52 protein-coding genes, 1 tRNA gene and 2 pseudogenes (1 of these 55 cut by a window edge) are annotated in these 54,643 nt (G+C 69.0%); 27 read left to right on the forward strand and 28 right to left on the reverse strand.

Translation table 11 applies throughout. From position 1 onward, the window contains the following. Nucleotides 1-327: 327 nt before the first annotated feature. From PY257_RS07370 to PY257_RS07380, 3 genes are read right to left on the reverse strand one after another with little or no spacing between them, the layout of a single operon-like run. Nucleotides 328-714 (reverse strand): energy transducer TonB, encoded by a 387-nt coding sequence (locus tag PY257_RS07370; RefSeq protein ID WP_275740477.1) that lies wholly within the window; start codon nt 712-714, stop codon nt 328-330. Nucleotides 715-763: 49 nt separating this feature from the next. After that, nucleotides 764-1,690 carry an ornithine carbamoyltransferase gene (gene argF, locus PY257_RS07375; protein WP_275740479.1) on the reverse strand — a complete coding sequence of 309 codons (927 nt, stop codon included), beginning with the start codon at nt 1,688-1,690 and terminating at the stop codon, nt 764-766. A gap of 28 nt (nt 1,691-1,718) precedes the next feature. Further along, on the reverse strand, nt 1,719-2,927 hold the full coding sequence (locus tag PY257_RS07380; RefSeq protein ID WP_275740481.1) for an aspartate aminotransferase family protein: 1,209 nt from the start codon (nt 2,925-2,927) through the stop codon (nt 1,719-1,721). Between the two features lie 263 nt (nt 2,928-3,190). Between PY257_RS07380 and PY257_RS07385 the strand changes: the two genes are divergently transcribed. After that, nucleotides 3,191-3,514, forward strand: coding sequence for a DUF3579 domain-containing protein (locus PY257_RS07385; protein WP_275740483.1), 324 nt, complete (start codon nt 3,191-3,193; stop codon nt 3,512-3,514). 155 nt (nt 3,515-3,669) lie between these two features. Here PY257_RS07385 and rpsT read toward each other — a convergent pair whose 3' ends face one another. Continuing rightward, entirely contained in the window at nt 3,670-3,972 is a 303-nt protein-coding gene (gene rpsT / locus PY257_RS07390; protein ID WP_275740485.1) for a 30S ribosomal protein S20, read from the reverse strand. Between the two features lie 107 nt (nt 3,973-4,079). Between rpsT and murJ the strand changes: the two genes are divergently transcribed. From murJ to PY257_RS07405, 3 genes are all read left to right on the forward strand, one after another. Beyond that, entirely contained in the window at nt 4,080-5,645 is a 1,566-nt protein-coding gene (gene murJ / locus PY257_RS07395; RefSeq protein WP_275740487.1) for a murein biosynthesis integral membrane protein MurJ, read from the forward strand. Between the two features lie 183 nt (nt 5,646-5,828). Beyond that, a complete protein-coding gene (locus tag PY257_RS07400) occupies nt 5,829-6,734 on the forward strand; it encodes an acyltransferase (protein ID WP_275740489.1) in 906 nt (301 codons plus the stop codon). Between the two features lie 70 nt (nt 6,735-6,804). Next, on the forward strand, nt 6,805-7,899 hold the full coding sequence (locus PY257_RS07405) for an MBL fold metallo-hydrolase (protein WP_275740491.1): 1,095 nt from the start codon (nt 6,805-6,807) through the stop codon (nt 7,897-7,899). Between the two features lie 76 nt (nt 7,900-7,975). Here the strand turns inward: PY257_RS07405 and PY257_RS07410 are convergent, their stop codons facing one another. The 4 genes from PY257_RS07410 to PY257_RS07425 are packed head-to-tail and all read right to left on the reverse strand — an operon-like array spanning nt 7,976 to nt 10,877. Beyond that, a complete protein-coding gene (locus PY257_RS07410) occupies nt 7,976-8,743 on the reverse strand; it encodes a FecR family protein (protein WP_275740493.1) in 768 nt (255 codons plus the stop codon). Beyond that, nucleotides 8,712-9,566, reverse strand: a complete 855-nt coding sequence (locus tag PY257_RS07415; protein WP_275740495.1) for a BPSS1780 family membrane protein — start codon at nt 9,564-9,566, stop codon at nt 8,712-8,714. The genes PY257_RS07410 and PY257_RS07415 overlap by 32 nt, the downstream gene beginning before the upstream one ends. Continuing rightward, nucleotides 9,563-10,519 (reverse strand): homoserine kinase, encoded by a 957-nt coding sequence (locus PY257_RS07420; protein WP_275740496.1) that lies wholly within the window; start codon nt 10,517-10,519, stop codon nt 9,563-9,565. Before PY257_RS07420 ends, PY257_RS07415 begins: the two co-directional genes overlap by 4 nt. A gap of 28 nt (nt 10,520-10,547) precedes the next feature. Then, nucleotides 10,548-10,877 carry a hypothetical protein gene (locus tag PY257_RS07425; protein ID WP_275740498.1) on the reverse strand — a complete coding sequence of 110 codons (330 nt, stop codon included), beginning with the start codon at nt 10,875-10,877 and terminating at the stop codon, nt 10,548-10,550. A gap of 33 nt (nt 10,878-10,910) precedes the next feature. On the opposite strand from PY257_RS07425, the gene polA reads away from it, so the two are divergent. Then, nucleotides 10,911-13,787, forward strand: a complete 2,877-nt coding sequence (polA, locus tag PY257_RS07430; RefSeq protein ID WP_275740500.1) for a DNA polymerase I — start codon at nt 10,911-10,913, stop codon at nt 13,785-13,787. A gap of 254 nt (nt 13,788-14,041) precedes the next feature. Here polA and PY257_RS07435 read toward each other — a convergent pair whose 3' ends face one another. Both PY257_RS07435 and PY257_RS07440 read right to left on the reverse strand, forming a co-directional pair. Beyond that, nucleotides 14,042-14,893 (reverse strand): fructosamine kinase family protein, encoded by an 852-nt coding sequence (locus PY257_RS07435; RefSeq protein ID WP_275740502.1) that lies wholly within the window; start codon nt 14,891-14,893, stop codon nt 14,042-14,044. Then, nucleotides 14,893-16,050: a GGDEF domain-containing protein gene (locus PY257_RS07440; RefSeq protein WP_275740504.1), complete on the reverse strand. Its 1,158-nt coding sequence runs from the start codon at nt 16,048-16,050 to the stop codon at nt 14,893-14,895. Before PY257_RS07440 ends, PY257_RS07435 begins: the two co-directional genes overlap by 1 nt. A gap of 223 nt (nt 16,051-16,273) precedes the next feature. Between PY257_RS07440 and PY257_RS07445 the strand changes: the two genes are divergently transcribed. Both PY257_RS07445 and PY257_RS07450 read left to right on the forward strand, forming a co-directional pair. Then, complete coding sequence (locus PY257_RS07445; RefSeq protein WP_275740507.1) at nt 16,274-17,176, forward strand: dienelactone hydrolase family protein; 903 nt, start codon at nt 16,274-16,276, stop codon at nt 17,174-17,176. 94 nt (nt 17,177-17,270) lie between these two features. After that, the gene (locus tag PY257_RS07450; RefSeq protein ID WP_275740509.1) at nt 17,271-18,086 is read left to right on the forward strand and encodes a ZIP family metal transporter; all 816 of its coding nucleotides are present in this window, start codon (nt 17,271-17,273) and stop codon (nt 18,084-18,086) included. Between the two features lie 156 nt (nt 18,087-18,242). Here the strand turns inward: PY257_RS07450 and PY257_RS07455 are convergent, their stop codons facing one another. Beyond that, nucleotides 18,243-19,439 (reverse strand): acyl-CoA dehydrogenase, encoded by a 1,197-nt coding sequence (locus tag PY257_RS07455; protein ID WP_275740511.1) that lies wholly within the window; start codon nt 19,437-19,439, stop codon nt 18,243-18,245. A 245-nt stretch (nt 19,440-19,684) separates the two neighbouring features. Between PY257_RS07455 and PY257_RS07460 the strand changes: the two genes are divergently transcribed. Together PY257_RS07460 and PY257_RS07465 are read left to right on the forward strand one after the other, a co-directional pair. Continuing rightward, the gene (locus PY257_RS07460; RefSeq protein ID WP_275740513.1) at nt 19,685-20,596 is read left to right on the forward strand and encodes a LysR substrate-binding domain-containing protein; all 912 of its coding nucleotides are present in this window, start codon (nt 19,685-19,687) and stop codon (nt 20,594-20,596) included. A 37-nt stretch (nt 20,597-20,633) separates the two neighbouring features. Then, on the forward strand, nt 20,634-22,010 hold the full coding sequence (locus PY257_RS07465; protein WP_275740515.1) for an amidase: 1,377 nt from the start codon (nt 20,634-20,636) through the stop codon (nt 22,008-22,010). Here PY257_RS07465 and PY257_RS07470 read toward each other — a convergent pair. Then, entirely contained in the window at nt 22,003-22,656 is a 654-nt protein-coding gene (locus PY257_RS07470; protein ID WP_275740517.1) for a hypothetical protein, read from the reverse strand. The genes PY257_RS07465 and PY257_RS07470 overlap by 8 nt on opposite strands. A 570-nt stretch (nt 22,657-23,226) precedes the next feature. Here PY257_RS07470 and arsD point away from each other — a divergent pair. From arsD to PY257_RS07500, 6 genes are all read left to right on the forward strand, one after another. Continuing rightward, nucleotides 23,227-23,586, forward strand: coding sequence for an arsenite efflux transporter metallochaperone ArsD (gene arsD, locus PY257_RS07475; protein ID WP_275740693.1), 360 nt, complete (start codon nt 23,227-23,229; stop codon nt 23,584-23,586). Between the two features lie 13 nt (nt 23,587-23,599). Next, entirely contained in the window at nt 23,600-25,369 is a 1,770-nt protein-coding gene (arsA, locus tag PY257_RS07480) for an arsenical pump-driving ATPase (RefSeq protein WP_275740519.1), read from the forward strand. Nucleotides 25,370-25,475: 106 nt separating this feature from the next. After that, nucleotides 25,476-25,751 (forward strand): type II toxin-antitoxin system TacA family antitoxin, encoded by a 276-nt coding sequence (locus PY257_RS07485; protein ID WP_275740521.1) that lies wholly within the window; start codon nt 25,476-25,478, stop codon nt 25,749-25,751. After that, on the forward strand, nt 25,748-26,242 hold the full coding sequence (locus PY257_RS07490; protein ID WP_275740523.1) for a GNAT family N-acetyltransferase: 495 nt from the start codon (nt 25,748-25,750) through the stop codon (nt 26,240-26,242). The genes PY257_RS07485 and PY257_RS07490 overlap by 4 nt, the downstream gene beginning before the upstream one ends. Before the next feature lie 9 nt (nt 26,243-26,251). Further along, entirely contained in the window at nt 26,252-26,485 is a 234-nt protein-coding gene (locus tag PY257_RS07495; RefSeq protein ID WP_275740525.1) for a type II toxin-antitoxin system prevent-host-death family antitoxin, read from the forward strand. Continuing rightward, on the forward strand, nt 26,485-26,826 hold the full coding sequence (locus PY257_RS07500) for a type II toxin-antitoxin system RelE/ParE family toxin (RefSeq protein WP_275740527.1): 342 nt from the start codon (nt 26,485-26,487) through the stop codon (nt 26,824-26,826). Before PY257_RS07495 ends, PY257_RS07500 begins: the two co-directional genes overlap by 1 nt. A 113-nt stretch (nt 26,827-26,939) precedes the next feature. Here PY257_RS07500 and PY257_RS07505 read toward each other — a convergent pair whose 3' ends face one another. Further along, nucleotides 26,940-27,134 (reverse strand): hypothetical protein, encoded by a 195-nt coding sequence (locus tag PY257_RS07505; protein ID WP_275740529.1) that lies wholly within the window; start codon nt 27,132-27,134, stop codon nt 26,940-26,942. A 343-nt stretch (nt 27,135-27,477) separates the two neighbouring features. Between PY257_RS07505 and PY257_RS07510 the strand changes: the two genes are divergently transcribed. Beyond that, a complete protein-coding gene (locus tag PY257_RS07510; protein ID WP_275740695.1) occupies nt 27,478-29,571 on the forward strand; it encodes a bifunctional 2',3'-cyclic-nucleotide 2'-phosphodiesterase/3'-nucleotidase in 2,094 nt (697 codons plus the stop codon). 152 nt (nt 29,572-29,723) lie between these two features. On the opposite strand, the pseudogene PY257_RS07515 reads toward PY257_RS07510, so the two are convergent. Next, a pseudogene (locus PY257_RS07515) lies at nt 29,724-29,930 on the reverse strand (transposase); the annotation flags it as partial. A gap of 486 nt (nt 29,931-30,416) precedes the next feature. Further along, a tRNA-Leu gene (locus PY257_RS07520) sits at nt 30,417-30,501 on the reverse strand. A gap of 41 nt (nt 30,502-30,542) precedes the next feature. Here PY257_RS07520 and cysM point away from each other — a divergent pair. From cysM to PY257_RS07535, 3 genes are read left to right on the forward strand one after another with little or no spacing between them, the layout of a single operon-like run. Then, nucleotides 30,543-31,445, forward strand: a complete 903-nt coding sequence (cysM, locus tag PY257_RS07525; protein WP_275740531.1) for a cysteine synthase CysM — start codon at nt 30,543-30,545, stop codon at nt 31,443-31,445. A gap of 14 nt (nt 31,446-31,459) precedes the next feature. Then, nucleotides 31,460-31,987, forward strand: coding sequence for an NUDIX hydrolase (locus tag PY257_RS07530; protein ID WP_275740533.1), 528 nt, complete (start codon nt 31,460-31,462; stop codon nt 31,985-31,987). 32 nt (nt 31,988-32,019) lie between these two features. Next, complete coding sequence (locus PY257_RS07535; RefSeq protein ID WP_275740536.1) at nt 32,020-32,247, forward strand: sulfurtransferase TusA family protein; 228 nt, start codon at nt 32,020-32,022, stop codon at nt 32,245-32,247. A gap of 63 nt (nt 32,248-32,310) precedes the next feature. On the opposite strand, the gene galU is transcribed toward PY257_RS07535, so the two are convergent. Next, nucleotides 32,311-33,192, reverse strand: a complete 882-nt coding sequence (gene galU / locus PY257_RS07540) for a UTP--glucose-1-phosphate uridylyltransferase GalU (protein WP_275740538.1) — start codon at nt 33,190-33,192, stop codon at nt 32,311-32,313. 77 nt (nt 33,193-33,269) lie between these two features. Then, nucleotides 33,270-36,278, reverse strand: a complete 3,009-nt coding sequence (locus PY257_RS07545; RefSeq protein ID WP_275740540.1) for a valine--tRNA ligase — start codon at nt 36,276-36,278, stop codon at nt 33,270-33,272. A gap of 335 nt (nt 36,279-36,613) precedes the next feature. On the opposite strand from PY257_RS07545, the gene PY257_RS07550 reads away from it, so the two are divergent. Next, nucleotides 36,614-38,176 carry a sensor domain-containing diguanylate cyclase gene (locus PY257_RS07550; RefSeq protein ID WP_275740542.1) on the forward strand — a complete coding sequence of 521 codons (1,563 nt, stop codon included), beginning with the start codon at nt 36,614-36,616 and terminating at the stop codon, nt 38,174-38,176. Between the two features lie 9 nt (nt 38,177-38,185). On the opposite strand, the gene PY257_RS07555 is transcribed toward PY257_RS07550, so the two are convergent. Beyond that, the gene (locus PY257_RS07555) at nt 38,186-38,818 is read right to left on the reverse strand and encodes a VOC family protein (protein WP_275740544.1); all 633 of its coding nucleotides are present in this window, start codon (nt 38,816-38,818) and stop codon (nt 38,186-38,188) included. A 186-nt stretch (nt 38,819-39,004) separates the two neighbouring features. Between PY257_RS07555 and PY257_RS07560 the strand changes: the two genes are divergently transcribed. Next, nucleotides 39,005-39,229, forward strand: coding sequence for a hypothetical protein (locus tag PY257_RS07560; protein ID WP_275740547.1), 225 nt, complete (start codon nt 39,005-39,007; stop codon nt 39,227-39,229). Between the two features lie 31 nt (nt 39,230-39,260). On the opposite strand, the gene PY257_RS07565 is transcribed toward PY257_RS07560, so the two are convergent. The 4 genes from PY257_RS07565 to hemC all read right to left on the reverse strand — a co-directional run bounded on the left by PY257_RS07565 (nt 39,261) and on the right by hemC (nt 43,775). Further along, nucleotides 39,261-40,541, reverse strand: a complete 1,281-nt coding sequence (locus PY257_RS07565; protein ID WP_275740549.1) for a heme biosynthesis HemY N-terminal domain-containing protein — start codon at nt 40,539-40,541, stop codon at nt 39,261-39,263. A 28-nt stretch (nt 40,542-40,569) separates the two neighbouring features. After that, the gene (locus PY257_RS07570; RefSeq protein ID WP_275740551.1) at nt 40,570-41,691 is read right to left on the reverse strand and encodes a uroporphyrinogen-III C-methyltransferase; all 1,122 of its coding nucleotides are present in this window, start codon (nt 41,689-41,691) and stop codon (nt 40,570-40,572) included. After that, nucleotides 41,688-42,476 carry a uroporphyrinogen-III synthase gene (locus PY257_RS07575; protein ID WP_275740553.1) on the reverse strand — a complete coding sequence of 263 codons (789 nt, stop codon included), beginning with the start codon at nt 42,474-42,476 and terminating at the stop codon, nt 41,688-41,690. Before PY257_RS07575 ends, PY257_RS07570 begins: the two co-directional genes overlap by 4 nt. 315 nt (nt 42,477-42,791) lie before the next feature. Beyond that, nucleotides 42,792-43,775: a hydroxymethylbilane synthase gene (hemC, locus tag PY257_RS07580; RefSeq protein ID WP_419095672.1), complete on the reverse strand. Its 984-nt coding sequence runs from the start codon at nt 43,773-43,775 to the stop codon at nt 42,792-42,794. Between hemC and PY257_RS07585 the strand changes: the two are divergent. From PY257_RS07585 to PY257_RS07595, 3 genes and pseudogenes are all read left to right on the forward strand, one after another. Then, nucleotides 43,774-44,040 (forward strand): annotated as a pseudogene (locus PY257_RS07585) (phosphoenolpyruvate carboxylase); the annotation flags it as partial. The gene hemC and the pseudogene PY257_RS07585 overlap by 2 nt on opposite strands. Before the next feature lie 319 nt (nt 44,041-44,359). Continuing rightward, a complete protein-coding gene (locus PY257_RS07590) occupies nt 44,360-44,905 on the forward strand; it encodes a FlgO family outer membrane protein (RefSeq protein ID WP_275740557.1) in 546 nt (181 codons plus the stop codon). Nucleotides 44,906-44,986: 81 nt separating this feature from the next. Continuing rightward, nucleotides 44,987-46,444, forward strand: a complete 1,458-nt coding sequence (locus PY257_RS07595; RefSeq protein WP_275740559.1) for a GGDEF domain-containing protein — start codon at nt 44,987-44,989, stop codon at nt 46,442-46,444. Here PY257_RS07595 and flhC read toward each other — a convergent pair. The 6 genes from flhC to PY257_RS07625 form a co-directional block, all read right to left on the reverse strand. Then, nucleotides 46,431-46,985: a flagellar transcriptional regulator FlhC gene (flhC, locus tag PY257_RS07600; RefSeq protein WP_275740561.1), complete on the reverse strand. Its 555-nt coding sequence runs from the start codon at nt 46,983-46,985 to the stop codon at nt 46,431-46,433. The two genes, PY257_RS07595 and flhC, sit on opposite strands and share 14 nt — an antisense overlap. Before the next feature lie 10 nt (nt 46,986-46,995). Then, entirely contained in the window at nt 46,996-47,325 is a 330-nt protein-coding gene (flhD, locus tag PY257_RS07605) for a flagellar transcriptional regulator FlhD (protein ID WP_275740563.1), read from the reverse strand. A gap of 156 nt (nt 47,326-47,481) precedes the next feature. After that, on the reverse strand, nt 47,482-48,453 hold the full coding sequence (locus PY257_RS07610) for a BLUF domain-containing protein (RefSeq protein ID WP_275740565.1): 972 nt from the start codon (nt 48,451-48,453) through the stop codon (nt 47,482-47,484). Nucleotides 48,454-48,507: 54 nt separating this feature from the next. Continuing rightward, the gene (locus PY257_RS07615; protein ID WP_275740567.1) at nt 48,508-49,407 is read right to left on the reverse strand and encodes a sulfurtransferase; all 900 of its coding nucleotides are present in this window, start codon (nt 49,405-49,407) and stop codon (nt 48,508-48,510) included. Between the two features lie 28 nt (nt 49,408-49,435). Beyond that, nucleotides 49,436-50,347 carry a DMT family transporter gene (locus tag PY257_RS07620; RefSeq protein ID WP_275740569.1) on the reverse strand — a complete coding sequence of 304 codons (912 nt, stop codon included), beginning with the start codon at nt 50,345-50,347 and terminating at the stop codon, nt 49,436-49,438. Between the two features lie 60 nt (nt 50,348-50,407). Further along, nucleotides 50,408-51,547: an aromatic ring-hydroxylating oxygenase subunit alpha gene (locus PY257_RS07625; RefSeq protein WP_275740571.1), complete on the reverse strand. Its 1,140-nt coding sequence runs from the start codon at nt 51,545-51,547 to the stop codon at nt 50,408-50,410. A 267-nt stretch (nt 51,548-51,814) separates the two neighbouring features. Here PY257_RS07625 and PY257_RS07630 point away from each other — a divergent pair, with 267 nt between their 5' ends. The 3 genes from PY257_RS07630 to dxs form a co-directional block, all read left to right on the forward strand. After that, on the forward strand, nt 51,815-52,057 hold the full coding sequence (locus PY257_RS07630) for an exodeoxyribonuclease VII small subunit (RefSeq protein WP_275740573.1): 243 nt from the start codon (nt 51,815-51,817) through the stop codon (nt 52,055-52,057). After that, a complete protein-coding gene (locus PY257_RS07635; RefSeq protein ID WP_275740575.1) occupies nt 52,054-53,028 on the forward strand; it encodes a polyprenyl synthetase family protein in 975 nt (324 codons plus the stop codon). The genes PY257_RS07630 and PY257_RS07635 overlap by 4 nt, the downstream gene beginning before the upstream one ends. Before the next feature lie 72 nt (nt 53,029-53,100). After that, nucleotides 53,101-54,643, forward strand: partial view of a 1-deoxy-D-xylulose-5-phosphate synthase gene (dxs, locus tag PY257_RS07640; RefSeq protein ID WP_275740578.1) — the 5' portion only. 368 nt of this gene lie beyond the right edge of the window; 1,543 of the gene's 1,911 nt are visible here — the first part of the coding sequence; its start codon is at nt 53,101-53,103; the stop codon falls past the right edge of the window.

The following is a 54,643-nucleotide window of genomic DNA, read 5'->3' on the forward strand; positions in this document are numbered from 1 at the left end:
CATGCCCGCCATGACGGCCAGCGCAGGGTCTTGGACGCATGCATGCAGGCAATCCGGGCGACGAAATTCAGAAAATCCAATGAGGTGCGGATTCGTTATGGGGTGGTCACGGATTCAGGTTTTTTCCCATGTCTCCTTGTACCCTTTTATGTGTGAGTGACCGCTTTGCCGCAAGGCCGTCGAGTGCCGCTTGTGGCCGGGAAGAAACCTTGCCAGATACCCCGCCGCTGACACAGGCCACGCTCATCAAGAACTGTGGTGTGCATACGCAGCGAGGGAAGGATTCAACTCCATATACATCAGGCAGCGAAACGAGAAATCGCCCTCCTAGTCGGTAGCCGGTCCCGGAGGCGGCGACGCGATGAGAAAGCGAATCGGCACTTCCCGCCAGACCACGGTGCCATCGTCGGCTGTCGGTTTGAATTGCCACTTCCAGACCGTTTCAACAGCCGAGCGGTCAAGCCGTGCATAGCCGCTCGACTGCTTGATCTCTATGGCCGCCGATCGGCCATCCGGCGTGGTTCGTACGCGCAGCAGCACTGTCCCTTGCTCCCCGTTTGCACGCGATTCGGCCGGATAGGGTGCGTTCGGATTGGGCTGCTTCGGCGCCCATTCGCCGGGTTGCGCAGCAGGCGGCATCGCGCAAGCGATCAGCAGCGTGCTGGCCCCGCTCGCAATGAGCGCCTTCCAGATCTGCCGGGGCCGGCTGTTCATCGGATCTCCTGTTTCCTGGTGAAAACGATCGAGTTTTCCGGACGCCCGCTCACCCCACCCGCCCCAACAGCAGGTATTCCATGAGCGCCTTCTGCGCATGCATCCGGTTCTCCGCCTCGTCCCACACCACCGACTGCGGGCCGTCGATCACGTCGGCCTCCACCTCCTCGCCGCGGTGCGCGGGCAGGCAGTGCATGAACAGCGCGTCGGGCCGGGCGGCCTTCATCATCTCGGTATCGACGCACCAGTCGGCGAAGGCCGCCTTGCGCGCCTCGTTCTCGGCCTCGTAGCCCATGCTGGTCCACACGTCGGTGGTCACCAGGTCGGCGCCGGCGCAGGCCTGCATCGGGTCCTGGAAGACCTTGTAGCTCTCGGACGAACGCACGCCGGCCACGGCCTGGTCCACCTCGTAGCCGCTGGGCGTGCTCACGTGCACGGTAAAGCCCAGGATCTCGGCGGCCTGCAGCCAGGTGTTGGCCATGTTGTTGCCGTCGCCCACCCAGGCCACGGTCTTGCCCTGGATGCTGCCGCGGTGCTCGATGTAGGTGAAGATGTCGGCCACGATCTGGCAGGGGTGGAATTCGTTGGTCAGTCCGTTGATGACGGGCACGCGCGAGTTGGCGGCGAAGCGCTCGATCTTCTCCTGCTCGTAGGTGCGGATCATCACCAGGTCCACCATGCGGCTGATGACCTTGGCGCTGTCGTCGATGGGCTCGGCGCGGCCCAGTTGGCTGTCGCCCGTGGTCAGGTGCACCACGCTGCCGCCCAACTGGTACATGCCGGCCTCGAAGCTCACGCGCGTGCGGGTGCTGGCCTTCTCGAAGATCATGGCCAGCGTGCGGTCGGCCAGCGGGTGGTACTTCTCGTAGGCCTTGAATTTGCGCTTGATGACCGCCGCGCGCTCGAACAGGTAGGCGTATTCGTCGGCGCTGAAGTCGTTGAACTGGAGGTAGTGGCGGATCGGTGCGGAGGTCATGATGCGCGGCAATGGTGGGGGCGGAAGGTCAGGCGGCGGGTTCGGCCAGGAAGGCTTTGACCAGCGGCGCCAGGCGGGCCACGATCTCGTCGGCCTCGGCTTCGGTGAGGATGAGCGCCGGCAGCAGGCGCACCACGTTGTCGGCCGTGACCGAGATCAGCAGGCCGGCCTGTTCGGCGGCGCGCTGTATCAGCACGCCGCAGGGCCGCGCCAGCTCCACGCCGATCATCAGGCCCTGGCCGCGCACCTCGCGCACGCCGGCCACGCCCTCGAACGCATGGCGCAGCGCGGCCTGCAGGTGCGCGCCCACGCGCGCGGCGCTGTCCAGCAGCCGGTCTTCTTCCATGATGCGCAGCGTTTCCACGCCGGCGCGCATGGCCAGCGGGTTGCCGCCGAAGGTGCTGCCGTGGTTGCCCGGCTGCAGCACGCTGGCGGCCCTGGGGCCCGCCACCAGCGCGCCGATGGGCACGCCCGAGCCCAGGCCCTTGGCCAGCGACATCGCGTCGGGCAGGATGCCGGCCCACTGGTAGGCGAACCACTTGCCGGTGCGGCCTATGCCGCACTGCACCTCGTCGGCCAGCAGCAGCCAGCCGCGTTCGTCGCACAGGGCGCGCACCTCGCGCAGGTAGTCCGCGCGCATGGGGTGGATGCCGCCTTCACCCTGGATGGTCTCCAGCAGCACGGCGACGATGTTGGGGTTGCCCTCGGTCTTGTGCTTCAGCGCGGCGATGTCGTTGAGCGGCACGCGCACGAAGCCATCGACCAGCGGCTCGAAGCCCTGCTGGATCTTGGGGTTGCCGGTGGCCGACAGGGTGGCGATGGAGCGGCCATGGAAGGCGTGCTCGTACACCACGATCTCGGGTCGGGCGACGCCCTTGTCGTGGCCGTACTTGCGCGCGAGCTTGATCGCGGCTTCGTTGGCCTCCAGCCCGCTGTTGCAGAAGAACGCGCTGGCAAGGCCCGAGATTTCCACCAGTCTGGCCGCCAGTTGTTCCTGGCCTGGCACGTGGTAGTAGTTGGAGGTGTGGATGAGCTTGGCGATCTGCTCCTGCAGCGCGGGCACGAGCTTCGGGTGGTTGTGGCCCAGCGTGTTGACGGCGATGCCGCCCAGGCCGTCGAGGTACTGTTTGCCGTTCACGTCCCACACCCATACGCCCTGGCCGTGCGACAGCGCGATCGGCACGCGGCCATAGGTGTTCATGACGTGGGGCGAGACGGCTTCGATGAAAGCGCTCATGCGGAACTCTCCAAAAAACCAGATGCGGTGTGCGGTTGCCCAGGCGTAAAAAACCGCCTGGGCTCGGGTTCAGCATGGCACGCGGGCTGCTGAACGGCGATTTTAGGCACATCCCCCGGGGCGTTTTTTGACGAATGCGCATCACTGCGATGCGACCGGTTTTCTTTCCCCGGTCTTATATAAGACTGGTAAAATCGCGCTGCTGCGGCGCAACATGGGGCGATCCCCCCCCCTGCGCGGCGGCGCTCACAATCACGCACCCGATGGTTTCCAACTCCGCCAAAGAAGTATTCATCCAGGGCCTTACCTGCGACGGAAAGACCTTCCGCCCCAGCGACTGGGCCGAACGCCTGGCCGGCGTGATGAGTGCTTTCCGCCCCGGCGGAGCCCGGCCTGGCAGCCACCTGAGCTATTCGCCCTGGTGCATTCCCACCACCGTGCATGGCGTCAAGTGCGTCATCGTGCACCCCGACCTGCGCGTGCACGAGCCCATGGCGTGGGATTTCGTCATGAATTTCGCCCGCGACAACAACCTGCAGGTCGCCGAAGCCTGCCTGCTGCCCGACGCGGCGGCGCCCAAGGGCTGAGTCCTTTTTTCTTCCCCCGCCGGCGCGCGGACCCCAACAAAAAACCGCCAGGGCTTGGCGCCGTGGCGGTTTCTTGCTTTGCTGGCAGCGCACCCGTTGCAAACGGCGGGGCAGGCGCTCAGGCCCGCTCCGGGCTGTGGTGTGGTGCGTGGCGGTCAGGCGGCGGCCAGGGCCAGCGCCTTCACCTTGGAGGCCAGGCGGCTCTTGTCGCGCGCGGCCTTGTTCTTGTGGAAGATGCCCTTGTCGGCGATGGTGTCCACCACGCTCTGGGCCTTGGCGAAGGCTTCGGTGGCCTTGGCCTTGTCGCCGGTGGCAACGGCCTTCTCGACGTTCTTCACCGCAGTGCGGTACTTGGAGCGCAGCGAGGTGTTGGCTGCGTTGAGCTTCACGTCCTGGCGGACGCGCTTGCGGCCCGACGCGAGGCGCGGGTTCTTTTTCTTCGGCTTGGTAGATGCCATGTGTAGGTTCCTTGGTGTTTGGGGATGATGCCAGCAAAGCCTTCCATTATAGCTGCGGCGCCCCGGCATGCCCGGCCCGGGGCGGGTGGGCGGCTACACTGCGCCCCGTGTCCCTGTTCAAAGCCGCATCCACCGTCTCGCTGCTGACGCTCGCCTCGCGCATCACCGGCCTGGCGCGCGAGCTGCTGATGGCCTCGGTTTTTGGCGCCAGCGCCATGACCGACGCCTTCAACGTCGCGTTCCGCATCCCCAACCTGTTTCGCCGCCTGTTCGCCGAGGGCGCCTTCAGCCAAGCCTTCGTGCCCATGCTCGCGGCCAGCAAGGAGCGCAGCGGCGAGGCCGCCACCCGGCTGCTGATCGACCGCGTGGCCACCGTGCTGGCCTGGACGCTGCTGGCCACCTGCATAGTCGGCGTGGCCGCCGCGCCGCTGCTGGTATGGGCCATGGCCAGCGGGCTGCAGCAGGCGCCGCAGGGCTTCGCTGCGGCGGTGGTCATGACGCGCTGGATGTTCCCGTACATCGGCTTCATGTCGCTGGTGGCGCTGGCCGCGGGCATCCTCAACACCTGGAGGCGCTTCGCTGTTCCCGCGGCCACGCCGGTACTGCTCAACGCGGCGATGATCGCCGCCGCCTGGTGGGGCGCGCCCATGCTGGCCGCGCGCGGCGTCCCGCCCATCTACGCCATGGCCGCAGGCGTGATGCTGGGCGGCGTGATGCAGCTCGCGGTGCAGGTGCCGGCGCTGCTGCGGCTGGGCCTGCTGCCGCGCATCGGCATGACCGGGGCCGCGCTGCGCGAGGCCTGGGGCGACCCTACGGTGCACCGCATCGTGGCGCTCATGGGCGCGGCGCTGCTGGGCGTGGGCGTGGCGCAGATATCGCTCATCATCAACACGCAGATCGCCTCGCACCTGGAGCCCGGCAGCGTGAGCTGGCTGGGTTATGCCGACCGGCTGATGGAGTTCCCCACCGCGCTGCTCGGCGTGGCGCTGGGCGTGGTGCTGATGCCGCAGCTCGCGGCGGCGCGCGCCGCGCGCGACGACGCGCGCTATTCCGACATGCTGGACTGGGGCCTGCGCCTGGTGGTGCTGCTGGCCGTGCCCAGCGCGGCGGCGCTGCTGGTGTTCGCCCAGCCGCTGGTGGCCACGCTGTACCACTACGGCGCGTTCAGCGCGCGCGACGTGCAGCAGACCACGCTGGCCCTGACGGGCTACGGCGCGGGGCTGCTGGGGCTGGTGGCCATCAAGGTGCTGGCGCCGGGCTTCTACGCGCGCCAGGACATCCGCACGCCGGTGCGCATCGCCATCTTCGTGCTGGCGGCCACCCAGCTTTTCAACCTGGCGCTCGTGCCCTGGCTGCGGCACGCGGGGCTGGCGCTGTCCATCGGCCTGGGCGCGCTGCTGAACGCGGGTTGCCTGCTCGTGGGCCTGCTGCGGCGCGGCAGCTACCGGCCCGCGCCGGGCTGGGGCGCGTTCGCGCTGCAGGTGGCCGTGGCGACGGCGCTGCTGGCCGCGGCCCTGGCCTGGGCCGCGCACGGCATCGACTGGGTGGGGCTGCGCGGCCAGGCGCTGCGGCGCGCGGGCACGCTGGCGGTGGTGGTCGCGGGCGCGGCGCTGCTGTACTTCGCGGTGCTGCGGGCGCTGGGGCTGCCGCTGCGGCAATTGCTGCGCCGCTGAGAGCGCAAACACGTTCTGAGTGCCCGGCATCCGCGCAGCCTGCGCGACGAACTTCCGCCGCACTACTGAGGTGGCTGCCTGGCGGCGCGTGGACTTCCGCGCCGCTTTCCTGATCTGGCACAGGGCGCGCGCGCATGCCATGCGCAGAATCGGTGGCCTGTTCGGCCTTCCCGACTCGTGCCTATGCTCCGCTTCCTGCCGCCGGCCGTGCGCGGCGCCATCGCGCTCCTGCTGCTGGTGGCCAATACCTTGTTCTGGTGCGCACTGCTGTTCCCGCCGGCGCTGCTCAAGCTGGCGCTGCCGCCCGACGGCTGCGGGCACGTCGACCCGCTGCTCAACGCCCTGGCCGCACGCTGGGTGCGCTGCAACGGGGCCTGGATGCGGCTCATGCAGCCCACCGTGTGGGACATGCAGGGACTGCGGCCCGGCTGCTGGTACCTGGTGAACTGCAACCACCAGTCATGGGCGGACATCTTCGTGCTGCAGCGGGCGCTCGACGGCCACATTCCCCTGCTCAAGTTCTTCCTCAAGCAGCAACTGCTCTACGTGCCGGTGATCGGGCTGGTCTGGTGGGCGCTCGATTTTCCGTTCATGAAGCGCCATTCGCGCGCAGCCCTGCGCCGCAACCCCATGCTGCGCGACGAGGATCGCGCCACCACGCGCCGCGCCTGCGCCAAGTTCGCACGCGTGCCCACCAGCGTGATGAACTTCGCCGAGGGCACGCGCTTCACGCCGGCCAAGCATGCGGCACAGGCGTCGCCCTACCGCCACCTGCTCAAGCCCAAGGCCGGCGCGCTGGCCCTGGCGTTCGGCGTGCTGGGGTCGCGCTTCGAGGCGCTGGTGGACGCCACCATCGTCTACCCCGCGGGTGCGCCCACGTTCTGGCAGTTCCTGTGCGGGCGCGTGCCGCGCATCGTGCTGCGCGTGCGCGCGCTGCCCATCGACGCGGCGCTGTGCGGTGGCGACTACGAGGGCGACCAGGCGTTCCGCACCCGCTTTCACCGCTGGCTTGCGCAAATTTGGGAGGACAAGGACCAGCAGATCGACGCGCTTGTGCGCGGCGGCGAGGACGCGCTGCATCCCGCGTGACAGCATGGGCGGGCGATAACCGCTATCCTTGGTGCTTCCGCATCTGCCTAACGCCTGCCCGGCGATCCCCATGAGCGACGACACCCTGGTAGCCACGCCCCACGCCAAACCCCGACTCGACTATCCCTGCGGCGAGCCGCCCGCACCGGGGCAGGCGCGCGAAGTGGCGCCCGGCGTGCTGTGGCTGCGCATGCCGCTGCCGTTCGCGCTCGACCACATCAACGTCTATGCCGTGCGCGATGGCGAGCGTGGCGGCGCGCAGGACTGGGCCGTGTTCGACACCGGCACCCATACGCCGGAAGTGGAGGCGGCCTGGCGCGATCTCTGGGGCGAGGGCGGCGCGCTGGCGCAGGCGAGGGCGGCGCGGGTCTTCGTCACCCACATGCATCCCGACCACGTCGGCATGGCGGGCGCGCTGGTGCAGCAGTTCTCCGGCCGGCTCTGGATGACGCGGCTCGAATACCTCAACTGCCGCGTGCTGGCGGCCGATACCGGGCGCCAGGCACCCGAGGAGGGCGTGGCCTTCTACCGCCGCGTCGGCTGGGACGCCGAAGCGCTGGAGGGCTACCGCCAGCGTTTCGGTCGCTTCGGCAAGCTCATCCATGCGCTGCCCGAGAGCTTCCGCCGCCTGCACGACGGCGAGGTGCTGCAAATCGGCGGCCACACTTGGCGCGTGGTGGTGGGCCGCGGCCATTCGCCCGAGCATGCGTGCTTTTACTGCCCGGAACTGCGGCTCTTCATCTCGGGTGACCAGGTGCTGCCGCGCATTTCGTCGAACGTCTCGGTGTTCCCGACCGAGCCCGACGCCGACCCGCTCGGCGAATGGCTGGCCTCGCTCGACAAGCTGCGGCGCGAGGTGCCCGACGACGTGCTCGTGCTGCCCGCGCACAACGAGCCGTTCCGCGGCCTGCATGCGCGGCTCGCGGGCCTGGCGCAGAGCCAGCATGCGGCGCTCGACCGCCTGCGCGCCGCGCTGAGCGAGCAGCCCCGCCGCGCCATCGACGTGTTCGGCGCGCTGTTCAGCCGGCCCATCGGCAACGACGCCCACCTGCTCGGGCTGGCCACGGGCGAAAGCATCGCCCATTTGAACTACCTCGTGGCGCGCGACGAGGCCATGGTGGAGCAGGATGCGCAGGGCGTGGCCTGGTACCGCGCCGCAGGCTGATCGCTCTTCTTTTGATAGCTGTAGGCGCTTTATCCATAAGCGCTGGAGCCATTTTTTGCTATGAAGGCAGCAGACCTCAGCGCCCAGGCTCGTGCCGCATCGCCGCCGGGTGGGCGCGACCCGGATGCTCGTCCATGTAGCCGTAGCCGTCCTTCACGCCCTTGCGGCCCAGGATTTGCCAGGCCGTGCGCTGGTCCAGCAGCGCGGCCAGGGCCTCGATCTCCTCGTCGGTGTGGTTGATCGCTCTGGCCGGCGTGAGCCACATGCCGCCGCGCGGGGTGGGCTCGCCCCAGAACGCCTGGTGGTACTCGGCCACGCTCTCCACGCGCTCGATGCCGGCCACCATGTCCACCGTGCCGTAGCAGTTGCAGAAGTAGCTGCGGTTGTCCTGGTCGGCGAACACCTCGGCATACACGCCCGTGCCGCGGATGCCCGCCGTCAGCGTGGGCATGGCGATGGTGTGCCGCATGCCGCGCCCCCACACGCTGGCCACCGCGCCGGTCACCAGCCGCAGCAGGCTCACGGCGTTGAGCGAGCTGCCGCGTTCCACCGCCAGGCGCGAGTTCTGCCGCACGAGGAAGGAGGCATTGCCGATCACGAACACCAGGTGCGCCCCGGGCCCCGTCTCCACCATGTCGCCGGTCTGCACCACCTGGTCGCCCAGCAGGCGCGCGCCGTTGAGCAGCGCGTCGCCGCGCAGCTCCACGATATTGCCGCGCTGCTGCGCCTGCACCGTGGCGGCGCCGCCCAGCGCGGCCCAGCCGGCGGCGGCCCGCAGAAAGCCGCGGCGGCGCAACCAGAGGACTTCGTCCTCAGCGCGGCTCGCAAGGAGGTGCTGCGTCATCGTGGGTGGTGCCTGCGGCTTTCTCGGGGGGCTGGAAGCAGTCGCGGAAGGTGAACACCACGGAGGTGAAGAACATGGCGGCCATCACCAGCGCGGTGCCGAGCATCACCGCGCCGCCGAAGGCGATGGCGGCCTGCGAGTCGCCCGCGCCCATGCCCAGCAGCACGATGACCAGCGCCGTCACCAGGCTGGCCAGCAGCCCGCCGCCCAGGAACACGCCGAACCACACCAGCCCGTAGACCGTGAACGCACCCATGTTGCGCATGCAGGCCACGAGGCTGAAGAACAGGCTCTTGATGGCCGGCACATGGTGCCAGTGCACCAGCGCAGGCGCGTGCCAGAACAGCAGCGAAAGCGGCAGCGACAGCAGCATGGTGCACCACATGGCGGCCTGGAAGCGCGCGCTGCCCGCCAGCTCGGGCGTGATGCGCCCGCCTTCGAGGTACAGGCGGGCGAAGTCGCCGCCGTCGATCAGCGCCGAGACGCCCACGATCAGCAGGAAGCCCGCCGCATAGCACAGGCCCAGTGCCGCCATCGACGGCGCGCGCTCCTGGCCATGGCGCAATGTCTGCGCCAGCAGCGCGATGGTGGGCGCCTTGCCGTGCATGGCCTGGGCTGATGCCACCATCATCAGCAGCGTGGCCATGGGCAGCAGGCCCAGCGCCAGCGCGGTGCCCAGCAGCGGCAGCATGGCAGCGACGGAGACCGCCGCCATGCACAGGAAGAACGTGCCCGACAACGCCAGCGGCTGCCGCCAGAACGTGCGGATGCCCTGCCGCACCCATGTGGCGCCCGTGCGGGCAGGGACGATGTTGAGCTTCATGGCAGGTGTACGGGATGGGTGATGCGCTGGCGCAGCACGCGCTCGAAGTGCGTGGGGTCGTGCGGCTTGAGTATCGACGCCTCGCGCGGCAAGTGATAGTCCCACAGCCGCGAAATCCAGAACCGCAGCGCGCCTGCGCGCAGCAGGGCGGGCAGCAGGCGGCGCTCGGCGGCGGTCGGCGCGCGCTCCTGCGCGTAGCCCTGCAGGAAAGCGGCGGTGCGCCCGGCGTCGTGGCTGCCGTCGGGCAGGTGCACGCACCAGTCGTTCAGGCACACGGCGATGTCGAACAGCCAGGTGTCCACGCCCGCGAAGTAGAAGTCGAAGAAGCCCGTGAGCACGCCGTCCTCGAACATCGCGTTGTCGCGGAACAGGTCAGCGTGGATGGGCCCGCGCGGCAGCGCCGCGTAGGCGGGCGATGCGGCCACGTGGTTCTGGTAGGCCAGCTCGCTCCTGAGCAGCGCGGCCTGGGCCGCATCGACATGGGGCAACACCACGGGCACGGTTTCGTTCCACCAGGCCAGGCCGCGCAGGTTGGGCTGGCTGCGCTCGTAGCCGCGGCCCGCCAGGTGCATGCGCGCCAGCATCGCGCCCACCGCGGCGCATTGCGCGGGGCTGGGGGCCAGCTCGCTCCTGCCGCGCAGGCGATCCACCACGGCGGCGGGCTTGCCGGCCACGGTCTGCAGCAGGTCGCCGCTGGCCGGGTCGCCATGCGGGTCGGGCACGGGAATGCCGGCCTGCGCCAGGTGCTTCATCAGGTACAGGTAAAAGGGTAGCTGTGCGGCGCTCAGGCGCTCGAACAGCGTCAGCACGTAGGCGCCGTGGTCGGTGGTGGCGAAGTAGTTGGTGTTCTCGATGCCGCCCTCGATGCCGCGCAGCTCCTGCAGTTCGCCCAGACGCAAATGGCGCAGCAGTTCGCGCGCCTCGTCGAAAGAGACTTCGGTGAAAACGGCCATGGAAAGCGGAGCGGGCTTGAGGAAAACGTCAGAACTTGAAGACCTTCCACACCCGCGGGCCGGTGCCGCCCGTGCTGGTTTCATCGCCTTCGCGGCGCGTCGGGCTGCTGCGCGCGCCTTGCTGCGGCTGCACTTCGTATTCAGGGGCATTGTTCTTGGGCTGCACCGTGATGCTTTCGGTCTGGCCGCCGTAGCGGAGCTCGTCGACGCTGCTGCCGGCGTCCTCGATATGGACGCGCTCGATGCGCTGCTCGCCGCGGCGGTCGTCGGCTGCGGCATCCGTGGTCTGGGCCACGGCGGCCTGGGCACAGGCCAAGGCCAGCAGCAGGGCGGGGGAAAGCAGGAGTACGGGGCGCATGGAGGCCATTGTAGGCAATGCACAATCGCACGCATGCAAGAAGAACACTCCGGTGCGCCGCAGGCGGCTCCTACAGCAGTTGCGCAGCAGGCCGCCCCTGCGGGAGCGGCGGCGCCCAAGACCCTGGTGCTGGTGGACGGCTCCAGCTACCTCTACCGCGCCTACCATGCCATGCCCGACCTGCGCGCCGTGCCCGGCGACCCGGCGAGCCCGGCCACGGGCGCGATACGCGGCATCATCAACATGCTGCAGGCGCTGCGCCGCGAGGTGCGCGCCGACTACGCCGCCTGCGTGTTCGACGCGTCCGGCAAGACCTTCCGCGACGACATCTACCCCGAATACAAGGCCCAGCGGGCACCCATGCCCGATGACCTGCGCAGCCAGATTGCGCCCATCCATGAAGTGGTGCGCCTGCTCGGCTGGCCGGTGCTGGCCGTGCCGGGCGTGGAGGCCGACGACGTGATCGGCACCCTGGCCGTGGCGGCGGCGCGGCAGGGCGTGGAGGTGATCGTCTCCAGCGGCGACAAGGACCTGAGCCAGCTCGTCGACGCCCACATCACCATCATCGACACCATGAGCGGCAAGAAGCGCGACGTGGCCGGCGTCGAGGCCGAGTTCGGCGTGCCGCCCGCGCTGATGGTGGACTTCCAGACCCTGGTGGGCGACCCGGTGGACAACGTGCCCGGCGTGCCCAAGGTCGGCCCCAAGACCGCCGCCAAGTGGCTGCAGGAATACGGCTCGCTCGACGCGCTGCTGGCGCGGGCCGACGCCATCAAGGGTGTGGCCGGCGAGAACCTGCGCGCCGCGCGCGGCTGGCTGCCCACGGGCCGCAGCCTCGTCACCATCCGCACCGACTGCGATCTCGCGGAGCACGTGGCGGGCCTGCCTGCTCTTGATTCGATAGCTGCTGGCGCACAGGATACGGGCGCTCTGCGGGTTTTTTATGAAAAGTACGGTTTCAAGAGCCTGGCCCGCGCGCTCGACGCGCAGGCCGTGCCGCCCGAGCTGCTGGAAGACGCCGTGGCGCGCCAGCAGCACCAGCCCGGCGCCGGCCCCGCGCCGGAGCTGTTCGACGAACCCGCCGCCGTGGCGGCGCGGCAGGTCGGCAACCTGCGCTACGAAACCGTGCTGACCTGGGAGGCGTTCGACATCTGGCTTGCGCGCATCGCCGCCGCCGAATTGACGGCGGTCGATACCGAGACCACCTCGCTCGACGACATGCGCGCCGAGATCGTCGGCATCAGCCTGTCGGTCGAGCCCGGCGCGGCGGCCTACATTCCCGTGGCCCACGCCTACCCCGACGCGCCCGCGCAACTGCCGCGCGACGAGGTGCTGGCGCGGCTGAAACCCTGGCTCGAAGACGGCGCGAAAAAGAAGCTCGGCCAGCACGTCAAGTACGACCGCCACGTGTTCGCCAACCACGGCATCGAAGTGCGGGGCTACGCCCACGACACCATGCTGCAGAGCTACGTGCTGGAGGTGCACAAGCCCCACGGCCTGGCCAGCCTGGCCGAGCGCCACCTGGGCCGCAGCGGCATCCACTACGAGGACCTGTGCGGCAAGGGCGTGAACCAGATCCCCTTCGCCCAGGTGTCGATCGACAAGGCCGCCAAGTATTCGTGCGAAGACGCCGACCAGGCCCTCGACGTGCACCGCACGCTCTGGCCGCGCCTGCAGGCCCAGCCCGGGCTGGCCGCCATCTACGCGCTGGAGATGCAGACCAGCGAGGTGCTCTACCGCATCGAGCGCAACGGCGTGCTCATCGACGGCCCCACGCTCAGCAGCCAGAGCCACGCGCTGGGCCAGCGCATCCTGCAACTGGAGCAGGAGGCCCACGCGCTCGCGGGCCAGCCGTTCAACCTCGGCAGCCCCAAGCAGATCGGCGAGATCTTCTTCAAGAAGCTCGAACTGCCGGTGGTCAAGAAGACCCCCAGCGGCGCGCCCAGCACCGACGAGGAGGTGTTGGAGCGGCTGGCCGCCGACTACCCGCTGCCGGCCAAGATACTGGAGCACCGCGGCCTGTCCAAATTGAAGGGCACCTACACCGACAAGCTCGCGCAGATGGCGCTGCCGCGCACGGGCCGCGTACACACGCACTACGCGCAGGCGGTGGCGGTGACGGGGCGGCTGGCCAGCAACGACCCGAACCTGCAGAACATCCCCATCCGCACGCCCGAAGGCCGCAAGGTGCGCGAGGCATTCATCGCGCCGCCGGGCCGCGTGATCGCCAGCGCCGACTACAGCCAGATCGAGCTGCGCATCATGGCCCACATCAGCGGCGACGAGGCGCTGCTGCGCGCCTTCCACGACGGGCTGGACGTGCACCGCGCCACGGCGGCAGAGGTGTTCGGCACGACGGTGGACCAGGTCACGCCCGAGCAGCGGCGCTACGCCAAGGTCATCAACTTCGGCCTGATCTACGGCATGAGCAGCTTCGGCCTGGCGAAGAACCTCGGCATCGAGAACAAGGCCGCCGCCGCCTACATCGAGCGCTACTTCCAGCGCTTCGCGGGCGTCAAGCGCTACATGGACGAGACGCGCGCCAGCGCCAAGGAGCAAGGCTACGTCGAAACCGTGTTCGGCCGCCGACTCTACCTGCCCGAGATCAACTCGCCCAACGGCCCGCGCCGGGGCGCGGCGGAGCGCGCGGCCATCAACGCGCCCATGCAGGGCACGGCGGCGGACCTGATCAAGAAAAGCATGGTCGCCGTGCAGCAGGCGCTAGACGCCGGCAAGCCCGGCATCCTCATGATCATGCAGGTACACGACGAACTCGTGTTCGAGCTGCCCGAGGCCGAGACCGGCTGGGTGCGCAGCGAGATCCCGCGCCTCATGGCCGGCGTGGCGCAGCTCAAGGTGCCGCTGGTGGCCGAGGTGGGCGTGGGGCCCAACTGGGAGCAGGCGCATTGAACCTAGAAACGGCAGTTGACCGCTTTGTATCCCTTGACAAGCCGCATGAAATCAAGCGTTGCCGGCTTCGATGGCGTTCACCTCATAGGTGAGAGCGCTATGCACCTGCCAGCACCGCGCTCGGCGCGCCATGCGGCGTTGCTCCTCCTTGCGGGCAGTAGCCCGCCGCGTCGCCCGGTCTTGCCTGGCACCCCGATCACGGCACCGGCAGGCGCATCCAACTGCCGTTTCCAGGTTGAACACGACACCCGTGTTCAGCACCCCAGCAGCTCCAGCGCCTGCTCCACCGCCGGCACGTAGGCCGCGCCGGTCCGCTCCACCAGCGCCAGCAGCGGCACCAGGTTGTAGACGTTGCGCCGCACGGTGAAGAAGCCCGGGCGCAGCGGGCGCGCTTCCTGGTAGGCGTCGAGGAAGCCCATGTCCACGCTGCCGAACAGGGTGGCCATGGCCAGGTCGGCCTCGGCGTGGCCGCGGTGGATGGCGGGGTTGATGAACGCCACCGCGCCGTCGGCGCGGCCCAGCATGTGGCCGCCCCACAGGTCGCCGTGCAGCAGGCTGGGCGCGGCGGGCTCGTCGATCCATTCGTCCAGGCGCGCGGCCACGCCATCGATGCGGCGGCGCAGCGCCGGCGGCAGCCGGCCCGCGGCCAGCGCGCCGTCGGCGCGCAGCAGCAGCCGCTGGTCGCGGAAGAAGTCGCGCCAGCGCGGCGTGGCCGGGTTGGGCTGGGGCAGGCCGCCCAGCGTGGTGTCGTAGCCGTGGCCACTGCCATCGCCGCAGGGCGCGCCGTGCAGTTGCGCCAATGCGCGCCCGGCGGCGCGCTGGGCCGCGGCGGGCAGGCCGGCGGGGTCGTGGTCGAACCATGCGAGCACCAGCATGCCGTCGTCCACGGCCAGTATGTCCGGCACCGGCAGGCCGGCGGCGCGCAGGTCGGCCAGCATGCGCGCCTCCAGCCGCGGCGGCTGGCCGGGGCGGGCGCGCTTGGCCATGACGCGATCGCCGCTGGCGAACCGCGCGCACAGGGCGCGGCTGGCGCCGGCGCCTTGCAGCGGCTGCAGGGCGAGGGGGCGGCGGCCCAGCAGGCGCTCGATGCGCGCGCCGTCGTCCATCAGGAAAACCCCGCGCAGCGGTCGCGGCCCGAACTCTTGGCCTTGTACAGCGCGGCATCGGCCGCGTGCACCAGCGTGTCGGGCGACTGCGCCGGGTCGGGCACCATGCTGACCAGCCCGATGCTCAGCGTGAGGCGCGACGCGCTGGGCGAGCGCGCATGCGGCACCGCCGCCTGGCGCAGCGCCTCCATGCAGGCCTGCGCGACGTAGTGGGCGCTCTCGGCATCGCAGTCGGGCAGCAGCAATACGAATTCCTCGCCGCCGTAGCGCGCCACCAGTTCGTCGGCGCGGCGCACGCTGGCGGCCAGCAGCAGGGCCACGCGGCGCAGGCATTCGTCGCCGCCCAGGTGGCCGTAGTGGTCGTTGTAGAGCTTGAAGTGGTCGATGTCCACCAGCAGCAGCGCCAGCGGCGCGCGCTGGCGCGCGCTGCGCAGCCATTCGACGGCCAGGCGCTGGTCGAAGCGGCGCCGGTTGCCGATGCCGGTCAGGCCGTCGGTGGTGGAGAGCAGCGCGAGCTTCTCGTTGGCGTGGGCCAGTTGGCGCTCCTTGCGCACGTATTCGGTCATGTCGGTGCGCAGGCCGACGATGCCGCCGTCGGGCGTGCGGCGCTCGATCACGCGCATCCAGCGGTCGCCGGCGGTTTCCTGCAGCAGGTGCGATTGCTCGCGCAGGTGCATGGCCACGCGCTGGCGCACCCAGTCGTCGATGTGGCCCTGCGCCTCGACCATGGTGCCGGCCTGCGCCGCGTGGCGGACGATGTCCTCGAACCGCGTGCCGGGCACCATGAGGTGCGCGCTCTCGGGGTACAGCTCGCGGTAGCGCGCGTTGCACAGCACCATGCGGTCGTCGGCGTCGTAGAACGAGAGGGCGTCGGGCAGGATGTCGAGCGCCGCGTCGAGCTGCGCGCGCGCCTGGGTGGCGGCGCGCTCGGCCTCGCGTGCGTGGCGCCGCGCGTCGTCGAGGCTGCGGATCAGGCGCCACTGCACCAGCACCGCCGCCAGCAGGCCCACCAGGCTGGCAACGCCCGCCCACAGCGCCAGCGGCGTGCCGCCGGGCTGGCCGGCGCGCAGCGCGAGCGCCGTGATGCCCGCCACCAGGGCGCCCATGACCAGCAGCACGAGCCAGTACAGGTTGTCCTCGTTGCGTCGATGCTGCATGGATGGATGGCGCTGTCAGGCGCGGGGGAAGGCTTCGTATGGGTGGCCCGGCATGGATCGCAACAATGTAACAAAACCGACTGTTTTGCAATACTGATTGACTGCGTACACGCTCGCCCCTGCCCGGCGGGCCGGCGGGCCGGCAGGGGGCCGGCACGGATGCGCGCGGCGTAGACTTGGGCCCACCCCGCCCCTGGCACCTCTTCACACAAGGAGAACACACATGCTGCGAGACGACCTGCGCAAGGAATTCGATGCACTGCTGCCCGGCCACGCCACCGGGGCGGGCGCGAGCCGGCGCGCCCTGCTGCAGACCGCGCTGGGCGCGGCGGGCTACACGGTGGCTGCGGGGCCGCTGATGGCGCAGACGGCCATCGCCACGCCTGCGGAGGGCTTGACGGCGGGTGCCGTGCACTACGAGGTGGCCGGCTTCCAGGTGCCGGCCTACCGCGCCGCGCCCGCGGGCAAGACCGCCCTGCCCGTGGTGCTGGTGGTGCAGGAAATCTTCGGCGTGCACGAGTACGTCAAGGACATCTGCCGCCGCCTGGCGCACCAGGGCTACCTGGCCATCGCGCCCGAGTTGTACGCGCGCCAGGGCGATGCTTCCCAGTACACGGAAATCGGCAAGCTCATGTCCGAGCTGGTGTCCAAGGTGCCCGACGCGCAGGTGCTGGCCGACCTCGACGGCGCCCTGGCCTGGGCCGGCGCGCATGGCGGCGATATGCAGCGCGCGGCCATCACCGGCTTCTGCTGGGGCGGGCGCATCGTCTGGCTGTACGCGGCGCAGGGGCCGGTGAAGGCCGGCGTGGCCTGGTACGGGCGGCTGGTGGGCCAGGCCAGCGCGCTCACGCCCCGGCAGCCCGTGGACGTGGCCGCGCAGCTCAGGGCGCCCGTTCTGGGCCTGTACGGCGGCGCGGACGGCGGCATACCGCTTGACACGGTTGATACGATGAAGAAGGCCCTGGCCGCAGGCAGCGCCGCCGCCCGGGCTTCGCAGTTCGAGGTGTACGCGCAGGCAGGCCACGCCTTCCATGCCGACTACCGGCCCAGCTACCGCAAGGAAGCGGCGGAAGACGGCTGGCAGCGCATGCTGGCCTGGTTCAAGGCCAACGGCGTGGCGGCATGACCCGCCGCCGCGCGGTCGATGAAGCAGCAAGCACGGGGCCTGTGTTCAACCATGAAAATGGGCTGTAGCGCCCGTGAATGAATAGGTAGTAGCTATGAATCTGGTAGCAATCATCGTGGCCACGCTGGCCGCGGGCATCGGCAGCGTCTGGGTGGCGGCCCTGTTGCTGCGCCTGGGCGTGCATGCCGGCGATGCCGCCGCGCCGCGCCACCTGCTGAGCCTGGCCGCGGGCGCCTTGCTCGCCACGGCCTTCATGCACCTGCTGCCCGAGGCGTTCGAGAGTGGCGTGGAGCCGCACGACCTGTTCGCCGTGCTGCTGGTGGGCGTGGTGTTCTTCTTCCTGCTCGACAAGGCCGAGCTGTGGCACCACGGGCACGAGCACGCGCACGGCGACGCGGAGCATGACCACGCGCATGGCGATGACGGCCACGGGCACCGCCACGCGGCGCGCGGCCCCGGTGGCTGGACGCTGCTGACGGGCGACAGCGTGCACTGTTTCGGCGACGGCATCCTGATCGCCTCGGCCTTCATGGCCGACCTGCGGCTGGGCACCATCACGGCGCTGGCGGTGCTGACGCACGAAGTGCCGCACCACATGGGCGACCTGGTGGTCATGGCGGGCCACGCGGGGGTCAGCCGCCGCGCCGCGCTGGTGAAAGTGTCGCTCGCGGGCGCGGCCACCGCGCTCGGCGGGCTGGCGGGCTGGGGGCTGGTGGGGCGGCTGCACGGGCTGCTGCCGTACTTCCTGACGGTGGCATCGAGCAGCTTCGTCTACGTGGCGCTGGCCGACCTGATCCCGCAGTTGCAAAAGCGCCTGCCCGCGCGCCAGACGGCGGTGCAGGTCGCATGGCTGGTGGCGGGCATCGCGGTGGTGACGCTGGCGAGCCGGCTCGCGCACGGCGAGCACTGAACCTGGGCTGAAAAGTTCAGCCCACCGCGCCATCCGAGCTGGCGCAGCCCGATGCCAGGGATACCGCGCAACCGGCTTTGCCGGGCCGCTGGCATCGCCCCCGGCGAGGGGGTTGGCGGCCACACGCAGTGGGCGAGCCTGGGGGAGTGTTTCACTTCAGTTCCCGAACGCCGCGATGCCGGTCTGGGCGCGCCCGAGGATCAGGGCATGCACGTCGTGCGTGCCTTCGTAGGTGTTCACCACCTCCAGGTTCACCAGGTGCCGCGCCACGCCGAACGCGTCGCTGATGCCGTTGCCGCCCAGCATGTCGCGCGCCAGGCGGGCGATGTCCAGCGCCTTGCCGCAGTTGTTGCGCTTGATGAGCGAGGTGCCCTCCACGGATGCGATGCCTTCGTCCTTCATGCGGCCGAAGCGCAGCGCGGCCTGCAGGCCCAGCGCGATCTCGGTCTGCATGTCGGCCAGCTTCTTCTGGATGAGCTGGTTGGCCGCCAGCGGGCGGCCGAACTGCTTGCGCTCCAGCGTGTACTGGCGCGCCGTGTGCCAGCAGAACTCCGCCGCGCCCATGGCGCCCCAGGCGATGCCGTAGCGCGCGCTGTTCAGGCAGGTGAACGGGCCTTTCAGGCCGCGCACCTCGGGGAAGGCGTTTTCCTCGGGCACGAACACGTCGTCCATCACGATCTCGCCGGTGATGCTGGCGCGCAGGCCCACCTTGCCATGGATGGCCGGCGCGGTCAGGCCCTTGCAGCCCTTCTCCAGCACGAAGCCGCGGATGGGGCCGACGTTGCCGGCGGCGTCCACCTCCTTGGCCCAGACCACGAACACGTCGGCTATCGGGGAGTTGGTGATCCACATCTTGCTGCCCTGGAGCTTGTAGCCGCCGTCCACCTTGCGGGCGCGCGTGGCCATGCTGCCGGGGTCGGAGCCGTGGTCGGGCTCGGTCAGGCCGAAGCAGCCGATCCACTCGCCGCTGGCGAGCTTGGGCAGGTACTTCTGCTTCTGCGCCTCGGTGCCGAATTCATGGATGGGCACCATCACCAGCGAGCTTTGCACGCTGGCCATGGAGCGGTAGCCCGAATCCACGCGCTCCACCTCGCGCGCAATCAGGCCGTAGGCCACGTAGTTCAGGCCCGGGCCGCCGTACTGCTCGGGGATGGTGGGGCCCAGCAGGCCCACCTCGCCCATCTCGCGGAAGATGGACACGTCGGTGGTTTCGTGGCGGAACTGCTCCAGCACGCGCGGCGCGAGCTTGCCCTGGCAGTAGGCGCTGGCGGCATCGCGGATGGCGCGCTCGTCGTCGGTGAGCTGCTGGTCGAGCAGCAAAGGGTCGTCCCAATGGAAGGCGGCATGGGCCATGGCGTGTCTCCGTAGCGAGGAAGGAAGGAAGGAAGGAAGGAAGGAAGGAAGGAAGGAAGGCTGACTGGCTGGCTGGCTGGCTGGCAGGCTGGCAGGCTGGCAGGCTGGCAGGAAGAAAGAATGAAATGGAATATGACGTGAATGCGTTCCAGCGCCCCCGAAAGCGTGGTTGCCGCAATAATACTGCGGTGGCGGCGCGTTTGGCAAACGAGGTTTTTGCACGAAGTCATGCTATTGTGGAATATATGCACCGCAAAATCCCCTCCACCCAGGCCCTGGCCTGCTTCGAGGCCGCCGCCCGGCACGAAAGCTACACCCGCGCCGCGCAGGAGCTGGCGCTCACGCAGAGCGCCGTCTCGCGCCAGATCAACGCACTGGAGTCCTTCCTGGGCGTGGCGCTGTTTCGCCGCACACGCCACGGCGTGGTGCTCACGCCCAGCGGCGCGGGCTACTGGCGGCAGGTGGCGCGCCGGCTGCAGGGGCTGGAGCGCGACACGCTCGACGTGATGGCCCGCCAGGGCCAGGGCGGCGCGCTGGCGCTGGCGGCAGTGCCCACCTTCGCCACGCGCTGGCTCATCCCGCGCCTGCCGCAACTGGCCGCGCGCCACCCGGACATCACGGTGCACATCGAGACGCGCACCCGCCCCTTCCTGTTCACCGACGCGGAATTCGACGCCGCCCTGTACGCCGGCACGCCCGAGCAGGTGGCCAACTGGCCCGGCACGCGCGCAGTGCAACTGCTGCAGGAAGACGTGCTGCCCGTCTGCAGCCCCGCGCTGCTGCCGCAAGGGCGCGCGGTGGAGCCCGCCGCGCTGGCGCCCATGCCGCTGCTGCAGCAGAGCACGCGCCCCTACGTCTGGCGCCAGTGGTTCGACGCCATGGGCGTGGCCCCGGCGCAGGCGCCGAAGGCCATGGACGGGCCGCGCTACGAGCTGTTCTCCATGCTCGCGCAGGCGGCGGCCTGCGGCATGGGCGTGGCGCTGATTCCGCCGCTGCTCATCGAGGCCGAGGTGGCGCGCGGCGAGCTGGTGGCCGCCTGCGAGCGCCCGCTGCGCGGCGAGCGCAACTACTACCTGGTCACCCCGGCGCAGGAAGAGACGCCCGTGCTCGCCGCGTTCGGCGCCTGGCTGGCGCAGGCGGCGCGGGCCGCGCAGTGATACGCTGCCTGCCTTCGCGCTTCACCGCATCCGCTCCATGCTCCCTACCATCGAACACCTGGCCGCCGAACTCGCCGCGGGCCGCGCCACATCGCTTGCGCTGACCGAGGCCGCGCTGGCCCGCGCCCACGACCCGGCGGGCGAAGGCGCGCGCGTCTTCACCCGCATCGACGCCGCGCGCGCCCTGGCCAGCGCGCGCGCGTCCGACCTGCTGCGCGGCGCGGGCATCGTGCGCTCGCCGCTCGAAGGGCTGCCCGTCTCCATCAAGGACCTGTTCGACGTGGCGGGCCAGCCCACGCCCGCGGGCTCGGCGCTGCTGCGCGACGCGGCGCCCGCCCGCCGCAACGCCGCGGTGGTGGACCGGCTGGTCGCCGCGGGCGCGGTGATCGTGGGGCGCACCAACATGACCGAGTTCGCCTACTCGGGCCTGGGCCTCAACCCGCACTACGGCACGCCGCGCAACCCCTGGGGCCGCGAGGGCGGCGCGGGCGGGCGCATCCCCGGCGGCTCGTCGTCGGGCGCGGCGGTATCCGTCACCGACGGCATGGCCGTGGCGGCGGTGGGCTCCGACACCGGCGGCTCGGTGCGCATCCCGTCCGCGCTCTGCGGCCTGGCGGGCTTCAAGCCCACGGCGCGCCGCGTGCCGCTGCGGGGCGCGCTGCCGCTCTCCACCACGCTCGACTCCATCGGCCCGCTGGCCGCCAGCGTGCGCTGCTGCGCCATCGTGGACGCAGTGCTGGCCGGCGAGCCCGTGGACGTGCGCGGCGCCGCGCCGCTGGGCCGCGCGCGCCTGGCCGTGCCCGAGGGCGTGGCGCTCGACGGCCTGGACGCCGCCGTGGCCCAGGCGTTCGACGCCGCCTGCGCCGCGCTGCGGGCCGCGGGCGCGCGCGTGGAGCGCATCGCGCTGCCGGAGTTCGCAGAGCTGGCGCAGATCAACACGCGCGGCAGCTTCACCGCCGCCGAGGCCTGGGCCTGGCACCGCGGCCACATCGCCACCGCGCGGGACGCATACGACCCGCGCGTGGTGTCGCGCATCGAGCTGGGCGCGCGCATGGGCGCGGCGGATTTCATCGACCTGCTGGACGCGCGGCGGCGTTGGATTGCGGCGGTGGAGGCGCGCATCGCGGGCTTCGACGCGCTGCTGATGCCCACCGTGCCCTGCGTGGCGCCGGCCATCGACCTGCTGGCGCGCGACGAGGCCGCGTACTTCGCCGCCAACGGCCTGATGCTGCGCAACCCGACCTTCATCAACTTCCTCGACGGCTGCGCGCTCTCGCTGCCCTGCCATGCGCCGGGCACGGCGCCCGTGGGGCTGATGCTGGCGGCGGCCGGCGGAGCCGACCGGCGCATCCTGGCGCTGGGGCAGGCCGCCGAGGCGGCGCTGCGCGGGCCGGCACCGGCTGCGGCTACTTGAGCGGCGCGTGCTGCGGCGCGACCTGCCGCGCCGCCTCCAGCAGCGCCACGTCGGGCCGCACGCCCTGGGCGATGCGGGCATCGCGCTCGGCGATGATCAACCGCATGGCGTCGTGGCCCTGGGCCGTGGCCAGGTAGGGGTATTCGCGCACGATCTTCTCGGCCGCCGCGAGGGTCGGCCCCACCAGGTCCACGTCGCCCGCCGTGGACCGCGCCATTGGTAGTGTGGGCAGGGTGGGCAGGGGCGCGGAGCGCGTGGATGCGGGCGCGGCGCCGTCGAGCGCCGCGCGCGCCCACCGTCCGGCCTGCATGAACGACGGCGTGTCCGCCCATGCCACGGCCAGGCTGGCCAGCGCGACGGCCCAGGCCGTGCCCGCCAGCGCCGGCCGCCATGCACGGCCCCGCACCGGCGCGAACAGCAGCGCCGCCACGCCGCCCGCCGCGGTGCACGCCAGCAGCATGCCCAGCGTCCATTGCAGGGCCTGGGGGTGGCCGTCGCGCAGCAGGAACGGGTTGAGGGGCAGGACGAGCGCCAGCAGCGCCAGGTGGCGGGCCAGGAAGACCCCGGTGGAGGCGCGCTTGCGGTATGCGGCGGGCCGCCGCGCCGCCTCTCGCGGCACGACGTCGATGATGTCGTTGTTCTGCATGTTCCGTTGCCGCAGTGGATGGATGGAATGGGCCTTTGCTTATGCCCGCTGCGGCATGTCGCGTAGCGCCGACGATGTGCCGGGGCCGGAATCACAAATCACAAATCAAACGGTAGGCCGCATGGATGCTGTATTTTTGGAAATGGATTTCAAAAGTGCCGTCATTTTTCGACACGTCTTGCTTGCGGCACGGATCAAACGTGGTGGCGCGCCCTCGTGTAGGGTTTGATTATGGAAGAAACTTATTCGCACACCGTGACTCCAACGTCTTGCGATTTCATGCGGCTTGTCAAGGGACACAAAGCGGTCAACTGCCGGTTCTAGGTTGAAAAGCTCGAAGACATCGTGGGCCTGTGCATATCGGGCTGCTTTCGAACACCGCAAGGTGCGCAGAACTACTGCATCATCCGCTCCTATTGCGCCACCATGCACAAACAAGGGGCCAATATCCTTGAGCCCCTTGTCGGCGCATTCAAGGGGCACGACACCTCAGCCCGGCTTCGCCTGAATCCAGTCCGGCTGCCTAAAGCCGGGCTGAGTAGTTACCAACCAAATTTGAAAGGACACCCCATGCCAAACATCCAGATTTTCGATCCGGCGCTGTGCTGCAGCACGGGCGTATGCGGCGTCGAAGTCGATCAAAACCTGGTCAACTTTGCCGCCGACGTGGATTGGGCCAAGCAAAACGGTGCGCAAATCGAACGCTTCAACCTGGCGCAGCAGCCGCTGGCTTTTGCCGAAAACCCGACCGTGAAAGGCTTTCTGGAGCGCTCGGGTTCGCAGGCGCTGCCTCTGGTTCTGGTCGATGGCGAGGTGGCCCTGGCCGGTCGTTATCCGAGCCGCAGCGAACTGGCCCGCTGGGCCGGCATCGAGGTGGCCGAAGCCTCGCCGGCGCAAGGCGCTTGCTGCACTGGCAGCCGCTGCTGCTGAACGAGGCGATGCCATGCATTTTCTGACCGAGCCGCCGCGCTTTCTGTTCTTCACCGGCAAAGGGGGCGTCGGCAAGACCTCCATCGCCTGCGCCACGGCCGTGCAACTGGCAAGCCAAGGCAAGCGCGTGCTGCTGGTCAGCACCGACCCGGCTTCGAACGTGGGGCAGGTGTTCGGCCAGCCCATCGGCAACCGCATCACGGCGATGGCCGCCGTGCCGAACCTGTGGGCGCTGGAAATCGACCCGCAGGCGGCGGCGCAGGCGTACCGCGACCGCATCGTCGGCCCGGTGCGGGGCGTGCTGCCCGATGCGGTGGTGGATGGCATCGAAGAATCCCTGTCGGGTGCCTGCACCACGGAAATCGCCGCCTTCGACGAGTTCACGGCCCTGCTGACCGATGCGGCGCTGGCGCAGGATTACGCGCACATCGTTTTCGACACGGCCCCCACGGGCCACACCATCCGCCTGCTGCAACTGCCGGGCGCATGGAGCGGCTTTCTGGAGGCGGGCAAGGGCGATGCCTCGTGCCTGGGGCCGCTGGCGGGCCTGGAAAAACAGCGCAGCCAGTACCAGGCTGCGGTCGAGGCGCTGGCCGACCCCTTGCGCACGCGCCTGGTGCTGGTCGCCCGTGCGCAGCGCCCGGCGCTGCGCGAGGCGGCGCGCACCCATGAAGAACTGGCCGCCATCGGCCTGTCGAGGCAATACCTGGTCATCAACGGCGTATTCCCTGCCGGCGAGGCCGCAAGCGATCCGCTGGCCGCTGCCATCTACGCCCGCGAGCAGGCCGCCCTGGCCGCCATGCCGCAGGCGCTCGAGGGGCTGCCGCAGGATCGGATCGCGCTCAAGCCCTTCAACCTGGTGGGCGTCGATGCCCTGCGCTGCCTGCTGACCGACGCCGACGACACCCCCCAGGGCGCCGCTGCCGTCGAGCTGCCTGCGCCGATCGAGGCGCCGCCGTTGTCGGCCCTGGTCGAAGGCATCGCCGCCGACGGGCATGGCCTGGTCATGGTGATGGGCAAGGGCGGTGTCGGCAAGACCACGCTGGCCGCCGCCATCGCCGTGGCACTGGCGGACCGGGGGCTGCCGGTGCACCTGACCACCACCGACCCGGCCGCGCATCTGGCCGATACGCTGGAAGGTTCATTGCCCAACCTGACCGTCAGCCGCATCGACCCGCAGGAAGCCACGGCACGCTACCGCCAGCATGTGATGGAGACCCGCGGCGCGCAGCTCGATGCCGAAGGCCGCGCCCTGCTGGAAGAGGACCTGCGCTCGCCCTGCACCGAGGAAATCGCGGTGTTCCAGGCGTTCTCGCGTGCCATCCGCGAAGGCGACAGCAAGTTCGTGGTGATGGACACCGCACCCACCGGCCACACCTTGCTGCTGCTCGACGCCACCGGCTCGTACCACCGCGACATCGTGCGGCAGATGGGCGAGACGGGCGTTCACTTCACGACGCCGATGATGCGCCTGCAAGACCCCAGGCAGACCAAGGTGCTCATCGTCACCCTGGCCGAAACCACGCCGGTGCTGGAAGCGGCCAACCTGCAGGATGACCTGCGCCGCGCAGGCATCGAGCCATGGGCCTGGATCGTCAACCACAGCGTGGCGGCCGCACAGTCGCATTCGCCGCTGTTGCGCCAGCGTGCGCGCAACGAGTTGCGGGAAATCGACGCGGTGGCCACCCGATACGCCCGGCGTTATGCCGTCGTGCCGCTTCTGACCCAGGAGCCGGTGGGCGTGGAGCGTCTGCGGGCTTTGGCGAGCCGGGAAAAAGCATGAATCAAGACAGCCCCAAGACGGACATCCGATGAGTGAGTGTCGACAACAGCTACACGTTGCGCGACAATTCGTGTATCTGTCGTGTATGCACGAATAGGAGAAGCCAATGCGTGACGCCGCCATCAATCTGCGGGCTTTGCCCGAACAGCGTGACCTGATCGATCACGCCGCCAGTCTGCTAGGCAAGAACCGCTCGGACTTCATGCTCGAAACGGCCTGCGAACGCGCTCAGGCCGTGGTGCTGGATCAGGTGTTCTTCAGCCTGGACGCCGACAAGTTCAAGCAATTCACGGCAATGCTCGATGCGCCCCCCGGACAGAATCCTGGGCTTGAACGCCTCATGGCCGTCAAGGCACCATGGAGCAGCAGCGGCGCGGCATGAGCGTGCAACTGAGCGCGCCGCAACCACTCGCTGCCGTCCACGGACTGAACGAATTCGCTTGCGGGGAAGCCAGCCTCGATGAATGGCTCAAGCGTCGGGCCCTCACTAACCAGTTGAGTGGTGCAAGCCGCACCTTCGTCGTCACGGATCAGGACAGTCGTGTCTACGGTTACTACGCGATGGCCGCAGGTGCGGTTTCACACCAAGCTGCAACCAGCAGCGTGCGACGCAACATGCCCGATCCTGTGCCGGTGATGGTTCTTGCCAGGCTCGCCATTGACCACCGCGCCCAGGGCATCAAACTCGGCGCGGCACTGCTGCAAGACGCGGTCAATCGATCTGTGGCAGTGTCGCAGAATGTAGGTGTGCGCGCCCTGCTCGTGCACGCCCTGCACGACCGTGCAAAGCAGTTCTACGCGCACTACGGCTTCCAGGAATCACCACAGCACCCGATGACATTGATGCTGCGGTTGAACACGGTAGAGGCTTGAAAGGCAAGGTTGAAATTTTCCATAATTCTGACGCACCTCACGGAGCGGCGTGAGCCCATGGTCATCACCCAAAACGGCGAGGCCAAGGCTGTCCTGCAGGACGTCGCCTCGTTCGAAGAGACGCAAGAAACACTGGCCTTGCTAAAAATCCTTGCGCTGGGCAATCAGGATGTGGCCGCCGGCAAGGTCAAACCCGTGGCCGACGTTGTTGCCAGCCTCCGCACCAAGCGAGCCACAACCTGATGGCTGGCGCACCTGCGAAGTTCAAGGTCCTGCTCACCGAGGGTGCGGAGCAGGACTTGGAGTCCATCCACGACTACATCTCCGAATTCGATTGCGTGGCCAACGCCAACCATGTGTTGGATGAGTTGATGGATACCGTGAAGAGTCAGTCGAAATTCCCGGAACGCGGTAGCTATCCCAAGGAACTCGTTGGCCTTGGGATCAAAGAATATCGACAAACCTTCTTCAAACCGTACCGCGTGATCTACCGTGTCACAGGCAGCCAAGTGATCATCTACCTGATTGCTGAAGGGCGCCGTGACATGCAATCCGTGCTTGCTCGCCGCCTGCTTGGCGCTTGACTCGCAGCAACTCGCACCAGTACTCGTAAGCTCGGGAGGCCGGCCGGCACATGGTCAACCACCCGCCAGCGGGCAATCACCAGCCCAGGAACTCAAAACTGCTGTTTCCAGGTTCAAACTCCCGTCAGCCATTCCGTCGTTGTGGATGTGCCCCAGTTCACCCGGGCCTGCACGCCGGGCCCCGAAAAGTAGGCACCACTGCCCTTGACCGCGGTGACGCTACCCGGCGTTCCTGCCGGCAACACCAACACATCCTTCTTGCCCCGTCGCTTCACCGGCACGTTGTCGAGAAAAACCGTCTGCTGCAACTGCCACCACGCATCCCGGCATGCCGGGAGATTGCCGTCGATCTGCCCGGTCCGGTCAGCCTGTTGATCACGACCAACGTTGGCGCGTTCTGCTTGGGCTTGATGTCCCGCAGCGACACCTCATCGGCCACCATCGAGAACTCGCGGCGGGCCGTTCAGTTGTCCGCCCGGCAAACTGCGCTGACATGGGGCGGGCAATGGTCCGACAGTTCATCCTGGCCGCTTGCCCGTCACGCCTTTGTCAAAGCCCCTGGAAACAATCGCGTTCTTGCAATCCACCAGGGAACCGGCCGTGCTTCGTAATCCATCGACAAAGCGTGATTTCCGTAGCGGTTCGTGCAATCTGCTGCTCCTGAGTGCCCTCCTGGCCTTGTCGGCCTGCGGAGGAGACGACGATACGGCCCCCGCGCCCGCTTCACAGAGCGCCACCGCCCAAATGGCGCTGCTGGAAACGACCGATCTGCATTACTACGCGCGCAGCTATAACTATTACTCTGACAAGGCAGACAACTCCGTCGGCCTGGAGCGCACCGCCACGCTGATCCGCCAGGCGCGCACCGATTTCCCGAACAACCTGCTGGTGGACAACGGTGACACCATTCAGGGTTCCGTTCTGGGCACCTATGAAGCGCAGGTGGCCCCCATCCCGCCCACCCAGCAACTGACCATGTACAAAGCCATGGCGTCGTTGAAGTACGACGCTGGCGTGCTGGGCAACCACGAGTTCAACTTCGGCCTGCCTTACCTGAGCCAGATCCTGGGTGGCGGACTGGACGTCGATGGCGTTGACCCGACGATCGGCACCAAGGACAAGGGCCCCGGCTTCCCGATCGTGACCGCCAACGTGACCAGCCTGAAGACCGGCAAGCCGCTGGTCGAGCCCTACATCATCCTGGACCGCAACCTGACGGCCACCCAGGCCGACGGCAAGACCGTCATGCTGCCGATCAAGATTGGCGTCATTGGCATCACCACGCCCGGCATTCTGAACTGGGACAAGGACAAGCTCGACGGCAAGGTCAGCACGCAGGACGGGCGCGACACCGCCGCAAAATATGTGCCCGAGGTGCGCGCCAGGGGTGCCGACCTGGTGTTCGTGTTGCTGCACGGCGGCATGAACGCCAATGGCTACTTTGCCAACATGGAAAACCCCGGCTACTACATCACCAAGGATGTGAAGGGCATCGATGGCATCGTGATGGGCCACGAGCACAACACCTTCCCCGACCGCGGTACCAACCCGGCCTACAAGTTTGAGGGCGCTGACAATGCCAAGGGCACCGTCAACGGCGTGCCTGCCGTGATGGCCAGCTCGTGGGGCAAGGCGCTGGGCGTGATCAACTACGCGCTCAAATGGGACGGCACGGCCAAGAAATGGTCAGTGGACACCGCCAAGACCGACGTGCAGGTGCGCACCATCCAGACCGGCACCAACCCCAACACCTATGTGGCGTCCGACACGGCCGTGGTTCAGGCGGCGCAGGAACTGCATGACAAGACCCGCGCCTACGTCGCTTCGCCCATTGGCACCAGCGACTTCCGCCTGAGCTCCATGTTTGCCGACGTGGGCGATGTGACCGCCCTGCAGATCGTCAACCAGGCGCAGCAGGAGCATGTGGCCAACTACGTCAAGAACAGCCTGCCCCAGTACGCCAGCCTGCCGGTTCTGTCTGTCACTGCGCCGTTCAAGGCCGGCTTTGCCGGCAGCACTGACTACACCGACGTGAAGGCCGGCACCATGACCGTCGCTGCCGCCGCCGACCTGTACCTGTACGATAACAACACCATCAACGCAGTGAAAGTGACGGGCGCGCAGATCAAGCTGTGGCTGGAAAACGCCGCCCATCGTTTCAACCAGATCGATCCGGCCAAGACGGCAGACCAGTGGCTCATCAACGACAGCAAGACCGGCGTGCAGCCTGGCTCGGCCTTCCCGGGCTACAACTACGACGTGTTCACCTCGCCGGACATCAGTTACGAAATCGACGTCACGCAGCCCAAGTACAACGTCAACAACCCGAGCCAGGGTGGCGAACGCATCAAGAACCTGCGCTACAAGGGCCAGCCGATTGACCTCTCGCAAGAGTTCATCATTGCCACCAACAACTACCGCGCCAACAGCAGTGCTCCCTACATCCTGGGCACGGGCAAGAAGTTCGACATCATCTGGGCCTCACCCGACGCCAACCGCGAAGTGGTGCTGAACTACGTCAAGGCCAGGAAGGACATCACCCGCGTCGCCAACGGCTCGGTCAGCAGCTGGCGCTTTGCCAAGGCGGCAACCGCGGGCAAGGTGCTGTTCAAGTCCGGCAAGGACGAACTGGGCCTGGCGCAGGCTGCCGGCCTGACCAACATCAGCGTTGACAAGGCGGATGACACCGGCGTCAACAACGGCACCGGCACTTACACGGTCTATCGCATCGACCTGAGCCAGTAAGCCTAGTAGTCAGTCAGCATGAATCGAGAGAATAATTAATGTGGAAGACACCCCCGAACCGGCGTACCACTGCCTGACCTGAGGCTGGCCGGAACCGCAGAGGCGACGGGGGAGCGAGTCTCAGGTGGCGGCAGGCGTGGCGATGAAGCCGTGCTTCTCGCAGCATCTTGATCCAGCGCCACGACCGACTTCTTGTGGCCTTTGCGGATGGCCAACGCGTCGAACTTGGCCTTGAGCGCGCAGCGCGTTCGGGCAGATGCCTGGGCGAACTCGCACAGCAGCCGTCTGACCCAGGCGTTGCCCTTGCGGATGCGCCCGGTTTTGCGCTTGCCCGCACTCTCGTTGTTGCCCGGACAGATGGCTTGGTGAACATCCAGCGCGATCACGCGCTTTTGTGCATCGGGGTCAAATCCATTGCCTCAGCCCCTGCCGCTTGAACAACAATCACAAGCGTGCGGGCCCGCGCAGGTGCCGCCGGACCAACGGCCTGCCGGGCAACCCCGGCGGCTCTCTTCAATGTGGGCTGTCAGGCGCCCGGGTTCCGAAAGGAACTCAGCAGCGCCCGCAGGCAATCCTGGGTACGAGTGGTCGGCAGCGGCTCAAGTTAGCGATCGCGGTCGAGTGCCATCAAAAATTTGACCGACCTCTACCCGCGCCGGCCCGCACTCCCCAGTGTCTTCCGTCATCTATGGCGAACTACCTTGGTCATGGCAGTTAGCGGGGGAAATATGGGGAATGAATTGTGCATAACCGTGCATCCAGCGCACTGCACCACCTTCATGGCTGCTCCTAACCCATTGAAATGTTTGGGTTTGTGCATATGCTGCAAGCCGTAAACATTTGAGTGGTGCCCGGGGCCGGAATCGAACCGGCACACCTTTCGGTGGGGGATTTTGAGTCCCCTGCGTCTACCAATTTCACCACCCGGGCGGGCTGGAGGCGAGGCCGCAAATTATGGCACAGTGGCGCCTATGAACTACCCCACCATCGAGGCCGCGATCGGCAACACGCCGCTCGTCGCCTTGCAGCGCATCGGCGCGCAAGAAAATGCCGCGCGCGGCAACGTCATACTGGGCAAGCTGGAAGGCAACAACCCCGCGGGCTCGGTGAAGGACCGGCCCGCCGTGTCCATGATCCGGCGCGCCGAGGAGCGCGGCGACATCCGGCCCGGCGATACGCTGATCGAAGCCACTTCTGGCAACACCGGCATCGCGCTGGCGATGGCCGCGGCCATCAAGGGCTACCGCATGCTGCTCATCATGCCGGAGGACCTGTCCATCGAGCGCGCCCAGACCATGAGGGCATTCGGCGCCGAGTTGATCCTCACGCCCAAGAGCGGCGGCATGGAATATGCGCGCGACCTGGCCGACACCATGGTCAAGCAGGGCAAGGGGGTGGTGCTGAACCAGTTCGCCAACGAGGACAACCCGCGCATCCACTACGAAACCACGGGCCCCGAGCTGTGGCAGCAGACGGGCGGGCGCATCACCCACTTCGTGAGCGCCATGGGCACCACGGGCACCATCACCGGCGTGGCGCGGTTCCTGAAGGAGAAGAACCCGGCGGTGCGGATCATCGGCGCGCAGCCCAGCGAGGGCTCGCGCATCCCGGGCATCCGCAAGTGGCCCGAGGAATACCTGCCGAAGATCTACGACCCGCGCGTGGTGGACGAGCAGGTCAGTGTGAGCCAGGACGACGCCGAGGACATGTGCCGCCGCCTGGCGCGCGAGGAGGGTATTTTCGCCGGCATCTCCGCCGCCGGCGCGCTGTGGGTGGCGCTGGAAGCCGCCCGCAAGGTAGAGAACGCAACCATCGTCTTCGTGGTCTGCGACCGCGGCGACCGCTACCTGTCCACCGGCGTTTTCCCCGCCTGAGGCCGTTCCGCGCGATGGCCGACGGTTTCCGCTTCTGTCCGGCGTGCGCCGCGCCGCTGGAGTGGCTGGCGCAGATGGAGGATGGCGGCGAAAAGCTGCGCCTGCGCTGCCCGGCCTGCGGCTGGACGCACTGGAACAACCCCACGCCGGTGCTGGCGGCGGTGGTCGAATACCGCGGGCAGATCCTGCTGGCGCGCAACGCCGCATGGAGCGGCAGGATGTTCGCCCTCATCACCGGCTTCATGGAGGCCGGCGAGACGCCGCAGGACGGCATCGCGCGCGAGATCAAGGAAGAGACCAACCTCGACGCCAGCGCGCTCGCGCTGATCGGCGTGTACGACTTCCAGCGCATGAACCAGGTCATCATCGCCTACCACGCGGTGGCCGACGGCGAGGTGCGACTGTCGCCCGAGCTGGCGGAATACAGGCTCTACGCGCCCGAGGACGTGCGCTGCTGGCCCTCGGGCACGGGCCAGGCGCTGGCCGACTGGCTGCGCTCGCGCGGGTACGCGCCGCAGTTCATGGAATCCATCCGGTCCTAGAATCCAGAAAACCCCACCCACGAGAGACCGGCATGGAGATCAGCAAGGAAATCGACACCCGCGGCCTGAACTGCCCGCTGCCCATCCTGCGCGCCAAGAAAGCGCTGGCAGAGCTGGCGAGCGGCCAGTTGCTGAAGGTGGTGGCGACCGACCCCGGCTCGCTGCGCGACTTCCAGGCCTTCGCGCGCCAGACCGGCAACGAGTTGGTGGAGCAGCAGACCGTGGGCGAGGAGTTCGTGCACGTGCTGCGCCGACGCTGAGCGCAGTTTGCCGCCCGTAAAAAAGCCCGCCTGATGCGGGCTTTTTGCTGGGCTGCGCAGCGCTCAGATGTCCAGCGCCTTGATGTATTCGCGGAAGCTCGGGCCGAGCTGCGGATGGGTCAGCGCCAGCTCCACGTTGGCCTCCAGGAAGCCTTCCTTGCTGCCGCAGTCGTAGCGCTTGCCGTCGTAGCGGTAGGCGAACACCTTTTCGCGGCGCATCAGCGCGGCGATGCCGTCGGTGAGCTGTATCTCGCCGCCCACGCCGCGCGGCAGCGCCGCGATCTGGCGGAAGATGCCCGGCGTGAGGATGTAGCGGCCCGCCACGCCCAGGCGCGAGGGCGCAGCCTCGGGCGCGGGCTTCTCGACGATGTGCGAAAGCTCCATCAGGCGGTCGTTGACCGGCGTGCCGGCCACGATGCCGTAACGCCTGGTGTGCTCGTCGGGCACTTCCTGCACCGCCAGGATGGTGGCCTGCCATTCGGCGAACTGCTCCACCATCTGCTTGAGCACGGGCGGCTTGCCGACCATCAGGTCGTCGGCCAGCAGCACGGCGAAGGGTTCGTTGACCACCACGCTGTGGGCGCAGTACACCGCGTGGCCCAGCCCCAGGGCCTTGGGCTGGCGGATGTAGATGCATTCCATGTCGGCGGGCATGATGGAGCGCGTCAGCGCCAGCAGATCCTTCTTGCCCGCGGCCTCCAGTTCGGATTCGAGCTCGTAGGCGGTGTCGAAGTGGTCTTCGATGGCGCGCTTGCTGCGACCATTGATGAAGATCATCTGCCGGATGCCCGCGGCGTAGGCCTCCTCGACCGCGTACTGGATCAGGGGCTTGTCCACCACGGGCAGCATTTCCTTGGGCTGCGCCTTGGTGGCGGGCAGAAAGCGCGTTCCGAGGCCGGCAACGGGGAAGACGGCCTTGCGGATCGGGGCAGGGGTATCACTCATGGCTGAAGGTATTCCTTTCGGGTATGGGGATCATACGGCTGCGCCGCGAGCCGCCGCCGCAAGACCGAGTGCCGTGTTCAGCCAAGCCGGGCCAACTGCTCGCGCAGCCGCGCCAGTGCCTCGCCGAAGTCGGCCACGCGCTTCTTCTCCTGCTCGATCACGGCCGCTGGCGCGCGGGCGACGAAGCCCTGGTTGCCGAGCTTGGCCTGGGCCTTGACGATCTCGGCCTCCAGCCGCGCGGCCTCCTTGCCGAGCCGGGCCTTTTCGGCGGCCACGTCGATTTCCATGAACAGGCACAGCCGCACGCCGCCTGCCACGGCCACGGGCGCGGCCTGCGCGGCGGCGGCCCAGGCGGCCTCGTCGTCGAACACCCGGACTTCGCCGAGCTTGGCCAGCGCCTGGAGCACGGGTGCGGCGGCGCGCAGGAAGCCGGCCCCTTCGGCGGCATCCGCCACGGCGTAGAGCGGCAGCCGCTGCGCGGGCGAGACGCCCATCTCGCCGCGCAGCGTGCGGCAGGCATCGACCACGGCCTTCAGGCGCGCGACATACGCCTCGGCGGCCTCGTCGATCTTCTCGGGCCGGCTTTGCGGGTAGGCGGCGATGCTGATGGATTCGCTGGTCTTTCTGCCGGCCACGGGCGCCACCTTCTGCCACAGCTCCTCGGTGATGAAGGGGATCAGCGGGTGTGCCAGGCGCAGGATGGTTTCCAGGGTGCGGATCAGCGTGCGGCGGGTGCCGCGCTGTTGTGCCTCGGTGCCGGTTTGAATCTGCACCTTGGCGATTTCCAGGTACCAGTCGCAGAACTCGTTCCACACGAAGTCGTAGACTGCGTTCGCCACGTTGTCGAGCCGGTATTCGGCGAACGCCTTGGCCACCTCGGCCTCCACTTTCTGCAGGCGCGAGGCGATCCAGCGGTCGGCCTGCGAGAAGCGCAGGTAGCCGCCCGCCGCGCATTCCTCTGCTGCATGGTCCTTCAGGCCGCAGTCGAAGCCTTCGCAGTTCATCAGCGCGAAGCGGGTGGCGTTCCAGAGCTTGTTGCAGAAGTTGCGGTAGCCCTCGCAGCGCTTGCTGTCGAAGTTGATGCTGCGCCCGAGCGTGGCCAGCGCCGCGAAGGTGAAGCGCAGCGCGTCGGCGCCGTAGGCCGGGATGCCCTGGGGGAACTCCTTCTCGGTGTTCTTGCGCACCGCAGGCGCCGTCTCGGGCTTGCGCAGGCCGGTGGTGCGCTTGTCCAGCAGGGGCGCCAGCGCGATGCCGTCGATCAAATCCACCGGGTCGAGCACGTTGCCCTCGCTCTTGCTCATCTTCTTGCCCTGCGCGTCGCGCACCAGGCCGTGGATGTAGACGTGGCGAAACGGCACGCGGCCCGTGAAGTGCGTGGTCATCATGATCATCCGGGCGACCCAGAAGAAGATGATGTCGTAGCCGGTGACCAGCACGGTGCTTGGGAGGTATAGGTCGTAGTCGCTCGTGCTACCTTGGCTTCCCGTGGATACGTCGCCGCCGGCCCCGCCAGCGGCTTGAGGCCATCCTACGGTGCTGAACGGCACCAGCGCGCTCGAATACCACGTATCGAGCACATCCTCGTCGCGCACCAGTTTCTTGCCGGGCGCCTGTTGCTGCGCCTCTTCCTCGCTGTGCGCGACGTAGACCTTGCCGCCCTCGTCGTACCACGCGGGAATCTGGTGCCCCCACCACAACTGGCGGCTGATGCACCAGTCCTGGATGTTTTTCATCCACTGGTTGTAGGTGTTGACCCAGTTCTCGGGCACGAACTTCACTTCGCCCGAGGCCACGGCGTCGATGGCCTTCTGCGCGATGCTCTTGCCCGTGGGGTCGCCCGTGCCCACCTCTGCGGCGCCGGGCCGCCCAAAGCCGGAGACGGCCTCCTCGGGGGGCAGCGAACCACGCGCAGCGGGGAGCGTGGGGGTCTTGTTCATGGCCACGAACCACTGGTCGGTGAGCATCGGCTCCACCACCTGGCCCGTGCGCGCGCAGCGCGGCACCATGAGCTTGTGCTTCTTCACTTCCACCAGCAGGCCCATGGCTTCGAGGTCGGCCACGATCTGCCTGCGGGCCGCGAAGCGGTCCAGCCCGCGGTATTTCACGGGCGCGTTGTCGCTGATGGCCGCGTCCAGCGTCAGCACGCCGATCACCGGCAGCCCGTGGCGCTGGCCCACGGCGTAGTCGTTGTAGTCGTGCGCGGGCGTTACCTTCACCACGCCGGTGCCGAAGTCCTTGTCCACGTAGTCGTCGGCGATCACCGGGATCTCGCGGTCCACCAGCGGCAGCTTCACCTTCCTGCCGATCAGGTGCCGGTAGCGCGCATCCTCGGGGTGCACCATCACGGCCGTGTCACCCAGCATGGTCTCGGGCCGCGTGGTGGCCACCACCAGCGAGCCGGTGTCGTCGGCCAGCGGGTAGCGGATGTGCCAGAGGAAGCCGTCCTCCTCCTCGCTCTCCACCTCCAGGTCGCTTACCGCCGTCTTGAGCTGCGGGTCCCAGTTGACCAGGCGCTTGCCGCGGTAGATCAGACCCTGCCGGTACAGGCGCACGAAGGTGTCGGTCACCACTTTCGACAGCTTGTCGTCCATGGTGAAGTACTGGTGCGTCCAGTCCACACTGTCGCCCAGGCGGCGCATCTGGCCGAAGATGGTGTTGCCGCTCTGCTCCTTCCATTCCCACACGCGGGCGACGAAGTTCTTGCGCCCCAGTTCGTGCCGGCTGGTGCCCTGGCCCTGCAACTGGCGCTCCACCACGATCTGCGTGGCGATGCCCGCGTGGTCGGTGCCCGGCACCCACAGCGTGTTGAAGCCGCGCATGCGGTGGTAGCGCGTCAGGCTGTCCATGATGGTCTGGTTGAACGCATGCCCCATGTGCAGCGTGCCCGTGACGTTGGGCGGCGGCAGTTGGATGGCGAAGGCCGGCTCGCCGGCGCGGGGCTCGCCGGTGCCGCGCCAGCCCGCGCGGGCATAGCCGCGCTGCTCCCAGGCGGGGCCCCAGTGCGCTTCCAGCGCGGCGGGCTCGAAGGACTTGGCAAGGCTGTCGAGGCCGGGCTGGGCGGGGCGTGTGGCGGTGGTGTCGCTCATGGCAAAAAGTGAAACGGCATCCAGCAGGATGCCGTGGGGTGTGGTGACGCACCGATTTTATCCCGTTCGGCGCTTCTCTTTTGATAGCATTCAGAGCAGGAAATATCTGCGCTGGAGGCATTTTTCGTTCATATACCTGGGGCATGGCGTGGCCACGCACGTGCGCGCCAGCAGCGCCTTGCGCTCCGTGGCGTGGAAGCGACGGGCAACCCCGCGCACTATCGGGGAAATGGCATGGCGCTGCCGCCAGGGCGGGCATGATGCGGGCTGGCTGCGATTCCCCCGCCCCAGCCCCAGCCCCCGCCCCTTTCTTCTTCCGTACTGCGCCATTGTTCATGCCGCGCCTTGACCTGCGCAAGCTCATCCTGGGCCTGGCCCTGCTGTCGCTCGTCCTGGGCCTGGGCAGCGCGCTGTATTCGGCCCACCGGGTGCAGGAAGACCTGCTGATCCGCAACACGCTGGAGGCCAACCGCACCTACGCGGCCAAGCTGGCGGACACGGCGGATACGTTCATTGCCACCATCGAGCGGCGGCTGGCCTATGCGAGCCGCTCGCTCGCCGAACTGATGGGCGAGCCCGCAGCCCTGCAGGCGCAGGCCCGCAGGCTGCAGCAGGATACCAACTCCTTCAACGCCGTCGTCATCGTCGACGCACGGGGCGTGGTGCAGGCCTCGTACCCCGACAGCCTGGCGCTCAACGGCGAGCAGTTGCGCTCTGAGGGCGACGGCCAGAGCCTGCAGCGGCGCGAGCCCTTCGTCAGCGCGCCCTATCGTTCCGCGCGCGGGCGGCTGGTCGTCAGCCTCTCGCAGCCGATCGTCGACGGCCAGGGGCGCTACCGCGGCTACGTTGCCGGCGCCATCTACCTGCAGGAGCCCAACATCCTGCAGAATATCCTGGGCCTGCACTACTACCAGGACGGCTCCTACCTCTATGTCGTGGAAGGCCAGCACAGGCTCATCATCTACCACCCCGAACTCGAGCGCATCGGCGAGATGGTGCTGGGCAACCCGGCCATCGAGGCCGTGATCGCGGGCCAGACGGGCAGCATGCGCATGGTCAACAGCAAGGGCGTGGACATGCTGGCCGGCTACGCGCCGCTGCGCCGCACCGGCTGGGGCGTGGTGGCGCAGCGGCCCGTACACGCCACGCTGACCGAGTTGGACCTTCTGCTGCGCAGCACGGTGCTGCGCACGCTGCCGCTGCTGCTGGCGTCGATGCTCATCGTCTGGGCACTGACGCGGGTCATCTGCCGGCCCCTGTGGCAGCTCGCGCGCCAGGCCCGGCACATGGATGGCATGGGCACGGCCTACGCTGCCATCGAGAAGCTGCCGGCCTGGTACTTCGAGGCATTCGAGCTCAAGCGTTCCCTGCTGGCAGGCTTGAGCGTGCTCGACAACAAGATCGACCGGCTCAACCGCGACGCACTGACCGACCCGCTGACCGGCCTGCACAACCGGCGCGGCATGGACGCGGCGCTGGACACCTGGCTGGAGGACGGACGCGGCTTTGCGATCGTGGCGCTGGACATCGACCACTTCAAGCACGTCAACGACGTTTTCGGCCACGACGTGGGCGACAGCGTGTTGCGCGAGATGGGCGCGCTGATGCGCGAGCATGCCCGCCCCACCGACCTGCTGTGCCGCCCGGGCGGGGAGGAGTTCAGCATCTTCATGCCCGGCACCTCCGCCGCCGGTGCGCGCGAGGCGGCGGAGCGCCTGCGCCGGGCCATCGCCGACCATGCGTTCGCCGTGGCAGGCACGGTGACCGTCTCGCTGGGCGTGGCCGAGCTGGAGGCCGGGGACCACGACCTGGAGCGCGCCCTGAAGCGCGCGGACCGGGCGCTCTACCAGGCGAAGAAGGATGGGCGCAACCGCACGATGGTGGCCGAGCCGGGGTGATGTGGTTTTTCAAGCCGTGCCGCCCCCCGCGGGCACGAACTCCGGACGGTCGTTGGCCTGGGGCTTGAGCGGCGCGGCGGCGGCGCCTGCCGCGCGCTCGCGGCGCCACTGTTGCTTGCGCGCCGTCCACTCCGCCAGCCGGGCGTGGGCCGTGGCGCTTTCCTTGTGCATCTGCGCCGCGTCGGCCAGTTGCGCGGAGAGTTCCAGCCGAATGCCGTTGGGGTCGAAGAAGTAGATGCTCTTGAAGATGTGGTGGTCCGTCACGCCCAGCACCTCCACGCCATGGGCCTGCAGGCGCTGCTTGGCGGCCTCCAGATCGGCCACCGTATCGACGCGCAAGGCGATGTGGTTGACCCACGCCGGCGTGTTGGGCGAGGGCGCGGCCTGCACGTCGTCGCCCAGGTCGAAGAAGGCGATGAACGAGCCGTCGCGCAGGCGAAAGAAGATGTGGGTGTAGGGGCAGTACTCGCCCGTGCTGGGCACGTAGTCGCTCTGGATGATGTGGTAGAGCGGCAGGCCCAGGATGTCCTCGTAGAAATGCCGCGTCTCCTCGGCGTCGCGCGCCTTGTAGGCATAGTGGTGTAGCTGCTGGATGGGCGCGGGCGCGGGCAGCGCGGCGGTGGTATCGGGTGCGGTGGCCATGGTGTCTCCTCGTGTGGGGGTGTGTACGGCACCGATATTAAGCTATTCGAAATCGATTTACTATATCGAAATCATGCCGCTATGTTTTCAGGAGCTTTCACCGCAGCATATACAAAGGTTTCAGCATGAAAACAGCGTTAAACCTGGAACCGGCAGTTGACCGCTTTGTATCCCTTGCCAGGCCGCATGAAATCGAGCGTTGACGGCGCCGACGGGGTTCACCTCGTGGGTGAGAGCGCCATGCACCTGCCAGCACCGCGCTCGGCGCGCCATGCGGCGTTGCTCCTCCTTGCGGGCAGTAGCCCGCCGCGTCGCCCGGTCTTGCCTGGCACCCCGATCACGGCACCGGCAGGCGCATCCAACTGCCGTTTCCAGGTTAAACCATTGAAGAAACTGCGGCGGCAGCTATGAATAGAGGAGCACTGCGCTCCGCGCCTGGGCGTCAGCGCGCCAGCGCGGCCTGCTTCCAGGCCGCGGCGGTGGCCTCGGCGTCGCCGCGCTCCTCGGCCAGTTCGGCCAGGTAGCGCCAGGCGCGGCTGCGCAGTTCGGCGTCCTGCAAGCCGGCGGCGGCGCTGGCCAGCAACTGCTGCGCCTTGCCCCAGAGCTGGCGCTTGAGGCAGGCCGTGCCGGCCAGGTACTGCAGCGCGGCGTTGCGCGGGTTGGCCTGCTGCGCGGCCTCGATGCGCGCCAGCCAGGCCGGGTCCACCGAGTCCAGGCCAGCCTCCAGCGTGCGTACCATCTTGATTTCCAGCCCGTCCGGCAGGGCCGCCGGGCGCGCCGCCAGCGCCTCCCACACGGGCAGCAGCCAGGCGCGCACCTGCACGCCGCCACCGCCCAGTTGCGCCAGGCGCTGTGCCGCATGCACGGCCAGCCCGGGCATGGCGCGCTCGGCGGGCTCCAGGTCGTCGAGCCAGGCGCGCTGCAACTGCTCGGTGTCGCGCGCGCCGTCGATCAGCTCGATGGCCAGGCCGCGCACGATGCTCTGCGCCGCCGCCTCGGAGAACGCGCGGTGCTTGGCCAGCAGCCGCGCGGTGACCAGCGCCTCCTGCGTCAGCCCGGCCAGGCGCGCGGCCTTCAGGCGGATGCGCAGCGCCACCGTGCGCCGCGCCGCGCCCTGTGGCAGTGCGGCCAGGTGCTCCAGCGCGGCGACGCTGTCGCGGTCGTCTAGGCTCCAGCGCGCGGCGCGCAACTGGGCACCTTCGCGGATCTCCTGCTCCTGCGCCGACACGCGCTGTGCCGTGCCGGCCAGCGCGTGCCGCAGATGCTCCTCGCGCCCGGCGCGGTCCTGCAGCGCATGGGCGTCGTCGGCGGCCACCAGGTGGGCCAGGGCGCGCAGTTGGCCGGCGTGCGCGGGCTCGGCGCCGGCGCTGATCAGGTCCGCTTCCTGCGCCAGCGCGGCCTCGGCGGCCTTGCGCGAGCGGATGAAGCGCCCGGCCAGTTGGTGCGCCAGCGCGTCGAGCATGGCCAGGTGCATGGCGCGCTCCTTCTGCTGCACGCGCCAGCGCCGCGCCTGGTGCGGCAGGCTCAGCAGCGAGCCGATGGCGCGCAGCGCCGCGTACAGCACGGCAAAGCCGCCCAGTAGCAGCAGCACCACCATGTTGAGCGACAGGTCGAGCCGGTAGGGCGGCCAGAACAGCGTCACCGTGCCCTGGTTGTTGCCCACGAACAGGGCCACCGCCACCGCGATGGCGAAAAGTGCCAGGAGCCAGAGTGCCGCGCGCATACGTGTCGTCGTTCGTCGTCCGTGGGTGTCAGCGCGCCGGCATGGCCGCCGCCGCAGTGGCCAGCGCGTTCAGCGTTTCGTCGGGGCGCGGCAGCTCGGCGGCGCGGGCCTGGGCCATGGTCTGCTGCAGCAGCGTGGCCGCGTTCTGCACGCGCTTGGAGGCGGGGTCGAAGTACTTGTTGAGCAGGGCGGTGGCGCCGGTCAGATCGGCGCGCGTGGCTTCGTACTGGCGCGCCAGCACGCCCAGGCGCGCGCCCTGGAGCTTGAGCTTGAGGTTCTCGCGCAGGAAGTAGGTCTGCTCGGGCGCCAGCAGCGCCGCGTCGGGCTGGTCGATGCGCGACACGCGCACCAGGCCGCGCGCCTCGTCGCGCACCTGCTGCCAGCCCCGGCGCAGCGCGACAAGCCACCAGGCCTCGTCCGCCGCCGGGGCGCCGGGCTGCGCGTCCGCCGTTGCGGGGGGCGCCAGGCGGCTGGCCGCGGTGCCGATGCCCACCGTGTTGACCACGGGCAGGTCGTCCACCAGGCGCGACAAGTCGTCGAGCCGCCCGAGCAGGCCGGCGGTGTCGGTGACGTTGGCGCTCTTGATGCGCTCGATGTCGTGGCCGATGGCGCGCGCCAGCGGTGCCAGCCGCGGCTGGGCGGCGCGGGCGATGCGCTGGTCGGCACCCTTGAGCGCGGCCAGCAGCGGCTCCAGGCTGCCGGTGAGCTGCGTCTGCTGCAGCGCCAGGCGCAGCGCGGAGTCGATGTCCACCACCAGGTTCTCGTCGCGGCTGCGCGAGACGCTCTGCATCAACTCCTCGATCTGGCTGCGCTGCAGCGCCACGTCGCCCAGGCGGGCCTCGGCCACGCTCTGGCGCGCGGCGATGTCGCGCGCCAGGTCGCGCGCCTCGCGCGCCGTGGTGCGGGCCTCGATGGCCAGGGAGTTGGCGTCGGCGCTCTGGCGCGCGAGCTGTTCCTGGATGCCCGACAGCTTGTGCCACAGCAGGCCGCTGGCGACGGCCCCGCCGCAGGCGATGAGCGCCACCAGCGCCAGGGCTGCGTGGCTGGCGCCGGGCACCGCCGCGGCATCGTCCGTCGCCGGGCTGCCGGGCTGCGCGGGCAGGGTGGGGGCGGCCTCTGCGGGCGCGTCGTTGCGGGGCTCTGGGCTCATGCCAGCGATTCTATCGAGGCGATCACCGCGTCCTGGCCCGGGGCCGAGAGCGCGACCGCGCCGAAGCCCGCCGCGCGCGCGGCCTCGGCGATGCGCGGGTGCGTGGCCAGGGCGCGCGCCGCCCGCCAGCCCTGCGCGGGCAGCGCCGCGCGCAGGTGGGCGATGGCCTGCGCGCTGCTGAAGAGCCAGAGCGAGCCATCGTTGGCCGCCGCCTGGGCCAGCGCGCGCTGCGCGGCATCCAGCACGGGTGGCTGGCGCAGGTAGGCGGCGACGGCTTCCACGCGCGCGCGCGCCGCGGCGATCTGCTGCGCGAGCCAGTCGCGCCCGTTGCCCGTATCCGCACCCGCGGGGCCGGCGTCCGCACCGTCGCTGCCGCGCACCAGCAGCACCCGGTCGCCGGCCCGCGCCTGCGGTGCCACCAGCGCCCACAGCGCCTCGGAATCCATGCGCGCGGCGTCGGCGGCGGGCGCGTCGATGCTGCCCACCGGCACGCCGGCTTCGCGCAGGGCCTGGGCCGTGCCGGCACCGGGCGCCCAGGCGCGTGGCCCGGCGGGCCATGCGGCTGAGAGTGGGCGGGCGGCGAAGAAGTGCGCCACTGCGCTGCGGCTCACGAACATCACGGCGCGGTATGCGGGCAGCACGGCCCAGGCGGCGCGCAGCGGCGCGGGGTCGGGTAGCGGGGCGATGCCGATCAGCGGCAGCGCCGCCGCCGCGATGCCGCGCGCGGCCAGCGCCCGCACCCACGGGCCGGCCTCGGCGGCGGGGCGGGTGACGATGACCTGCATGGGCTTTTGCTTATCGATGGCCCCGCCGCGCATCGCATGACCCCCATGCCTGGAACGGGCGCGGCCAAGGCCAGCGAACACTGCGAAGCCGGCTTTGCCTAGTGCAGTGTTCGATGCCTGGCGGCACCAATAAAAGCGATGCGTTTTGGCGCAGGGCAAGGCGCAAACCACAGCGATGGCCGTCGCTATCGCGCGGATTTGCAACGCCGCCATGCGGCAAAAGGCGCGGTTTCATGTGCTGCTTCGCGTTGAACACTGCACTAGCCGCTGGCGGCGCGCTCTTGAGGGGGAGCGCCGCAGGCGCTCGGGGGCGTTTCACCGCATTCCACCGTCGCGCAGCGTGAGCGCTACGCGCTCGCCCAGGGCCTGCGCCTCGGGCTCCGTGGCCACGGCGGCGCCGGCGTCGGCGCGCACCAGCAGGCCGGGGCGCTCGGGGTCGCCCCAGGCAGCGCGCAGGTGCAGCAGGCCGTCGGTGCCGAAGTGCGCGTGCGCGGCCAGCGGCATGGAGCAACTGCCGCCCAGCGCGCGACTGACGGCGCGCTCCGCCGCCACGGCGAGCCAGGTGGGCCGGTGGGCCAGCGGCGCCAGCGCGGCCAGCAGGTCGGCGCGGTGCGCGCGCACCTCGATGGCCAGCGCGCCCTGGCCGGCGGCGGGCAGCATCTGCTCGGGCGTGAAGACGGCGCGGATGCGCTCTTGCAGCCCCAGCCGCTTCAGCCCCGCGGCGGCAAGCACGATGGCGTCGAACTGGCCGTCGTCGAGCTTGCGCAGCCGCGTGTCGAGGTTGCCGCGCAGCGGCTCGATGCGCAGGTCGGGCCGCGCGTGGCGCAGCAGCACCACGCGGCGCAGGCTGGAAGTGCCCACCACCGCGCCCTGCGGCAGCGCGTCGAGGTTCGCGTAGCGGGGCGAGACGAAGGCGTCGCGCGGGTCCTCGCGCTCCATCACGCAGGCCAGCGCGAAGCCCGCGGGCAGGTCCATCGGCACGTCTTTCAGCGAATGCACGGCGATGCCGGCGCGGCCATCCTCCAGCGCGGCTTCCAGCTCCTTCACGAACAGGCCCTTGCCGCCGACCTTGGAGAGCGCGCGGTCCAGTATCTGGTCGCCGCGCGTGGTCATGCCCAAAAGCGCGACGGCGTGGCCGCGCGCCTGCAGCAGCGCCTGTACGTGCTCGGCCTGCCACAGCGCCAGCCGGCTTTCGCGCGTGGCGATGACGATGGGGGCGGGGCTGGGCGTGGAGGCGTTCAATGCGTGTAACCGGCTGGTAATCGGGAGGGCGCGGGGGATGCTAGCATGCGGCGCCATGCGGCCCGGCACGGCATTTTTCTTTCCTGGTGCGCCCTGCGCCGCCCACCCGAGAGACAGCCCCCTGATCGACGACATCCGCCTGCGCGGGCGCATCCTCGGCGACGTGGTCCGCGAGCAGGAGTAGCAGGACGCCTTCGAGGTCGTGGAGCAGGTGTGCAGGCTCTCGGCGGCCTTCCGCCGCGATGCCGACGCCGATGCCGGCCGCACGCTGAAAAAATTGCTGAAATCGCTCAACGCCGACCAGACGGTGAGCGTGATCCGCCATGCAGGCGCTGGCCGCGCGCTCGCAGCGACAGCGACGGCGGCAAGGAGCCTCTGGCCCCTTGAGTGCCTTGTTGTATGCACGCCAGTTGGTGGTCCGGTATCGACGCCTGTCGGCCTTGTTTGCCGTCTTCTGCTCTCATTTTTCAAGCGCATCAGTCTCGGCGCATGCGATATCCGGGCGGCTGGCGGCGCAATCGTGGCCTTGCGGGCAGTTCGGGAACAGGCGCACAAAGCCTGCGCAATTCGGCCCACCGCGCGGCGGCGCTACGGCTACGATGGGCCACCGTCGCAAAGCACTTTCCTCCAGCAGTCTGCCCATGCCGCATCCAAGAATCCTGCCCGTCGCGCTGGCGCTGGCCCTGGCGTTCATGGGCGCCGGCTGCGCGCAGTATTACTACGGCGGCGGCACGCTGCTGCGCCCCGATCCCATCGCCCTGAACTACGAGGCGGCGGACCGCCTGATGGCCTCCGCCCTATTGGACCCGGGGCGTCCGCTGCTGGTGGCGACGCTGGTGCATGTGGACCAGCTTTCGCAGTCGTCGCGCCTGGGCCGCATCTTCTCGGAGCAGTTGGCCAGCCGCCTGACGCAGCGTGGCATGCTGGTGCGCGAACTCAAGCTGCATGGCAGCGTGCTGGCCAAGAGCGACGAGGGCGAGCTGATGCTCTCGCGCGAGGCCCAGAACCTGGGCCAGAGTCAGGACGCGCAGGCCGTGCTGGTAGGCACCTACGCGCCCACCGCCAACACCGTGTACGTGAACGCCAAGCTGGTCAACCCTGTTACCGGCACGGTGCTGGCCGCGGTGGACTATGCCGTGCCCATCGATGCCGACATGCGGGGGCTGCTGCAGCGGTATGGGGGCTGACCGCCATCCCGGAAGGGGGATGGGCGGATTGTTACGTCTTATTTCTTCGTGTGTCCGCGGGTCGTGTCCCATTCACCCCCTATGCATTTTCTCGACCGGCTGCGCAGTGCCGTCCTTGACCTACGCGGGGTAGCGCTGCTGGGGCTGCTGGTGCTGGGTGCCTGCTACCTGGGCATATGGGCGCGGCCCACGGGGTTCTTCTCGGCGTTCTGGCTGACCAACGCCATGCTGCTGGGCCTGATGGTGCGCAACCCCGCCTGGGCGCACTGGCCCGGCTGGCTGGCTGCGGCGATCGGGTACATGCTGGCCGATTTGACGACTGGCGGGGCATTCCTCACGACCCTCTGGCTCACGGCCTCCAATATGGCGGGCGTGCTGGTCGGCGTGGTCATGTACAAGCGCGTGGAAGATAAGTTCTGGCGCATGCAACGGCAGTTGTCACCGCTGTACCTGTTCTGCGTGTCCATCTCCTCCGCCCTGGCCTCGGCGCTGGTCGGCAGCGGGGCCGGGCCGGTGATGTTCCACGCGGACTGGTACGAAACGTTCTGGGTCTGGGTCAGCACCGAATTCATGAACTACGTGCTGCTCATGCCCGTCATCTTCACCGCCCCGGCCCCGGCGCGCATGTGGCGGGCCGTGGCCGCGCAGAGGCCGTGCTGGCAGGGCTGGCAGGGCTGGGTGCACATGGCCCCGGTCTTCTCGGTGCTGCTGGCCGTGCTGGCGGGCACGCTGATCGGCGGGCCCGGGGCCATTGCCTTCGTGGTGCCGGCGCTGCTGTGGTGCGCGCTGACCTACAGTCTGTTCACCACCTGCCTGCTGGGCATGCTCGTCGGCTATTTCCAGACCTTCGAGATCGCGGCGGGCATGTCCACTTTCACGCCGACGCATATGGAAATGGTGCTGTCGGTGCGTGCCGGCGTGGCGCTGCTGTTCCTGGGGCCGCTGGCTACCGCATGCTCCCATGCGGCGCGCAGCGAAATGCTGCGGCGGCTCGACCATGCGGTGAACTTCGACCACCTGACGGGCGCCATGGCGCGCGGCGCCTTCATGGGGACGGGCGCAAAGTTGCTGGCGCGCATGGCCGCAGACGCGCAGTCGGCTGCGGTGCTGATGCTCGACATCGACCATTTCAAGCAGGTCAACGACCGCCATGGCCATGCTGCGGGCGACGCCGTGCTCCAGGGATTCGCGCGCATGCTCGCCGGCGAGCTGCGTCCCGGCGACCTGTGCGGGCGGCTCGGCGGCGAGGAGTTCGGGGTCGTTCTGCCCCGCATCACGCGCGGCGATGCGCTGGCGGTGGCGGAGCGCCTGTGCCTCGAAACGCGGCGCTGCGAAATCCGCGGGCCGGACGGCCAGTGCCTCAACATATCCGTCAGTATCGGGCTGGTGCACCAGGAGCCGGTTGCCGCGGATACGCGGCTCGACGCCCTGCTCTGCATCGCGGACGCGGCCTTGTACGAAGCCAAGCGCACCGGGCGCGACCGCGTCGCAGTGGTGGCCGGCGCCGACGGCACCGCTCCGCTTGTCAGTGCAGCATGAGGGCCCCGGCGCTCTTGCTCTTGCCGGCGCGGGCGGGCGGGTTGCACAGGCCGCAGGTGTAGTGGCGGGCGTTTTCGTAGGGCTCGGTCACGAAGCGGCCGCCGCACTGCGTGCAGGCGGTCGTGCCGAGCATGGATGCCTCGACGAACTTCACCAGGCGCCAGGCCCGCGTGAACGACAGCAGCGCGTCGATGCCGGCGGCCTCGACCTGCTCGGCGTAGAGGCGGTACGCCCGGGTGAGCAGTTCCACCGAATCCAGGCTGGCGCCCTTGGACAGGTATTCGTGGATGTTGAGGAACAGCGAGGAGTGGATGTTCTCCTGCCAGGTCAGGAACCAGTCGGTGGAGAACGGGAGCTGGCCCTTGGAGGGCGACTTGCCCGCGATCTCCTTGTACAGACGGATCAGGCGCTCGTAGGAGAGCGTGGTTTCCGATTCGAGCACCTGCATGCGCGCACCCATCTGGATGAGCATGGCGGCGCGCTCGATCTGCCGGGATTCGTTGAGGACGCTCTTGACGGCGAGGGCGGCTGCGGTGGACATGGCCTGGCTCCTAGAGGACTTCGCTCACGCGGCCTGCCATGAGGATGCTGGCGTGCAGGCGGTTGGTCGCCTCGTTGCCGACCTTCTTGGGCGTGTTGTGGTTGGTGAGCAGGCTCCACACCATGTCGTCGTCCACGCGAAAGCGGCACAGCAGCGTGTTCTGCGACGCGAGCTTGAGGACCTGCGCCGACGACAGCGTTGCCAGCAGCTCGGCGGATTCCTCGTTGATCCCCAGGCGGAATACGGCCTCGGCCTTGTCCTGGCGGATCAGGGTCTGCGCGAGCATCAGGTAGGTCAGATTCGCTTCGCGGATCTCGGTGAGCAGTTGGTCGCTGGTCATGGCGCAATCCTTTCGGTTCGGAGTCGCCTGGATGCGGGAGGCATCTTTTTTGGCTGATCCGTTGAAATGGATTGTGAAGATCGCCCAATCAGAAATTAAGTCGGGGTTCGACTGCGCCGCGTGTCTGGTTTCGTGCCCGCCGTGTAGGAATCCGCCCTACGCGTCCGTCAGCTTGTGCGGCGGCCGCGCCGGGTGCGCGGCCAGCCAGTCGCGGATGGCGCCCCAGGTGGAGCCGCCGTCGAGCACCGAGCCCGTGTGCTCGGCGCTTTCCATGCCGGCCTCTGCGGCAATGCGCCGCAGCGTGGCCGACAGCTCGGCGTTGCCGCCGGGCGTGATGAACAGTACGCCGGGCAGCGCGTGCCGCGCTTGCGGGTGCCGCAGCGCCTGCGCGACGAAGGCCGTGTCGCTGCCGTGGCCGCTGCGGCGCATCAGGAACACCAGCAGCTCCACCTTGCTCAGCAGCGGCGAGGACAGCGTGGAGCCGACCAGGCTTTCGCTGATGCCCACCAGCCGCGCCAGCCCCACGCCGTCTCCAGCGACCACGTCGGCGTAGTCGAGCGGGAAGGCATCCGCGTCGCGGCCCGTCTCGGACACCTTGAGCGCGCTGGCCTGGGTGCCGTAGCGCTCGGCCAGGTGGCTGAAAACGGGGTTGAACCACAGCACGGAGTTGCTGCACACGGCGATCTGCCGCACCGGTGTTTGCGCGCCGGGCGGGCGGGCTGCGCGGTTGGGCGTGAGGAAGTAGCGGAACGCATCCGCCGCCGAGGCGCTGCCGTCGGCATGCAGGAAGCCGCGGATGTAGGCCATGCGCCCGGCCATGTCGGCCAGCGTCGCGGGGCGCCGCGCGATGACGCAGCTCCATTGCGCGTAGGCCCGCACATCCGTGTCGTGCTCGAACAGCACCGTGGGCGATTCGTGGTTCCAAAACACCGCGATGCGCCCCACCAGCCCCTCCACGGCGTCGGGCTCTCCTTCGACGAGGTGCAGAAAATACCCGTCGGCAACGGCCAGCAGGCCGGTCAGGCCCTGGCGCCGCGCATAGTCGGCGCTGGTGGCCAGCAGGCTTTCAAACGGTACGGCAAGGTTGCCGCTGCGGGTCGCCTTGCCGAGATAACAGAGAACTTGCATGGAGCACAGGGGCTGGGGCCGTCGACGGCGGCGGCCCCCGCAGTGTGTCATGGATCAGCCGCGTTCCACGGGCCGCGCAGGGTCGCTGCACCATTCGCTCCACGAGCCCGCGAACAGGCCCGTGGCGCCCAGGCCGGCCAGTTCCATGGCCAGCAGGTTGGGCAGGGCGCTCACGCCGCTGCCGCACTGGTGCACCACGCTGGAGGGCGCGCGGCCCGCCAACAACTGCTCGAACTCGGCGCGCAACTGCGGCGCGGGCTTGAAGTGGCCGCTGGCGTCGAAGTTCTCGCTGAACGGGCGGTTCAGCGCACCCGGGATGTGGCCGGCCACCGGGTCCAGCGGCTCCACCTCGCCCCGGTAGCGGGGCCGAGCGCGCGCATCGACCAGCGTCTGGCCGGGCTGCCCCAGGCGGGCCAGCACCTCGCCTGCCGTGACCAGTCGCACCAACGGCGCGTGAAGCGCGAAGCGGGTCTGGAAGCGCGAGGGCTCCTGCGCGCTGCTCACGGCGCCGCCCGCGGCCTGCCAGGCCTGCAGTCCGCCGTCGAGCACGGCCACGCCGGCATGGCCCGCCCACTTCAGCATCCACCACAGGCGCCCGCAGAAGTTGGTGCCGTTGCGGTCGTACACCACGGCCTGCATGGCGTTGGAAAAGCCGACGTTCGACAGCCACAGCGCGAAGGTCTCGCGGCCCGGCAGCGGGTGGCGCCCGCCGGAGGCGGGCCGGTCGGCCTCGTGCGCGACGATGGTGCCGCCCGCGCCCGGCACGCCATGCTTGGCGCTCAGGTCGGCGTCGAGGTTGGCGTAGACCGCGCCGGGAATGTGCGCGGCAGCGTATTGCTGCGCCCCCGCCTCGGGCGCGGCCAGGTCGAAGCTGCAGTCGAACACCATGCAGGGCTGGCCGCCTTGCAGCAGGTCGCGCAGTTGCGCGGCGGAAATCAGTGTGGTGAAGGCCATGTCCTTGTCGCTCCTGCCGTTTCCCGGCTCAATGTTCCTCTTCCGGCGCATCGGGCGCCGCGTGCTTGCGCAGCACCGTGGCGGCGATGCCGCTGCCCACGATGAGCAGCATGCCGGCCCAGCCCATCCACGGCAGCCGGTCGCCGAACAGCGCCATGCCGTAGATGGCGGCGAACACGATGCCCGAATACTGCAGATTGGCCACCACCAGTGTGCCGCGCTGCGAGCCCGCACGCGAATAGGCCCGCGTCATGCACAACTGGCCCAACGAGGCCAGCAGGCCCAGCGGAACGACCCAGATGGCTGCCTTCCAATTCCAGGCCGAAAGGCCGGTCGCCAGCGTGCCGCCCAGGCCGGCCACGGCGGAGCCGGCGGAGAAGTAGAACACCACGCGCGTCTCGGGCTCGCCGATGCGCGACAGCGCCGTCACCTGCATGTAGGCCAGCGCCGCGCATATGCCCGAGAGCACGCCCACCATCGCCGCGAAGCCCTGGTGGGGGCCCATGGAGGGGCGCAGCAGCATCACCACGCCCACGAAGCCCACCACCACGGTCAGCACCAGCGAGCCTTGCAGCGGCGGCGTCCTGCGGTCCGGCGAAGGCCGCCAGGCGATGATGGCGCCGCCGACGATGAACACCGCGATCCAGATGCTGCTCATGTAGTTCAGCGTGACCGCGGTGGCCAGCGGCAGGTGCGCGATGCAGTAGAACCAGCCGCCCAGCGAGGCCACGCCGATCATGCTGCGCCAGGCATGCATGCCGGCGTAGTGCGTGCCCAGGCCGACACGCTGCGAGCGTGCCAGCAGCCACATGAACAGCATGCCCAGCAGGCCGCGGTAGAACACCAGTTCGGCGGCATTGAAACCCTGCGACGCGAACTTCACGCACACCGTCATGCTGGCGAAGAAGAACGCGGCCAGCACCATCCACCAGGCTTGCATGGGCCGTTTTTTCACAGTAAAAAGTGCCCGCAGCGCTTGTAAATACTGCGGTAGCAGCTATCAAAAACGGAGTGCATCGGCCCCCATGGCGCGGCGGTACCACTCGTGGAAGTGCTGCATGCCGTCTTCCATCGGGCTCTGGTAGGGGCCGACCTCGTTGTCGCCGCGCAGCATCAGGGCCTTGCGGCCCGCGTCCATGCGCTCGGCGATCTCGTCGTCCTCGATGCAGGTCTCCATGTAGGCGGCCTGCTGGGCCTCGACGAACTCGCGCTCGAACGCGACGATCTCTTCGGGGTAATAGAACTCCACCATGTTGAGCGTCCTGTCCACGCCCAGCGGATGCAGCGTGGAGATGGTCAGCACGTGCGGATACCACTCCACCATGATGTGCGGGTAGTAGGTGAGCCAGATCGCGCCGTAGCGCGGCGTCTCGCCGTTGCGGTACTGCAGCAGCGCCTGCTGCCAGCGGCGGTACACGTCGCTGCCGCAATTGCGCAGCGCGTTGGCGATGCCCACGGTTTGCACAGAAAACTCGCGCTGGAACTCCCAGCGCAGGTCGTCGCAGGTGACGAAGTTGCCCAGCCCCGGGTGGAACGGGCCCACGTGGTAGTCCTCCAGATAGACCTCGATGAAGGTCTTCCAGTTGTAGTTGCACTCGTGCAGCTCCACCCGGTCGAACGCGTAGCCGGTGAAGTCGAGGTCCGCGCGCGGACCCATGCCGGCCAGATCGGCGGCGATGTCGCGCCCGTTGTCCTCGAACAGCAGGCCGTTCCACTCGCGCAGGCCGTAGTTGTTGAGGTTCAGGCACGGGTCCTGCGCGAAGTGCGGCGCGCCCAGCAGCTCGCCGCCGGGCGCGTAGGTCCAGCGGTGCAGCGGGCACACGATGTTGCCGCCCGCATGGCCCTTGCCCTGGCCGTGGAGCGAGCCGCGGCCCTTGAGCATCACGGCCTGGCGGTGGCGGCAGATGTTGGACACCAGCTCTACCCCGCCCTGGGCGTTGCGCACCAGCGCGCGGCCTTCGCCCTCCTGCGGCAAGGCGTAGTAGTCGCCCGCGTTGGGCACGCTCAGGTTGTGCCCCACATAGCGGGGCCCGCGCTGGAAGATGCTCTCCAGCTCGCGCTGCAACAGCGCCGGGTCGAAGTAGCTGGAAACTGGAAGTTGGCTTGCGGCCTGCTGCAGTTGAAGACTTAAATCAGACATGGGTGACCTGACCTAAAGACTCCCCACAGGGAGGTACGGGAGGTGCGGAAGGCATGCAGTGTGCTGCGCGCCGTGGCACGGATGGAAAGAAAAGCCGGCACGCAGGGCCGGCGAGACAATGGCATGCACCAGAGGGAATGGGATTGTACCCAACAGGGTTATTCCCGGGCCGCAGGCGCGTGTATTCGGCATGGAACGCGGGGTTCGGCACCCTGGGGTGACACACCCTAGAATCGAGAGTTTTCCCACGCGCCCGCCACCCACCCGATGCCCAAAGCCGCCCCCCCGCCGACCGCCCCCGCGGAGCCCGCCACCTACGAGGCCGCCATGCAGGAACTGGAGCGGCTCGTGGCGCGCATCGAGTCGGGCCAGATGCCGCTGGAGGAACTGCTGGCCGGCTACCAGCGCGGCGCGGCGCTGCTGGCGTTCTGCCGCGCCAGGCTCGAAGCGGTGGAAGACCAGATCAAGGTGCTCGACGGCAATGTGCTGCGGCCCTGGAAAGAAGAATGAGCGCCATCCGGCCGCCTGATGCTGCTGGCGTGGGAGCGCCCGCGTTCGACCTGCGCCCCTGGAGCGTCTGCTGGCTCGACCGCGTCGAGCAGGCCTTGTCGCGCTGGGTAGCGGCGGATGCGCCCGGCGGCCTGGGCGAGGCCATGCGCTACGCGGTGCTCGACGGCGGCAAGCGCCTGCGGCCCCTGCTGGTGCTGGCGGCGCGCGAGGCAGTGGCCCAGGGCCGGCCCGGCGCCGGACCCGACGGCGCGGCGCTGCGCGGGGGACTCGACGATGCGGCGCTGCGCGCCGCGTGCGCCGTCGAGCTGATCCATGCCTATTCGCTCGTGCACGACGACATGCCCTGCATGGACGACGACGTGCTGCGCCGTGGCAAGCCCACGGTACACGTGCGGTTCGGCCAGGCCCGCGCGCTGCTGGCCGGCGACGCGTTGCAGGCGCTGGCATTCGAGCTGCTGACGCCCGACGACGACGCCATTCCCCCCGCCGTGCAGGCCCGGCTGTGCCGCCTGCTGGCGCGCGCCGCCGGCCACGCCGGCATGGCCGGCGGCCAGGCCATCGATCTGGCCAGCGTGGGCCTGCCGCTGGCCGAGGACGAACTTCGCCGCATGCACCGGCTGAAGACCGGCGCGCTGCTGCAGGCCAGCGTGATGATGGGCGCGGCCTGCGGCCATGCGGATGCGCGCGCGCTCGATGCGCTGGCCGGCTACGGCGCGGCCATCGGCCTGGCGTTCCAGGTGGTGGACGACATCCTCGACGTGACGGCGGATTCGGCCACGCTCGGCAAGACCGCCGGCAAGGACGCGGCGCAGGACAAGCCCACCTATGTATCGCTGCTGGGCCTGGAGCGCGCCCGCGCCCATGCGCGGAAGTTGCTGGCCCAGGCCCAGCAGGCGCTGGACGGCAGCGGCCTGCGCGACACCCGTGCCTTGCGTGCTCTGGCGCTGGCGGTGGTTGAGCGCAGCAGTTGATTCCTATGAATAAAATCGGCCTGCAGCGCAGGCAAATCAAGCTGCTGGAGCTATCAAAAGCATAGTAAATCCATGAGCAACTACCCCTTGCTGGAGACCGTGAACGACCCGGCGGACCTGCGCCGCCTGTCGCGCCCCGAACTGCGCGTGCTGGCCGATGAACTGCGCGCCTTCGTGCTCGACAGCGTGTCCCGGACCGGCGGGCACCTCAGCTCCAACCTCGGCACGGTGGAGCTCACCGTGGCGCTGCACTACGTGTTCGACACGCCCGCGGACCGCATCGTCTGGGACGTGGGCCACCAGACCTACCCGCACAAGATCCTCACGGGCCGGCGCGAGCGCATGGCCACGCTGCGGCAGTGGGGCGGCATCTCGGGCTTCCCGCAGCGCGCCGAAAGCCCCTACGACACCTTCGGCACCGCGCATTCGTCCACCAGCATCTCCGCCGCGCTCGGCATGGCGCTGGCCGCGCAGCAGAAGGGTGAACAGCGCCATGCCGTCGCGGTGATCGGCGACGGCGCCATGAGCGCGGGCATGGCCTTCGAGGCGCTCAACAACGCCGGCGTGCAGGTGGGCGAGGGCAGCCGGCTGCTGGTGGTACTGAACGACAACGACATGTCCATCAGCCCGCCCGTGGGCGCGCTCAACCGCTACCTGGCGCAGCTCATGAGCGGGCGCTTCTACGCGGCGGCCAAGCACATGGGCAAGTCGGTGCTCAAGGCCGCGCCGCCGCTGTTCGCGCTGGCCAAGCGCTTCGAGCAGCACGCCAAGGGCATGGTGGTGCCGGCCACGCTGTTCGAGCAGTTCGGCTTCAACTACGTCGGCCCGATCGATGGCCACGACCTCGAATCGCTCATCCCCACGCTGGAGAACATCAAGCAACTCGAAGGCCCGCAGTTCCTGCACGTGGTGACGAAGAAAGGCCAGGGCTACAAGCTGGCCGAGGAAGACCCCGTGGCCTACCACGGGCCGGGCAGGTTCGACCCGGCGGTGGGCCTGGTCAAGCCTGCCGTATCGCCTGTCGTGGCGCCCAGGCCCACGTTCACGCAGGTGTTCGGCCAGTGGCTGTGCGACATGGCAGCGCAGGACCAGCGCCTGGTGGGCATCACGCCGGCCATGCGCGAGGGCTCGGGGCTGGTGGAGTTCGAGCGACGCTTCCCCGAGCGCTACTACGACGTGGGCATCGCCGAGCAGCATGCGGTGACCTTCGCCGCCGGACTGGCCTGCGAGGGGCAAAAGCCTGTGGTGGCCATCTATTCCACCTTCCTGCAGCGCGCCTATGACCAGATGATCCACGACGTGGCGCTGCAGAACCTGCCCGTGGTGTTCGCGCTCGACCGCGCCGGCCTGGTCGGCGCCGACGGCGCCACGCACGCGGGCGCCTACGACATCGCCTTCATCCGCTGCATCCCGAACATGGCGCTGGCCTGCCCGGCGGACGAGCGCGAGTGCCGGCAGCTTCTATCCACCGCCTTCGCGCAGAACCAGCCCGTGGCCGTGCGCTACCCGCGTGGCGCGGGTGCCGGTGTGGCGCCGCTGCCGGGGCTGGACGCGCTGCCGTTCGGCAAGGGCGAGGTGCGCCGCACGGGCCACCGCATCGCCATCCTGGCCTTCG

Source organism: Curvibacter soli (genome assembly GCF_029211125.1).
In the GTDB taxonomy this organism is placed as follows: Bacteria; Pseudomonadota; Gammaproteobacteria; order Burkholderiales; family Burkholderiaceae_C; genus Curvibacter_A; species Curvibacter_A soli.

What these genes read in the sequence shown, in the direction of transcription:
- PY257_RS07560 (WP_275740547.1), top strand. Translation starts at nt 39,005, where the DNA reads ATGAAATCGAGCGTTGACGGCGCCGACGGGGTTCACCTCGTGGGTGAG.
- PY257_RS07620 (WP_275740569.1), bottom strand. Translation starts at nt 50,347, where the DNA reads ATGCAAGCCTGGTGGATGGTGCTGGCCGCGTTCTTCTTCGCCAGCATG.
- flhD (WP_275740563.1), bottom strand. Translation starts at nt 47,325, where the DNA reads ATGACCAGCGACCAACTGCTCACCGAGATCCGCGAAGCGAATCTGACC.
- PY257_RS07465 (WP_275740515.1), top strand. Translation starts at nt 20,634, where the DNA reads ATGCTCCCTACCATCGAACACCTGGCCGCCGAACTCGCCGCGGGCCGC.
- PY257_RS07590 (WP_275740557.1), top strand. Translation starts at nt 44,360, where the DNA reads ATGCCGCATCCAAGAATCCTGCCCGTCGCGCTGGCGCTGGCCCTGGCG.
- PY257_RS07420 (WP_275740496.1), bottom strand. Translation starts at nt 10,519, where the DNA reads ATGGCCGTTTTCACCGAAGTCTCTTTCGACGAGGCGCGCGAACTGCTG.
- PY257_RS07545 (WP_275740540.1), bottom strand. Translation starts at nt 36,278, where the DNA reads ATGAGCGACACCACCGCCACACGCCCCGCCCAGCCCGGCCTCGACAGC.
- PY257_RS07635 (WP_275740575.1), top strand. Translation starts at nt 52,054, where the DNA reads ATGAGCGCCATCCGGCCGCCTGATGCTGCTGGCGTGGGAGCGCCCGCG.
- PY257_RS07415 (WP_275740495.1), bottom strand. Translation starts at nt 9,566, where the DNA reads ATGAAGCTCAACATCGTCCCTGCCCGCACGGGCGCCACATGGGTGCGG.
- PY257_RS07530 (WP_275740533.1), top strand. Translation starts at nt 31,460, where the DNA reads ATGGCCGACGGTTTCCGCTTCTGTCCGGCGTGCGCCGCGCCGCTGGAG.
- PY257_RS07425 (WP_275740498.1), bottom strand. Translation starts at nt 10,877, where the DNA reads ATGCGCCCCGTACTCCTGCTTTCCCCCGCCCTGCTGCTGGCCTTGGCC.
- PY257_RS07455 (WP_275740511.1), bottom strand. Translation starts at nt 19,439, where the DNA reads ATGGCCCATGCCGCCTTCCATTGGGACGACCCTTTGCTGCTCGACCAG.
- PY257_RS07435 (WP_275740502.1), bottom strand. Translation starts at nt 14,893, where the DNA reads ATGGACGACGGCGCGCGCATCGAGCGCCTGCTGGGCCGCCGCCCCCTC.
- PY257_RS07450 (WP_275740509.1), top strand. Translation starts at nt 17,271, where the DNA reads ATGAATCTGGTAGCAATCATCGTGGCCACGCTGGCCGCGGGCATCGGC.
- PY257_RS07625 (WP_275740571.1), bottom strand. Translation starts at nt 51,547, where the DNA reads ATGTCTGATTTAAGTCTTCAACTGCAGCAGGCCGCAAGCCAACTTCCA.
- PY257_RS07370 (WP_275740477.1), bottom strand. Translation starts at nt 714, where the DNA reads ATGAACAGCCGGCCCCGGCAGATCTGGAAGGCGCTCATTGCGAGCGGG.
- PY257_RS07410 (WP_275740493.1), bottom strand. Translation starts at nt 8,743, where the DNA reads ATGACGCAGCACCTCCTTGCGAGCCGCGCTGAGGACGAAGTCCTCTGG.
- cysM (WP_275740531.1), top strand. Translation starts at nt 30,543, where the DNA reads ATGAACTACCCCACCATCGAGGCCGCGATCGGCAACACGCCGCTCGTC.
- arsD (WP_275740693.1), top strand. Translation starts at nt 23,227, where the DNA reads ATGCCAAACATCCAGATTTTCGATCCGGCGCTGTGCTGCAGCACGGGC.
- PY257_RS07570 (WP_275740551.1), bottom strand. Translation starts at nt 41,691, where the DNA reads ATGAGCCCAGAGCCCCGCAACGACGCGCCCGCAGAGGCCGCCCCCACC.
- PY257_RS07575 (WP_275740553.1), bottom strand. Translation starts at nt 42,476, where the DNA reads ATGCAGGTCATCGTCACCCGCCCCGCCGCCGAGGCCGGCCCGTGGGTG.
- PY257_RS07460 (WP_275740513.1), top strand. Translation starts at nt 19,685, where the DNA reads ATGCACCGCAAAATCCCCTCCACCCAGGCCCTGGCCTGCTTCGAGGCC.
- PY257_RS07565 (WP_275740549.1), bottom strand. Translation starts at nt 40,541, where the DNA reads ATGCGCGCGGCACTCTGGCTCCTGGCACTTTTCGCCATCGCGGTGGCG.
- PY257_RS07630 (WP_275740573.1), top strand. Translation starts at nt 51,815, where the DNA reads ATGCCCAAAGCCGCCCCCCCGCCGACCGCCCCCGCGGAGCCCGCCACC.
- hemC (WP_419095672.1), bottom strand. Translation starts at nt 43,775, where the DNA reads ATGGCGCCGCATGCTAGCATCCCCCGCGCCCTCCCGATTACCAGCCGG.
- PY257_RS07385 (WP_275740483.1), top strand. Translation starts at nt 3,191, where the DNA reads ATGGTTTCCAACTCCGCCAAAGAAGTATTCATCCAGGGCCTTACCTGC.
- PY257_RS07440 (WP_275740504.1), bottom strand. Translation starts at nt 16,050, where the DNA reads ATGCAGCATCGACGCAACGAGGACAACCTGTACTGGCTCGTGCTGCTG.
- PY257_RS07550 (WP_275740542.1), top strand. Translation starts at nt 36,614, where the DNA reads ATGCCGCGCCTTGACCTGCGCAAGCTCATCCTGGGCCTGGCCCTGCTG.
- PY257_RS07405 (WP_275740491.1), top strand. Translation starts at nt 6,805, where the DNA reads ATGAGCGACGACACCCTGGTAGCCACGCCCCACGCCAAACCCCGACTC.
- flhC (WP_275740561.1), bottom strand. Translation starts at nt 46,985, where the DNA reads ATGTCCACCGCAGCCGCCCTCGCCGTCAAGAGCGTCCTCAACGAATCC.
- PY257_RS07470 (WP_275740517.1), bottom strand. Translation starts at nt 22,656, where the DNA reads ATGCAGAACAACGACATCATCGACGTCGTGCCGCGAGAGGCGGCGCGG.
- PY257_RS07500 (WP_275740527.1), top strand. Translation starts at nt 26,485, where the DNA reads ATGGCTGGCGCACCTGCGAAGTTCAAGGTCCTGCTCACCGAGGGTGCG.
- polA (WP_275740500.1), top strand. Translation starts at nt 10,911, where the DNA reads ATGCAAGAAGAACACTCCGGTGCGCCGCAGGCGGCTCCTACAGCAGTT.
- PY257_RS07445 (WP_275740507.1), top strand. Translation starts at nt 16,274, where the DNA reads ATGCTGCGAGACGACCTGCGCAAGGAATTCGATGCACTGCTGCCCGGC.
- PY257_RS07595 (WP_275740559.1), top strand. Translation starts at nt 44,987, where the DNA reads ATGCATTTTCTCGACCGGCTGCGCAGTGCCGTCCTTGACCTACGCGGG.
- galU (WP_275740538.1), bottom strand. Translation starts at nt 33,192, where the DNA reads ATGAGTGATACCCCTGCCCCGATCCGCAAGGCCGTCTTCCCCGTTGCC.
- rpsT (WP_275740485.1), bottom strand. Translation starts at nt 3,972, where the DNA reads ATGGCATCTACCAAGCCGAAGAAAAAGAACCCGCGCCTCGCGTCGGGC.
- PY257_RS07380 (WP_275740481.1), bottom strand. Translation starts at nt 2,927, where the DNA reads ATGAGCGCTTTCATCGAAGCCGTCTCGCCCCACGTCATGAACACCTAT.
- PY257_RS07490 (WP_275740523.1), top strand. Translation starts at nt 25,748, where the DNA reads ATGAGCGTGCAACTGAGCGCGCCGCAACCACTCGCTGCCGTCCACGGA.
- PY257_RS07400 (WP_275740489.1), top strand. Translation starts at nt 5,829, where the DNA reads ATGCTCCGCTTCCTGCCGCCGGCCGTGCGCGGCGCCATCGCGCTCCTG.
- PY257_RS07615 (WP_275740567.1), bottom strand. Translation starts at nt 49,407, where the DNA reads ATGGCCTTCACCACACTGATTTCCGCCGCGCAACTGCGCGACCTGCTG.
- PY257_RS07485 (WP_275740521.1), top strand. Translation starts at nt 25,476, where the DNA reads ATGCGTGACGCCGCCATCAATCTGCGGGCTTTGCCCGAACAGCGTGAC.
- arsA (WP_275740519.1), top strand. Translation starts at nt 23,600, where the DNA reads ATGCATTTTCTGACCGAGCCGCCGCGCTTTCTGTTCTTCACCGGCAAA.
- PY257_RS07610 (WP_275740565.1), bottom strand. Translation starts at nt 48,453, where the DNA reads ATGCAAGTTCTCTGTTATCTCGGCAAGGCGACCCGCAGCGGCAACCTT.
- PY257_RS07555 (WP_275740544.1), bottom strand. Translation starts at nt 38,818, where the DNA reads ATGGCCACCGCACCCGATACCACCGCCGCGCTGCCCGCGCCCGCGCCC.
- argF (WP_275740479.1), bottom strand. Translation starts at nt 1,690, where the DNA reads ATGACCTCCGCACCGATCCGCCACTACCTCCAGTTCAACGACTTCAGC.
- PY257_RS07535 (WP_275740536.1), top strand. Translation starts at nt 32,020, where the DNA reads ATGGAGATCAGCAAGGAAATCGACACCCGCGGCCTGAACTGCCCGCTG.